This window comes from Pseudomonas serbica (genome assembly GCF_028823535.1).
In the GTDB taxonomy this organism is placed as follows: Bacteria; Pseudomonadota; Gammaproteobacteria; order Pseudomonadales; family Pseudomonadaceae; genus Aquipseudomonas; species Aquipseudomonas serbica.
In genome coordinates, this window is record NZ_JAQIYM010000090.1 from 666,245 (window position 1) to 718,596 (window position 52,352).

67 protein-coding genes and 3 tRNA genes (1 of these 70 cut by a window edge) are annotated in these 52,352 nt (G+C 54.7%); 49 read left to right on the forward strand and 21 right to left on the reverse strand.

What is annotated here, in order from left to right:
- The first annotated feature begins 160 nt into the window (after window positions 1-160).
- The 3 genes from NQL71_RS33890 to NQL71_RS33900 are packed head-to-tail and all read left to right on the forward strand — an operon-like array spanning window position 161 to window position 974.
- A complete protein-coding gene (locus NQL71_RS33890) occupies window positions 161-370 on the forward strand; it encodes a hypothetical protein (RefSeq protein WP_274643972.1) in 210 nt (69 codons plus the stop codon).
- Between the two features lie 11 nt (window positions 371-381).
- Entirely contained in the window at window positions 382-624 is a 243-nt protein-coding gene (locus tag NQL71_RS33895) for a hypothetical protein (RefSeq protein ID WP_274643973.1), read from the forward strand.
- A gap of 41 nt (window positions 625-665) precedes the next feature.
- Window positions 666-974 carry a hypothetical protein gene (locus tag NQL71_RS33900; RefSeq protein ID WP_274643974.1) on the forward strand — a complete coding sequence of 103 codons (309 nt, stop codon included), beginning with the start codon at window positions 666-668 and terminating at the stop codon, window positions 972-974.
- Between the two features lie 11 nt (window positions 975-985).
- Here NQL71_RS33900 and NQL71_RS33905 read toward each other — a convergent pair whose 3' ends face one another.
- The 3 genes from NQL71_RS33905 to NQL71_RS33915 all read right to left on the reverse strand — a co-directional run bounded on the left by NQL71_RS33905 (window position 986) and on the right by NQL71_RS33915 (window position 2,356).
- Complete coding sequence (locus NQL71_RS33905; RefSeq protein WP_274643975.1) at window positions 986-1,273, reverse strand: hypothetical protein; 288 nt, start codon at window positions 1,271-1,273, stop codon at window positions 986-988.
- On the reverse strand, window positions 1,270-1,455 hold the full coding sequence (locus tag NQL71_RS33910; protein ID WP_274643976.1) for a hypothetical protein: 186 nt from the start codon (window positions 1,453-1,455) through the stop codon (window positions 1,270-1,272). Before NQL71_RS33910 ends, NQL71_RS33905 begins: the two co-directional genes overlap by 4 nt.
- Before the next feature lie 412 nt (window positions 1,456-1,867).
- A complete protein-coding gene (locus NQL71_RS33915) occupies window positions 1,868-2,356 on the reverse strand; it encodes a hypothetical protein (RefSeq protein ID WP_274643977.1) in 489 nt (162 codons plus the stop codon).
- 215 nt (window positions 2,357-2,571) lie between these two features.
- On the opposite strand from NQL71_RS33915, the gene NQL71_RS33920 reads away from it, so the two are divergent.
- The 9 genes from NQL71_RS33920 (at window position 2,572) to NQL71_RS33960 (ending at window position 5,328) form a co-directional block, all read left to right on the forward strand.
- Complete coding sequence (locus tag NQL71_RS33920; protein WP_274643978.1) at window positions 2,572-2,772, forward strand: hypothetical protein; 201 nt, start codon at window positions 2,572-2,574, stop codon at window positions 2,770-2,772.
- A 106-nt stretch (window positions 2,773-2,878) separates the two neighbouring features.
- Window positions 2,879-2,955, forward strand: a tRNA-Arg gene (locus tag NQL71_RS33925).
- A gap of 208 nt (window positions 2,956-3,163) precedes the next feature.
- Window positions 3,164-3,237, forward strand: a tRNA-Gly gene (locus NQL71_RS33930).
- Window positions 3,238-3,250: 13 nt separating this feature from the next.
- Window positions 3,251-3,327: transfer RNA gene (locus tag NQL71_RS33935), tRNA-Arg, on the forward strand.
- Between the two features lie 116 nt (window positions 3,328-3,443).
- The gene (locus NQL71_RS33940; protein WP_274643979.1) at window positions 3,444-3,665 is read left to right on the forward strand and encodes a hypothetical protein; all 222 of its coding nucleotides are present in this window, start codon (window positions 3,444-3,446) and stop codon (window positions 3,663-3,665) included.
- Between the two features lie 51 nt (window positions 3,666-3,716).
- Entirely contained in the window at window positions 3,717-4,139 is a 423-nt protein-coding gene (locus NQL71_RS33945; RefSeq protein ID WP_274643980.1) for a hypothetical protein, read from the forward strand.
- Window positions 4,130-4,537 (forward strand): hypothetical protein, encoded by a 408-nt coding sequence (locus NQL71_RS33950; RefSeq protein WP_274643981.1) that lies wholly within the window; start codon window positions 4,130-4,132, stop codon window positions 4,535-4,537. The genes NQL71_RS33945 and NQL71_RS33950 overlap by 10 nt, the downstream gene beginning before the upstream one ends.
- The gene (locus NQL71_RS33955; protein WP_274643982.1) at window positions 4,528-4,923 is read left to right on the forward strand and encodes a hypothetical protein; all 396 of its coding nucleotides are present in this window, start codon (window positions 4,528-4,530) and stop codon (window positions 4,921-4,923) included. Before NQL71_RS33950 ends, NQL71_RS33955 begins: the two co-directional genes overlap by 10 nt.
- 3 nt (window positions 4,924-4,926) lie before the next feature.
- Entirely contained in the window at window positions 4,927-5,328 is a 402-nt protein-coding gene (locus NQL71_RS33960) for a hypothetical protein (RefSeq protein ID WP_274643983.1), read from the forward strand.
- A gap of 44 nt (window positions 5,329-5,372) precedes the next feature.
- Here the strand turns inward: NQL71_RS33960 and NQL71_RS33965 are convergent, their stop codons facing one another.
- The 3 genes from NQL71_RS33965 to NQL71_RS33975 all read right to left on the reverse strand — a co-directional run bounded on the left by NQL71_RS33965 (window position 5,373) and on the right by NQL71_RS33975 (window position 6,838).
- The gene (locus tag NQL71_RS33965; RefSeq protein WP_274643984.1) at window positions 5,373-5,753 is read right to left on the reverse strand and encodes a hypothetical protein; all 381 of its coding nucleotides are present in this window, start codon (window positions 5,751-5,753) and stop codon (window positions 5,373-5,375) included.
- A gap of 152 nt (window positions 5,754-5,905) precedes the next feature.
- Window positions 5,906-6,094 carry a hypothetical protein gene (locus NQL71_RS33970; protein ID WP_274643985.1) on the reverse strand — a complete coding sequence of 63 codons (189 nt, stop codon included), beginning with the start codon at window positions 6,092-6,094 and terminating at the stop codon, window positions 5,906-5,908.
- Between the two features lie 60 nt (window positions 6,095-6,154).
- Window positions 6,155-6,838, reverse strand: coding sequence for a Lar family restriction alleviation protein (locus NQL71_RS33975; protein ID WP_274643986.1), 684 nt, complete (start codon window positions 6,836-6,838; stop codon window positions 6,155-6,157).
- Window positions 6,839-7,201: 363 nt separating this feature from the next.
- On the opposite strand from NQL71_RS33975, the gene NQL71_RS33980 reads away from it, so the two are divergent.
- From NQL71_RS33980 to NQL71_RS34040, 13 genes are all read left to right on the forward strand, one after another.
- Window positions 7,202-7,747, forward strand: a complete 546-nt coding sequence (locus NQL71_RS33980) for a hypothetical protein (RefSeq protein WP_274643987.1) — start codon at window positions 7,202-7,204, stop codon at window positions 7,745-7,747.
- Window positions 7,748-7,896: 149 nt separating this feature from the next.
- Window positions 7,897-8,337 (forward strand): hypothetical protein, encoded by a 441-nt coding sequence (locus NQL71_RS33985; RefSeq protein WP_274643988.1) that lies wholly within the window; start codon window positions 7,897-7,899, stop codon window positions 8,335-8,337.
- Between the two features lie 20 nt (window positions 8,338-8,357).
- Window positions 8,358-8,681 (forward strand): hypothetical protein, encoded by a 324-nt coding sequence (locus NQL71_RS33990; protein WP_274643989.1) that lies wholly within the window; start codon window positions 8,358-8,360, stop codon window positions 8,679-8,681.
- 84 nt (window positions 8,682-8,765) lie between these two features.
- Complete coding sequence (locus NQL71_RS33995) at window positions 8,766-8,966, forward strand: hypothetical protein (RefSeq protein WP_274643990.1); 201 nt, start codon at window positions 8,766-8,768, stop codon at window positions 8,964-8,966.
- Window positions 8,967-8,987: 21 nt separating this feature from the next.
- A complete protein-coding gene (locus NQL71_RS34000; RefSeq protein ID WP_274643991.1) occupies window positions 8,988-9,245 on the forward strand; it encodes a hypothetical protein in 258 nt (85 codons plus the stop codon).
- Between the two features lie 201 nt (window positions 9,246-9,446).
- The gene (locus NQL71_RS34005; RefSeq protein WP_274643992.1) at window positions 9,447-9,848 is read left to right on the forward strand and encodes a hypothetical protein; all 402 of its coding nucleotides are present in this window, start codon (window positions 9,447-9,449) and stop codon (window positions 9,846-9,848) included.
- A gap of 34 nt (window positions 9,849-9,882) precedes the next feature.
- Window positions 9,883-10,029 carry a hypothetical protein gene (locus tag NQL71_RS34010; protein WP_274643993.1) on the forward strand — a complete coding sequence of 49 codons (147 nt, stop codon included), beginning with the start codon at window positions 9,883-9,885 and terminating at the stop codon, window positions 10,027-10,029.
- A gap of 73 nt (window positions 10,030-10,102) precedes the next feature.
- Complete coding sequence (locus NQL71_RS34015; protein ID WP_274643994.1) at window positions 10,103-10,258, forward strand: hypothetical protein; 156 nt, start codon at window positions 10,103-10,105, stop codon at window positions 10,256-10,258.
- Between the two features lie 67 nt (window positions 10,259-10,325).
- Window positions 10,326-11,093 carry a phosphoadenosine phosphosulfate reductase domain-containing protein gene (locus NQL71_RS34020; protein WP_274643995.1) on the forward strand — a complete coding sequence of 256 codons (768 nt, stop codon included), beginning with the start codon at window positions 10,326-10,328 and terminating at the stop codon, window positions 11,091-11,093.
- Window positions 11,094-11,249: 156 nt separating this feature from the next.
- Window positions 11,250-12,479, forward strand: coding sequence for a hypothetical protein (locus NQL71_RS34025; RefSeq protein ID WP_274643996.1), 1,230 nt, complete (start codon window positions 11,250-11,252; stop codon window positions 12,477-12,479).
- A 14-nt stretch (window positions 12,480-12,493) separates the two neighbouring features.
- Entirely contained in the window at window positions 12,494-12,769 is a 276-nt protein-coding gene (locus NQL71_RS34030; protein ID WP_274643997.1) for a hypothetical protein, read from the forward strand.
- Window positions 12,770-12,930: 161 nt separating this feature from the next.
- Window positions 12,931-13,521, forward strand: coding sequence for a hypothetical protein (locus NQL71_RS34035; RefSeq protein WP_274643998.1), 591 nt, complete (start codon window positions 12,931-12,933; stop codon window positions 13,519-13,521).
- A gap of 57 nt (window positions 13,522-13,578) precedes the next feature.
- The gene (locus tag NQL71_RS34040; protein WP_274643999.1) at window positions 13,579-13,830 is read left to right on the forward strand and encodes a hypothetical protein; all 252 of its coding nucleotides are present in this window, start codon (window positions 13,579-13,581) and stop codon (window positions 13,828-13,830) included.
- A 104-nt stretch (window positions 13,831-13,934) separates the two neighbouring features.
- On the opposite strand, the gene NQL71_RS34045 is transcribed toward NQL71_RS34040, so the two are convergent.
- The gene (locus tag NQL71_RS34045; RefSeq protein WP_274644000.1) at window positions 13,935-14,330 is read right to left on the reverse strand and encodes a hypothetical protein; all 396 of its coding nucleotides are present in this window, start codon (window positions 14,328-14,330) and stop codon (window positions 13,935-13,937) included.
- A 163-nt stretch (window positions 14,331-14,493) separates the two neighbouring features.
- Here NQL71_RS34045 and NQL71_RS34050 point away from each other — a divergent pair, with 163 nt between their 5' ends.
- The 6 genes from NQL71_RS34050 to NQL71_RS34075 all read left to right on the forward strand — a co-directional run bounded on the left by NQL71_RS34050 (window position 14,494) and on the right by NQL71_RS34075 (window position 21,390).
- Window positions 14,494-14,949, forward strand: coding sequence for a hypothetical protein (locus NQL71_RS34050; protein ID WP_274644001.1), 456 nt, complete (start codon window positions 14,494-14,496; stop codon window positions 14,947-14,949).
- Between the two features lie 275 nt (window positions 14,950-15,224).
- Window positions 15,225-16,478, forward strand: coding sequence for a P-loop NTPase family protein (locus tag NQL71_RS34055; RefSeq protein WP_274644002.1), 1,254 nt, complete (start codon window positions 15,225-15,227; stop codon window positions 16,476-16,478).
- 595 nt (window positions 16,479-17,073) lie between these two features.
- Window positions 17,074-19,644, forward strand: coding sequence for a DUF2201 family putative metallopeptidase (locus NQL71_RS34060; RefSeq protein ID WP_274644003.1), 2,571 nt, complete (start codon window positions 17,074-17,076; stop codon window positions 19,642-19,644).
- 105 nt (window positions 19,645-19,749) lie between these two features.
- Entirely contained in the window at window positions 19,750-19,932 is a 183-nt protein-coding gene (locus NQL71_RS34065; protein WP_274644004.1) for a hypothetical protein, read from the forward strand.
- Between the two features lie 21 nt (window positions 19,933-19,953).
- Window positions 19,954-20,787 (forward strand): hypothetical protein, encoded by an 834-nt coding sequence (locus NQL71_RS34070; RefSeq protein WP_274644005.1) that lies wholly within the window; start codon window positions 19,954-19,956, stop codon window positions 20,785-20,787.
- A 39-nt stretch (window positions 20,788-20,826) separates the two neighbouring features.
- On the forward strand, window positions 20,827-21,390 hold the full coding sequence (locus NQL71_RS34075) for a hypothetical protein (RefSeq protein ID WP_274644006.1): 564 nt from the start codon (window positions 20,827-20,829) through the stop codon (window positions 21,388-21,390).
- Between the two features lie 99 nt (window positions 21,391-21,489).
- On the opposite strand, the gene NQL71_RS34080 is transcribed toward NQL71_RS34075, so the two are convergent.
- Complete coding sequence (locus NQL71_RS34080; protein WP_274644007.1) at window positions 21,490-22,677, reverse strand: DUF6694 family lipoprotein; 1,188 nt, start codon at window positions 22,675-22,677, stop codon at window positions 21,490-21,492.
- 163 nt (window positions 22,678-22,840) lie between these two features.
- On the opposite strand from NQL71_RS34080, the gene NQL71_RS34085 reads away from it, so the two are divergent.
- Both NQL71_RS34085 and NQL71_RS34090 read left to right on the forward strand, forming a co-directional pair.
- Window positions 22,841-23,401 carry an NADAR family protein gene (locus NQL71_RS34085; protein WP_274644008.1) on the forward strand — a complete coding sequence of 187 codons (561 nt, stop codon included), beginning with the start codon at window positions 22,841-22,843 and terminating at the stop codon, window positions 23,399-23,401.
- Between the two features lie 80 nt (window positions 23,402-23,481).
- Window positions 23,482-23,736 carry a hypothetical protein gene (locus NQL71_RS34090; RefSeq protein ID WP_274644009.1) on the forward strand — a complete coding sequence of 85 codons (255 nt, stop codon included), beginning with the start codon at window positions 23,482-23,484 and terminating at the stop codon, window positions 23,734-23,736.
- A gap of 71 nt (window positions 23,737-23,807) precedes the next feature.
- Here NQL71_RS34090 and NQL71_RS34095 read toward each other — a convergent pair whose 3' ends face one another.
- The 4 genes from NQL71_RS34095 to NQL71_RS34110 form a co-directional block, all read right to left on the reverse strand.
- A complete protein-coding gene (locus tag NQL71_RS34095) occupies window positions 23,808-24,470 on the reverse strand; it encodes a hypothetical protein (protein WP_274644010.1) in 663 nt (220 codons plus the stop codon).
- 559 nt (window positions 24,471-25,029) lie between these two features.
- The gene (locus NQL71_RS34100; RefSeq protein WP_274644011.1) at window positions 25,030-26,013 is read right to left on the reverse strand and encodes a hypothetical protein; all 984 of its coding nucleotides are present in this window, start codon (window positions 26,011-26,013) and stop codon (window positions 25,030-25,032) included.
- An 18-nt stretch (window positions 26,014-26,031) separates the two neighbouring features.
- Complete coding sequence (locus tag NQL71_RS34105; RefSeq protein ID WP_274644012.1) at window positions 26,032-26,448, reverse strand: ProQ/FinO family protein; 417 nt, start codon at window positions 26,446-26,448, stop codon at window positions 26,032-26,034.
- A gap of 83 nt (window positions 26,449-26,531) precedes the next feature.
- Window positions 26,532-27,698: a hypothetical protein gene (locus NQL71_RS34110; RefSeq protein ID WP_274644013.1), complete on the reverse strand. Its 1,167-nt coding sequence runs from the start codon at window positions 27,696-27,698 to the stop codon at window positions 26,532-26,534.
- Window positions 27,699-27,841: 143 nt separating this feature from the next.
- On the opposite strand from NQL71_RS34110, the gene NQL71_RS34115 reads away from it, so the two are divergent.
- The 10 genes from NQL71_RS34115 to NQL71_RS34160 all read left to right on the forward strand — a co-directional run bounded on the left by NQL71_RS34115 (window position 27,842) and on the right by NQL71_RS34160 (window position 38,980).
- Entirely contained in the window at window positions 27,842-28,228 is a 387-nt protein-coding gene (locus NQL71_RS34115) for a hypothetical protein (protein ID WP_274644014.1), read from the forward strand.
- On the forward strand, window positions 28,221-29,054 hold the full coding sequence (locus NQL71_RS34120) for a hypothetical protein (RefSeq protein WP_274644015.1): 834 nt from the start codon (window positions 28,221-28,223) through the stop codon (window positions 29,052-29,054). The genes NQL71_RS34115 and NQL71_RS34120 overlap by 8 nt, the downstream gene beginning before the upstream one ends.
- A gap of 114 nt (window positions 29,055-29,168) precedes the next feature.
- Window positions 29,169-30,062 carry a radical SAM enzyme, Cfr family protein gene (locus NQL71_RS34125; protein ID WP_274644016.1) on the forward strand — a complete coding sequence of 298 codons (894 nt, stop codon included), beginning with the start codon at window positions 29,169-29,171 and terminating at the stop codon, window positions 30,060-30,062.
- A 40-nt stretch (window positions 30,063-30,102) separates the two neighbouring features.
- The gene (locus tag NQL71_RS34130) at window positions 30,103-30,690 is read left to right on the forward strand and encodes a hypothetical protein (protein ID WP_274644017.1); all 588 of its coding nucleotides are present in this window, start codon (window positions 30,103-30,105) and stop codon (window positions 30,688-30,690) included.
- 1,679 nt (window positions 30,691-32,369) lie between these two features.
- Window positions 32,370-33,263 (forward strand): replication initiation protein, encoded by an 894-nt coding sequence (locus tag NQL71_RS34135; RefSeq protein ID WP_274644018.1) that lies wholly within the window; start codon window positions 32,370-32,372, stop codon window positions 33,261-33,263.
- Window positions 33,264-33,364: 101 nt separating this feature from the next.
- Entirely contained in the window at window positions 33,365-33,538 is a 174-nt protein-coding gene (locus tag NQL71_RS34140; RefSeq protein ID WP_274644019.1) for a hypothetical protein, read from the forward strand.
- Window positions 33,539-33,881: 343 nt separating this feature from the next.
- Window positions 33,882-34,871 (forward strand): CNNM domain-containing protein, encoded by a 990-nt coding sequence (locus tag NQL71_RS34145; RefSeq protein ID WP_274644020.1) that lies wholly within the window; start codon window positions 33,882-33,884, stop codon window positions 34,869-34,871.
- Between the two features lie 238 nt (window positions 34,872-35,109).
- On the forward strand, window positions 35,110-36,312 hold the full coding sequence (locus NQL71_RS34150) for a hypothetical protein (RefSeq protein ID WP_274644021.1): 1,203 nt from the start codon (window positions 35,110-35,112) through the stop codon (window positions 36,310-36,312).
- The gene (locus NQL71_RS34155) at window positions 36,309-37,487 is read left to right on the forward strand and encodes a hypothetical protein (RefSeq protein WP_274644022.1); all 1,179 of its coding nucleotides are present in this window, start codon (window positions 36,309-36,311) and stop codon (window positions 37,485-37,487) included. Before NQL71_RS34150 ends, NQL71_RS34155 begins: the two co-directional genes overlap by 4 nt.
- A gap of 17 nt (window positions 37,488-37,504) precedes the next feature.
- The gene (locus NQL71_RS34160; protein WP_274644023.1) at window positions 37,505-38,980 is read left to right on the forward strand and encodes a hypothetical protein; all 1,476 of its coding nucleotides are present in this window, start codon (window positions 37,505-37,507) and stop codon (window positions 38,978-38,980) included.
- 41 nt (window positions 38,981-39,021) lie between these two features.
- On the opposite strand, the gene NQL71_RS34165 is transcribed toward NQL71_RS34160, so the two are convergent.
- The 6 genes from NQL71_RS34165 to NQL71_RS34190 all read right to left on the reverse strand — a co-directional run bounded on the left by NQL71_RS34165 (window position 39,022) and on the right by NQL71_RS34190 (window position 43,731).
- Window positions 39,022-39,888 (reverse strand): hypothetical protein, encoded by an 867-nt coding sequence (locus tag NQL71_RS34165; RefSeq protein ID WP_274644024.1) that lies wholly within the window; start codon window positions 39,886-39,888, stop codon window positions 39,022-39,024.
- Window positions 39,888-40,184: a hypothetical protein gene (locus NQL71_RS34170; protein ID WP_274644025.1), complete on the reverse strand. Its 297-nt coding sequence runs from the start codon at window positions 40,182-40,184 to the stop codon at window positions 39,888-39,890. The genes NQL71_RS34165 and NQL71_RS34170 overlap by 1 nt, the downstream gene beginning before the upstream one ends.
- Before the next feature lie 143 nt (window positions 40,185-40,327).
- Window positions 40,328-42,310: a VacB/RNase II family 3'-5' exoribonuclease gene (locus tag NQL71_RS34175; protein ID WP_274644026.1), complete on the reverse strand. Its 1,983-nt coding sequence runs from the start codon at window positions 42,308-42,310 to the stop codon at window positions 40,328-40,330.
- 132 nt (window positions 42,311-42,442) lie between these two features.
- Window positions 42,443-42,742, reverse strand: coding sequence for a hypothetical protein (locus NQL71_RS34180; RefSeq protein ID WP_274644027.1), 300 nt, complete (start codon window positions 42,740-42,742; stop codon window positions 42,443-42,445).
- Between the two features lie 153 nt (window positions 42,743-42,895).
- Window positions 42,896-43,213 (reverse strand): hypothetical protein, encoded by a 318-nt coding sequence (locus NQL71_RS34185; protein ID WP_274644028.1) that lies wholly within the window; start codon window positions 43,211-43,213, stop codon window positions 42,896-42,898.
- A gap of 155 nt (window positions 43,214-43,368) precedes the next feature.
- Window positions 43,369-43,731 (reverse strand): hypothetical protein, encoded by a 363-nt coding sequence (locus NQL71_RS34190; RefSeq protein WP_274644029.1) that lies wholly within the window; start codon window positions 43,729-43,731, stop codon window positions 43,369-43,371.
- Between the two features lie 140 nt (window positions 43,732-43,871).
- Between NQL71_RS34190 and NQL71_RS34195 the strand changes: the two genes are divergently transcribed.
- The 3 genes from NQL71_RS34195 to NQL71_RS34205 all read left to right on the forward strand — a co-directional run bounded on the left by NQL71_RS34195 (window position 43,872) and on the right by NQL71_RS34205 (window position 48,754).
- A complete protein-coding gene (locus tag NQL71_RS34195) occupies window positions 43,872-45,503 on the forward strand; it encodes a hypothetical protein (protein WP_274644030.1) in 1,632 nt (543 codons plus the stop codon).
- A gap of 69 nt (window positions 45,504-45,572) precedes the next feature.
- On the forward strand, window positions 45,573-47,195 hold the full coding sequence (locus NQL71_RS34200; protein ID WP_274644031.1) for a hypothetical protein: 1,623 nt from the start codon (window positions 45,573-45,575) through the stop codon (window positions 47,193-47,195).
- Between the two features lie 2 nt (window positions 47,196-47,197).
- Window positions 47,198-48,754 (forward strand): hypothetical protein, encoded by a 1,557-nt coding sequence (locus NQL71_RS34205; protein WP_274644032.1) that lies wholly within the window; start codon window positions 47,198-47,200, stop codon window positions 48,752-48,754.
- A gap of 96 nt (window positions 48,755-48,850) precedes the next feature.
- Here NQL71_RS34205 and NQL71_RS34210 read toward each other — a convergent pair whose 3' ends face one another.
- The 3 genes from NQL71_RS34210 to NQL71_RS34220 all read right to left on the reverse strand — a co-directional run bounded on the left by NQL71_RS34210 (window position 48,851) and on the right by NQL71_RS34220 (window position 50,844).
- Window positions 48,851-49,078 (reverse strand): hypothetical protein, encoded by a 228-nt coding sequence (locus NQL71_RS34210; RefSeq protein ID WP_274644033.1) that lies wholly within the window; start codon window positions 49,076-49,078, stop codon window positions 48,851-48,853.
- A 66-nt stretch (window positions 49,079-49,144) separates the two neighbouring features.
- On the reverse strand, window positions 49,145-49,549 hold the full coding sequence (locus NQL71_RS34215) for a hypothetical protein (protein ID WP_274644034.1): 405 nt from the start codon (window positions 49,547-49,549) through the stop codon (window positions 49,145-49,147).
- Window positions 49,550-49,653: 104 nt separating this feature from the next.
- Complete coding sequence (locus NQL71_RS34220) at window positions 49,654-50,844, reverse strand: ShlB/FhaC/HecB family protein (protein ID WP_274644035.1); 1,191 nt, start codon at window positions 50,842-50,844, stop codon at window positions 49,654-49,656.
- 233 nt (window positions 50,845-51,077) lie between these two features.
- Between NQL71_RS34220 and NQL71_RS34225 the strand changes: the two genes are divergently transcribed.
- The 3 genes from NQL71_RS34225 to NQL71_RS34235 form a co-directional block, all read left to right on the forward strand.
- Window positions 51,078-51,311: a hypothetical protein gene (locus NQL71_RS34225; protein WP_274644036.1), complete on the forward strand. Its 234-nt coding sequence runs from the start codon at window positions 51,078-51,080 to the stop codon at window positions 51,309-51,311.
- Window positions 51,312-51,331: 20 nt separating this feature from the next.
- Window positions 51,332-51,913, forward strand: a complete 582-nt coding sequence (locus tag NQL71_RS34230; RefSeq protein WP_274644037.1) for a hypothetical protein — start codon at window positions 51,332-51,334, stop codon at window positions 51,911-51,913.
- Between the two features lie 83 nt (window positions 51,914-51,996).
- A protein-coding gene (locus NQL71_RS34235) for a DUF808 domain-containing protein (protein WP_274644038.1) crosses the window boundary here: on the forward strand, window positions 51,997-52,352 show its beginning. It continues 589 nt past the right edge of the window; 356 of the gene's 945 nt are visible here — the first part of the coding sequence; its start codon is at window positions 51,997-51,999; the stop codon falls past the right edge of the window.

Below are 52,352 nucleotides of genomic sequence, written 5' to 3' on the forward strand. Positions count from 1 at the left end.
ACTTTCTGTAAAAAAGCCCGCCGAGTGCGGGCTTTTTTTTGTTGCCCGCTTCGGACGGTATGGCAATTTACTATTTTCTTTCGAATATGCTTGTGTACGGCACAAAGCCGTACCATCATATGCAAACGAATCGCATGTAATGACAAATTGGGGAATGCCGATGGAGAAGCACAAGCTGACGGTGAAGTTGCCGCAAGACACCATGACACTGATGATTGAAATGGCTGATGACAGCGGAGTCACCAAAACCGAAGTCTTGCGTCAAACCGTGGCCCTACAGCACCGCCTGCGCAAAGAGCTTCAAGGTGGTAAACAGATCCTGATTCACGACCCGATCACGGGCCAAAACAAAGAACTCATTATCCTGTAGAGGGTGTCGCCATGGGTTTGCTTTACACCGATGAGGTGCCAACCATTCCAGGCTTTTACTTCCAGCGTCAACGCGGTGGGGTGAGAGTCATCGAGCTGCCTTACTGTGGCCAATGGCCCAGGCACTGGCGCGACAAAAAGCAAGACGGCATCAATGCCGTAGAAGACGAGCACACGCGGGCTGCTGCACAAGCACTGCCTGATTCGTCGTGGATCACTGAGTGGGCCGGGCCCATCGATCACCCGGAGAACTGAAGCAAATGACCACGAATATAAGTGCAAAGGGAAGGGCGACAATGGGCGGCAGTGTCCACGTCGACACCACTTCGGAACAGGAGCGCCTGGAGGTATTGAATTTCCGTATCAGCCTGTACAAGGTGGCTGAAATGGTGATGAATCTGGGGGCTTTTATCCTGGCCATGGGCGGCCTGATCTCGTTCATGAGTGGTCTGGGCGGCGCCATTCTCCTCATTGGGCTCATCGGGCTGTTGCTGATCGTGACCGGCTACTTCACCCGATTGACCAGGCGCATGGCGGAGAGCGAGGTGGAGGCGATTAAAATAGCCATTGATAAGGTGACGGGCTTCTGCCTGTGCGGACTATAAAAAACGCCCCTTTACGGGGCGTTTTGTTTTACAAACTCCAGGCCTTCGCGCTCACCGCTGGCTGTGTAGTCACGATGGAACGTTCGACCAATAGCCCGCTCCGACACGTTTTTGCGGAACTCGCCCATTTTATCGGCACGATTTTCAGGCGGTGCGTCCACACGGGTCATCCAGAAACCTAGATTTTCCTCCCAGGAATCGCAGTAATACCGGTGACCATCCCAAAATTTGAAGATGCGGCCAATCGTTTCATGGTCGGGGTGTGTGTACGGGGTGGCGATCTCAGGTTCACGGCTCACGATTGGGCGCTCCCTTGATTCAGGCGATCCTTGAAGCTGGGCGCCTTGGCCATGACATTCAGGCAGGCCTGGCACGTCACCTTTGAGGGCTGGTCGGTGAATTGGGTGGCCTTTACCTTGCGGCCACAGCGGACAACGATTTTCCCGAGCATGCCCAGGCGGCTCCACATGTGAATTGTCACTGATCCTGCTCCTTTATCGACTGGCATCCGAGGGCACCACATTGGCATTGGCAGCGGTGTTGCGATTCCTCTCTCTTCTCCTTGAGAGAGCGGCAGCGAGAGCAGTCACTGTGGCCAAAGCTTACTTTTCCGCCACAGCTGCAATTGGCCTGGAGCGCTGACTGCGTCTGCCGGTACTTGCGCAGCTGGTAGTGATGCTTGCACAAGCCGTGGGGATGCCCGGCACTCTCAGTACGAATGCAATTGGGGTTCTTGCACAGGCGGGCGTAGCCCCATTTGTTCGCATGGAATTTAGTGTCGCAATGAGGACACTTAGACCAGTGTCCTTTCACGGCTCCACCGCAACCTCCGCAGAGGACATTGCGGTCTTCTGCCTCGGCGGGGTTGATGAACGCATTCACGGTTTTATCTCTCATAGCTCGGCGATATCTTCGTTGATGAAGTAGGAAATGCTGTCAGGAGGACTCTGTCTGATCACTTTCGCCTTCATTTCTGGGGTGAAAGGTGCCGTGACTTCAATGTAATTGCCAAACTCGGCACCTTTCTCAACAAACATAATATTCGTTTTGGCTTTTCGCTTGATCTTTTTCAGGTCAACGGTTTCGTTGAGTACGGCGTAGCAGATGCTCAGCAGCCACAACTCATTGGTTGGTTTTGGGAACAACTCAGGGTGACTGTTCTTAAAACCCTGCTCCACAAATCCTTTGGCCACATCGGCGATGATATCAGCGGGGATATAAAAATCTTCACCGGCACCGTAGGGCAGGTGGTAGACGGTTCCTACTTTCTTCCCAGCGAGCTTGATGGTGTCGGTGGAACCGCCTTCATGGTCATGCTTTCTGGTGACAGCAAAGCCAACCTTCTTGGCCATATGCAGGGTCGGAAAGAGGGTGCTCGACATGATGGTTGAACCTATCTTGGTGGGGTGTTATGAGTATACCTCAAACACATGATAATGGTAGTAAATTGACATTATTTTTGGGATCATTTTTGCCTGAATAAAGCAGCTTGCGGGGTGATCAGCAGGGAGTGAACACCGAAGGGGAGATTCGTTCCTCTGGGTGAATAACCCAGCTAAGCTTGTCAGAATCATTGCAGCCACCATTGGAGAAACATATGAGCCACTTGAATCAAATGACGGACAACGAATTGATCGCCCAAGCGCTGAGCATGTGGGCCAACTATATTGAGACTCGCGACGTGAATCTCTGCGCCCAGGATTTGCAGAACATGAAAAAGCCGGTCAAGGCGCTCGATGAGGCGCAGATGGAGTCCGTGCTGCGCCTTCGTAAGCTGTCGCGTGTGATGAAGCCGTGAGACCTCGCTGATTTTCATTTGGCAAGTATTGACACCTTGGCAACAGCGGCGTAGATTGGAAACCACAGCGAGACATAAACCACCTCGCTGGCGAGTTTTGAGATACGTGCCCGTAGCTCAGCTGGATAGAGCATCCGCCTTCTAAGCGGATGGTCGCTGGTTCGAGTCCAGCCGGGTGCGCCAAGAAACACGATTCACTGACCGTAAGCAGTGTGTATTCGTGAGTCTCAGTGGCGGGGCAGAATGGGGGTTCAAATCCACTTCTGAGATTCACGAATACAGCAACACCGGTTTCGTGGACGTCCGTAGGGTGTCTGCACAAAGCACGCTAGCTGTCTCTGTGGTGGGGGTGCTGTCGTACCCTGGGGCTGGTTCGCCGGTTTCAGGACTTGCGGGTATAGTTTAATGGTAGAACCTCAGCCTTCCAAGCTGATGATGCGGGTTCGATTCCCGCTACCCGCTCCAAATTCTGATACACGTTGGGATAGCTCAGCTGGATAGAGCGGTTGCCTCCTAAGCGACAGGCCGCGAGTTCGAATCTCGCTCCTAACACCAGTTTCCTGTACCGATTTTGCTGCACGCTCTGATGTATTTCCCTGATGTAACTTTTCTACAACCCCGCCAGTCATCTGGCGGGGTCTTTTTTTGCCTTTATTTTGTGAGCAAACCCCATGCTGCCGTTGGCTATCCCCGTTATGACCCTGGTTTCTGTCGATCTGAAGTTCAGCAGCGGCAATCTACCGCTCGCGGTTGCTCAGATCGCCCATGCGAAGCATCCGCTGTACTTCAACACCCATAACCTGCGCGAGATCCGTAAGGGCCTGAAGTCACGCCAGGTGCGTGTCGAAGGGAAAATTATTGTCAATTCTCGAAAGCGCCGCATTGCCGCTTGATGGTAATTTGCTATATATTGACGCCATCTGGTTTATGCGTGAAGGCTAAAGATGACTACCGGCTTGAATGCGACTGTCCTCGCTGTGCTGCCCCAGCATCATTGGCTTCAATCGGCCCGGCTGATTGAAAACACATGGGAGGCTGTAGAGGCTGTCTGTGAGAATGTCGAGGACATTCTTGAGCCGGAGGATTTTGAAGGCGAGCCGATGTGGTTTTCTGCCTGTGTCCCGATCCAATGGGAAAAGCCTTCTCCGGGGAAGCGTGAAACACCGGAAGAATGGAATGAGCGCCTGGGCAGCCTGCGTTCAATGCCTCCCCAGGATATAGCTCCCATCATCCTGTTCATGGATGCTGCCGGTGAGCTTAAGATTGTTGATGGTTATCACCGCATCGCTCTATCCATCGAGCGGGGGTGTGGTTCCATATCAGCGTTGATTCGTTATTGTCAGGTGGAGTCCAAGAAATGCCGATGAGCAAAAAGGAACGTGACTACGTCGACCAGCTAGAAGCCCGGTTGGCCCTGAGGCACACGGCGCCGGTCGATCACGATATTGACCCTGAAACCGTCGGCGACAAGGAAACGTTCGGCTTTTCCCGTGGGCATGTGCGCGTTGAATGGTTTCGTCCAAACAGGGCGGTCACCACGAGGTCAGGTCACGGATCGAGTGGCATTGGCAGTGAGAAGCCTCCAAGGGTGTCTTCTCAAAAGGGCATTCGGCTGCACTCGACTCGTCGGGACGCCTTGCGACACATGCGTTACGAGCTGGAGCAGCAGGCCGCTGCCGCCTTGCGAGCCATTGATCTGGAAATTCTCAAGGAAGATGAGAACCCAACCGATCCTTGTCATGTGGAGCTACCCCAATGGCGATGAGCAAAGCGGAAAAAGAATACGTGGAGCAGCTGGAAATCCAGCTGGCTTTGCAGCACACCGGGGCTATTGCACCTGATTTAAGACCGCTGAAGCTGGAAACCGGCAATAACCTTTATGGGTTCAAGCAAGGAAACGCATCGGTTAACTGGAATCGCCCCCTGAAGGCCGTGACCAACCGCTCATTCCATGGAACGTTCAGCGAAGGTAACACCAGGCCGCTAAGGCCTGATACGCAGGGTGCATGCGCTTTGTATTCGTCTCGGCTCGATGCCCTGCGCCAGACACGCTACAACCTTGAGCAGAGTGCTGCGGCAGCCCTGCGCCAAATCGATCTTGAAATCGCCGAAGAACTGGCCAAACCAACCCCTAGACCCACCGGAGCGTAACCCGTGCACCCATTTATTCTGTTGACTGCCCGCCATGCCTGGAACACCTTGCTGTTCCGTTTTGACCACAAATCCTTGGCCGAATATCCGCGCCAGGGCCTGTCGCTGCTGGTCGTCGTGGTGTTTCTGATGGATTGCCTGCTGGGCACCTTCAGCGCCTACCCGTTCCTCGGTGTGTTCAGCGGGGCGATCATGGGCGTCCTCGACGTTGTCGGCCTGCTGCTTTTTCTTAAGTTCAAGGGGCATGCTCACGCCGTCGCCTTTGCCAGCGTTATCCTGGCTGGCCAGCTCGCGGCTCTGGTCTTGAGCTTCATGCACCTGACCAGCCTGACGGTGATCGCCAGCATCTGGATACTGGCGGTAGTGATCAACCTGGGTCGCGCACCCGCCAGCCAGACAGCCTGACGGTGGGGCCGGCCCCATGGCCAGCTCCAACCATTGATCAAGCGTCAAAGAGAGGCCAGGAAACTGGCCTTTTGTTCGTCTGAACCTTCGTCCATTAGGTGGCCGGGGCTCAACCAGCCAGCGTCTCGGGCATGCGCAAACGGCATGGCCACCACTTGAATCAGGTTGTTCAAGGCTGGCTTATCAGCCTCATGGATCACCTGCAGCTCATCCTCTCCAGCCTGGAACACCTCCCCATCAGCAGCCTTGACGAAGAAATAGGGAAGGGCTTCATCGTCATAGTCCTCGTTGCGCTCGATCACGGCGCCCACCAGCGTCACAGGGCCGTTTAAGTGCCTGGTGCAGTCCATGACTGAGTTAAAGCGAATCTCAAGCGCCTGAGCGGCTTCAAGGGCGTTCAGCAGTGGGGCTTTCCAGTCGGTCATCGCGGTGTCTCCAATAGGTGAGACCTCACTTTATGAGAGTTATTCCCATCTCCGCAAGCATCTCATTTGGACGCGCCTCAAATAATCATTCCGGTGGTCAGAAACGAAAAACCCCGGCAGTTGCCGGGGCTGTTATACGTCGAAGAAACCTCTTACTGGCCGAACCGCCCGACCAATGCACCATCGCGTTCACGCACTTCAATGCAGAACAAGCCGCAGTTTCCAGGCGCGGGAACAGCGGAGTACGTCCAATCGCTGTCGCCCATCTGAAGCTCGCCGGCCATACGCTCAGCTTCTGCTTTGAGATAACGGCCACCTTGTGTGCTGATCAGTGCGCTCATGTCTTTTTGCTCCCGCTTAAGTCAGAGGTTTTTTGTTTGGATCAAGGCTTCTGACGGCCTTCAGCCTTCGTTTCTCGTTCCCATGAGCCATTCGGGCCAATCCTCGAAAGAAGGATTTTCGACGTCGCCTTCCAGCACCGCGACCATGAGCCACTTCCCTTGTCCTTTTCGAGCCATGCGCAGATCCTTGATCGCCGTCGCTTGGCTAAGGATGATATTTTCCGGTCGACCTGCCCACTGATCGCCAGCCGGGGTCTGCACTTGATAGCCGACGATCCCACCTGTTGAGAGTTGAGCCCGTCGGTTCCATTCAATGACTGCTTGAATGTCATCGGTGCCGGGAGGGCCTTCTGCACCACAGTCACACACCACGAAATTACTCTCGATGCCGTTGTTTGACAGGTTCGAGTCACAGTCGCCGCAGAATGGGCAGGCCTTCACGGCCTTGTACTCAGCGACCAGTGACTTGTAAATCGCTTCGAGCCCTGCCCGGTAGCTGGTCACGTCATCCGTATCCTGAGCCTCATAGGCGTTCAACGTATCAAGCCAGGTAAAGAACTCGTCGAAGTCGCCAAAACCGAGCAGTAGTACACGGCCTTCATGCTCGCCTTCTTCTTCAACCTTATCTTTGATGACCTGGCGGAATTGCTCAAAAGTCGGCGTCTGACACATTGGATCGGCAGGGGAGCACGCAGCGTCGTACTCGGCCTTGAAGGCGTTCTCTGCTGAATTGATCTCGGTCATTCCGTATTACCCTAGAGATTAATTTGTCTTGGCGGAGTATAGCATTCCACTTTTGTTTAGACTATAGTCAAAACACAAAATAATGAGTCGAGAGGGAAGTGCGATGGTCAGTCCAACTGGGGCCGAAAATGTAAAGGTTGGCAACCGAATTCAGGTATGGCCAGGTGATGATGACCACACGCCAGGAGTCGCTGTGATTACCGAGATTACAGAGTCTGAATCAGGCCTGAAATTTAAGGTTGATCGTGACAGCGTGCCATTTGAATTTAGTGTGCTTCGGGGCTCGGGCCTAAACGTAGTTTCGTAACGCTTCGGGCAAACGCCAAAACACCCGGCAATTATTTCAAAATGATGGAGTAGGACATGTCGACAGCAAAAATCAGTGCAAGCCCGCAAGATCTTTCAAATGTCTCGCTGCTTCTTCAGGGCCTAGCGGTCGCCGGGTGGGCTCCTTTTGAAGTGATGCGCAGCGGATATTGGGAGACAGCGACAACCGCTCAGGCTGTCACTGAAAAACTCCAAGCAAGTGATTCTGCAACCATACGGATGTTGAGAGACGGCTATAAAACGGCAGTCATGCTGTTTCAGTGGGGCCAGCCTTACGAGAAACTGGTCGCCGACACATCAAAGTCTTATGACTTCCATCTGGCGGTCAAAGAGGCATTGAACAACCCTGCCCAAGCGACAGCCAAGAAACCTGCTGACACGTTCCAGATGAAAAACGGCGCAGGCGATATCTATGAGGCCACCCGCCAGACCGGCACTGAGTGGCTGATCACGTTCCCTGAGGGTGATCGCCGCTTTGACGGCACCCTGGTTGAGGTCAAAGGCTTCATCAAGAAGTTGATGGTGGACATGGCGAAAGGGGAGGCCGAAGAATTGGCCAAGGAAGCCGAAAGGAACGCTTAAGCGAGCAAGACTCATGCAAGCCCCTCACCTGGGGCTAAGGCAGCCCAAATTCCAGTATCACCCTAGAGATTAATTTATTTCTCTGGGGCGCTGGCATTACCCATGTATTGCCACTATACTCTAAACACAAAATGAGTGGAGACGGACACATGGCTTACGTAATCAAACGCACCTACGGCTCGAAAGGCCAGAATCAAGATTACCTCCACGCCTGGTGCGACCAGTGGGGCACCGCCTGCATGGGTTCGGTCAAGATGGCCATGGTGTTTGCGTCCAAAGAAGAAGCTGACGACGCTGCCGTCAAAGCGCAGCGTGAGTGCAAAGGTGCTGATGGCCGTCCTGCTGAAGGTTTCACGTTCACTGCCGTTCCGGCCAATGCCCTGCGCAACAAAGAGTTTCTGACCGCCGTCGACGATGAAACCAGGGCGGCGATACTCAAGAACATCGCCGACCATTACGGCAAAACTTCTGAGGAAATGTTGGAAGAGGTCATTGATGCAGACGCTGAAAGCCTGCTGGACTACATGCGCGAGCCGCTGCGCACCTCCACGTCGGTTCTGATGCGCAGCCACGGCCTGCGCGGCTGGTAAGGCTGATTCAGCAACGGGTGATGACCACCAGCGTCATCACCTTCGAACCTCTCATCGAATACAGGAAGGAACGCCTCATGAGCCAAGAATCCAAAGCAGCCACCACCACTTCCCAAGCCGGCCAAGCACCGATCAACGTTGGTCATATTTGGTGGCGAGCCCAAGACCAAGCTGAAGCCGAGACCTTGCAGGCTGATTTGCTGGCAAAAGGCGTGATTGAGGTCAGGCTGAGCGAGCCCGACGTGACCGGCATGCTCAACGTGTTCTTCTCCCTGGATCGCGACCACGCCAATGAAATCCTTGGCTATGAGGTCGGGGAAGAGGAGTGGTTGGACGAAGAATAAGCCCTGATTGGCTCATCCCCGCCGACTAAGCCCCTTCACTGGGGCATTTTCAGTAAAGGCACACCAACGGCAGGAGTAGGGCAAATGTTCAATTTTGACGTTTACATCGACATGGCCGGCAATACTCGCGCAAACCTGCCGAGCCATGTTGCGCATTATGCGGTGATGTTTACCGAATCTGGCGTCGTCGCGGTTGTTTCCGAGCATCAGACCACTGAACCTCTGCGCTCCGACATTTCGTTTCGTAACCAGGGGACTGGCGAGCTGGTCAACCGTACTTTCTAACCCAACTTGGTGGAGAACAGCATGCTCACTGATCTAACAGCCAAGCAGAAGCGAGAAGTCGTCACCGAGCAAGCCAGGGCGCTGGGCTACACGATTGATAGGATCGATCTGCGGTCATGTCTAGCACTGATGCGTAATGATGTAAAAATTGTGCGTGTCAGCTTCTGTAGGGTGTCTACCGGTCAGGAGCTTCGGGACGCGGTAGTGACTGCCCATAAGCACGGCTTCTCCTGGGGTGTCGCAATGCTGCGCCAGGTGAACAATAGCGCTGAAGGTTGATTGCCCTATATCTGAGGTCTTTCGCCCGTCGACGTATAACTCTAAAGGTTAATTTATTTCGCCTGGCCACTAGCGCTGGGCGTTTGTTTTGACTATAGTCATAACGCATCGGCAATTTACCTCATTCGTTTGCGGGGTTGCCAACTGAGCAAGCTGCAAAGGCCTTGCCAGTACCAGATCAGACTAAAAGAGTGCATAAGCATGAAAACAGCCATCAGCATCGAAAGCCGACTGACCTCTCGCTACGTCCAAGGCTATGCCCATTTGGACAATTGGGAACGAGTGTGCGATGCCCGCAAGTCCAAGTCTTACATGGTGGCTGCGCCGAGTGACGAAGAAGCGTCTGATGGTGGTTCCACTGCGCTACTGGTCGTGCTGACTCCTGCTGAATTGGATGCGGCAAAAAACACCTACCGCCGTGTGGCCGGTAATGGTCGCTTGAGCTTCACCCGCTGGATGAATCGTGCCATTGAGGAGTCGCTGTCCGGTGGTGGCTGTGGTCATGAATACGACTGCTGTGGCTGTGCAAGCTACTACGCCGACGCTCACCGAACTAAACCTCGGGAGTTCTCTGTAATCGTGAGACTGTCCTATAACTACTGACGGAATCGGCAGACCATCAACGAGGAGCCTCACCATGTGCGAACGTCAAATCTACCTTCTGGATCAGTGCTACTCGTTCCAGGCTGGGTTTCAGGACTGCCGGGGTGGTGAACACTTCGATAGCCGCAAAAACTCCGAATGGCAACGCGGCTGGAAGTGGGCCAACGTCAATCGCGGGTAATCACCACGCCAACCTCAAGCCCCTTAAATGGGGCTTTGTCAGTAAAGGCACGCCCACATCGGAGCAAGACGATATGAAAACTATTGGAAAGAAACCTCGCGAATGGTTCCCGCTGAAGTCTGATGCAGATGCTTATGTGGAAGCTCTCAATATGCTCGGTTACACCGACGCACAAGTCGAACACACAGATTCAGGCTGGTGGGCGATTCGCGGCGAACTGAGCCGCTAACCAACCCACAGATCAAGCCCATTTACTGGGGCATTGTCAGTACTGAACACTGCCAGGATCAAAACCCATGAGCACCATGCAAACCGTTTCCGAACAGATCAAAAGCCTGGTTGAAGCCGGGGCCCTTTTTGTGAGCAACCACTCGGGCGGCAAGGACTCCCAGGCCATGCTGATTCGCCTGCGGGAGCTGGTGCCAGCGGCGCAGATGATCGTCGTGCATGCGTCCCTGGGCGAAATGGAATGGCCGGGCGCCATGGAGCTGGCCCGCGACCAGGCAGCTGAAGCCGGCCTGCCGTTCATCGTGGCAAGGGCCAACAAAACCCTGCTGGAAATGGTTCAGCGCCGGTATGAGGGTCGCCCGGAAGTGCCAAGCTGGCCCTCGGCGTCCACCCGTCAATGCACCAGCGACCTCAAGCGTGGCCCGATCCAGCGTGAAGTGCGTCGCTACGCCAAGGCCAACGGCTACAAGATCATCGTGAATTGCCTAGGCCTGCGTGCCCAGGAATCCCCTGGCCGGGCCAAGCGTGTGCCGCTGCGCCTCAATCAACGCGATTCCAACAGCGTCAACACGTGGTATGAGTGGCTGCCGGTGCACGACCTCTCCACGTCTGATGTTTTCCAGATCATCGAGCAGGACGGCCAGAAGCCGCACTGGGCCTATGCGGAAGGTAATGATCGCCTAAGCTGCGTGTTTTGCTTCATGGCCAACAAGCACGACCTGAAGAACGGCAAGAAGCACCGCCCGGAGCTTTTCGCCGAGTACGTCGCCATGGAAAAGCTCACCGGCTACACCATGCACATGAACCGCATTCCGCTCGTCGAGCTGGTTGCTTAACTCGCCTGACGCATCAATATGAGTATGACGCTAGGGATAAATTTATTTCGCCCAGCGTCTAGCGCTGCATGTGTGTTTGCACTATAGTCGTAACACGAAGGCAATTTACCACATTCGTTGGGACTGCCTCAGTCATCGCGCACACCGGAGAACGCCATGCTCACCTACCAGTCGGTCAAAGAAACCTATCGCCAAATCCTGTCACAAAACCCAGGCAAGGCTTTGCGCCTGTATGAGGCCAGTAAGGTGATAGTCGTTCTGGACGGTGACACGTTGCGCTGGGGTCAGGAAATCGAACTTGGCTCCATTGAACTGGCCGATATGCCAGAAATGGACGGTCATGGCTGGATCGGCTGCGGCTGGTTCGGTGAGCATGAGGCGACCAAGAAAGCTATCGAAACCCCGATCCTGATTGACCTGCCGCTGACCCTTGAGTCCGCTATGGCCAGCTATCGCCAGATTCTTGACCAAAACCCAGGCAAGGCCATGCGCTTGCTCGACGCCAGTTACACTAACGCGGTTATCGTATTGGTTGACGGCAAAATTCTCCTGACAAAGGCGTATACCAACGGCTCTGTGGCAATGGAAAAATGTGAGTTGACGGATTACGCATGGGCCAATGGTGGGTGGCTTGGTAACGTTCGGGCAACCAAAGAAGCGATCAAGAACCCGCGCCTGATCGATCTGCCGAGCGAGACTGAAGAACTCCACACACAGGAAGACAGCATGCCACTGACCCACCAAACCGCGATTAGCAGCTATCGCCGGATTCTTGAGCGGAACCCAGGCAAGGCCTTGCGCATTTACGACGCAAGCGTCGGCGCTGAGGCTGCCGTACTGATTGATGGCAAGGTCTTTTGGGCGAAAGTGAATATCGACGACTCTGTGACCGTGGAAAAGTACGAGATGTGCGATAACGCATGGCGTGGCGGTGGCTGGTTTGGTGCAGCCAAGGCCACGCAGGAAGCGATCAGCAATCCTGTTCTGATTGACCTGCCAGTCGAGAGTTTGACCTTGGCCCCAGCGCCAGCGGGATCTCCAGCCGGTCTTGTTCGTGTTCAGGCTCCGTGGTCAGGTGAAATGCTGCGCGGAATGCGCGTCGCTGCTTGGCGTTGGAAGGACGGTCGTGGCTTTTGGGATTACGCAACCCACTGGAGTTCAGGCCCCCAGGATCGGCAGGAACGCGTTTACAGCGAACCCGACGTGCTTGAACTGCTCGCCAGCCGAGACGCCGCCTTCTCCGTCTTGGCTGAACTTCAAGCCCTTAGCATCTTTGACATTGATGGCTGCGAATCGGAGCATTTTTTGGCAGCAAAACAACGCGCCGTGGCTTTGCTCGAAGTCGCGAGGGCTTCGGTACTGGGTGTCCCGGACGAGCAGGTCTGACTGGATCTGCCATTATGCGAATCAAGAACATCACTATCCAGCCCGACGCCAGTGCCTGGAGCGCCGTGGTCGCCTATGGCGGGCCAACGGACATTGAGCTGGTGATCTCGGCCCTGTACGCCGACGGTCGCCTCAAGGTGTCCGCAGCACGCTACGATCACGTGGTGCCGATGTACGCGCTGGGGGCTGAACAGGCAGTACTGGAATGGGCCCAGGCCGAAGTGGCCAGCCTACCGCCTGAGTGGCATGCCGCCCATGCCCAGCTGTATGGCCTCAATCAGGCCGCCTGAGTGACAAGAAGGGCCGTTGAGAGGCCCTTTTTTGCGCCTGCAGATCGGTGATTTACGGCAATTAAACGTATTACATATATTGCCATTATGGCCAATTACTACTATACTCTAAACACGAACTGGGGCTCACCCGGTCATTACTACCCAACGCGGATGTGGACATGAAAATCAAAGACGTGATTAGCAACCTCGGTGACCTGGGCCAAAGCCCGCTGTTAAACGTCAACGTCAAGGCTACCGCGAATTCGGCCTATTGGTTGATTGACGCCATTGTCACCGAGCTGGAAGTCAAAGGCGGTTTTGAGCCTCAGGCTGTGCTGGCCGCGCTCAAGGATCAGCTGAAGCCTGTAGCCGTCGATCCATCTTTGGCCGAGCGCTATCAGGCCCTGCTCCATTTCGTTGAGCAGGTGGCCCCGGTAGTGGATCTTGCCGCTGAATGCGAGGTGGCCGGTGCAGATCAGATGAAAGCGCTGTTCCGCACACTGAACTTGTCGACACCGTCCGCAGTGCATCCTGATGCAGGCATGACCGCGTTCCTGATCTCTGGTCGCGAGCATGGCGATGACGATGATGCCGCCGAAGTTGTGATTGCCACTGATAGTGGTGAGGCCCACCGGTTGTTTTTCGCAAGCCAGTTTCCTGATCTGGACTATGACCCAGACGAGGCTGATAAGGATGACCCGGCCTATTTCATCATCACCGATAAAGAACTAGGCACCGTCGACCACCAGGGTCGCATTGTTCTGAAATAAGATTCATCAGCTGCCTGGGGCCCTTCACGGGGCCCTCATTTTCAAAGGATCAGCGTCATGGATAAGACCATCGTGGTAACAGTCGTCAACCTGACGCTCAAGCAGCACGTCATCACGGCTTTCTGTGAGAGCCTGGACAAGGCCAGGGCCAGCGTGAGCGAGTTCGAGGCGGCCTACCCAGGGGAGGGTTACCGCTTGATGGTCAGCCCACCCATAGCTGAGCTGGAGGCTCGAGAGAAAAACGAGATTTTTCGTGAAGCGTTTCTTCAGAGCGCGATCATGAGGCCACACAACAACAGCACGCGATAGAGGCGGGCAGGGGCGGCATCGGAGAGCAGCACTCCCCGGTGGCAGGCACCCATGCCTGGAGGGGATCGTGTTCTCCCGTTAGGGCTACGACAATTGACCTGGTTTCAGTGCCGGGTGCGTTTTACCCATTTCTCGTCCTGCTCCGCCATGACCGTTGCCAGGCTCAGTAAGAGTTCGAGACGGTTTTCATCAAGCACCTGAGCAGTCAGCAGCGCCATCTCATTGACAAGCTCCTGGGTGGCCTGCTGATCAGCAGCAGATACCTCTGCGATTTTACCGTCAGCTTGCACCGTATACGGCGCAAGCTTGGCTTCACACGTCACTGCTTTAGCGCAACTGACGAAGGCTCGTCTCAACAGCGGTAAGACCCGGCTGATGCCATCTTTATCCAGGGCGCATTCCACATACAGGTGGTTGATCAGCCGCTGGGCAATTTTACCCTCAAACATATCGGCCAATTGCCCAGGATTGACATCAACAAGCGATAGCGTCAATTGCATAGTGATTCGCCTCACCATTTGTCAATTGATCAAAAATAGACGAAACACTCTGCTGATTCAACTCGGATGAAAACCGATAAGTCCCTCCAATAATTGAGGATAAGGTGTTTTACCATGGATTTGACGGTATGTCAGCTTATGGCCATAATCGGGAAATATGGATATGGCGGGTTTGGAACTCATGTCAAAAAAGACACTGCATCATGAAGCGCTTTACGCGTCCGATGAAAACGCCATCAGCTGGGCTGATCATCAAGTGTGGAGAATCAGTCGCTTTATGCAGCTGGAGTCCGCTCGATTGGGTGTGCCGGTGGTGCAGCTGCGGTTGGGCTTTCATGACAAGCTGAAGACCGAGCTTATTGGACGCCATAATGATCGCGTAACCTATCGTCCACAGGGGCTGATCACGCGCCTGGAAGTGCCTCAAACACCAGATGGTCACATGACCTTCAACATCTGCTGGATTGATCCTTGGGATTTCTATCACGAGAAAATTGCCAAATTTACCGAAATCCGCTTCGAGATCCTCGACGAATTTACCTTTACCCGTCGAAATAAGATCATCCAGGCTGCTCGTGCTGCGATGATGCAAAAATCCAAATCCCCTCCCGCGATCTGAAGCCGGGTTACCTCCAAATCCGGCGCGAGGCGCGGCTTGCTGTTGCCCTTGATCTTGATCTACTCCAGCGCAGGGCGCGGCTTGCTTGTGACTCTTTTCGGCGCAGAGCGCGGCTTGCTGTGCTTTTGCGTGCTTTCCCTGGTGAGCCAGCATAGAATCCTGCAAATTTTCGCAGAAACGCGTGCGCCAGGTGTTTCTCCATTGATATGTTAAATGCATGAGTGCTTTTTTGCTGTCAAAACGCAGCAGGCAGAACGCAGTGGATGAGGTAAGACATGTTTATTGAATATGACATGGTTGCGAGGCAGGAAGAGGTCGACCGCTACTTCGGCGTGATTTTGACCGGTGGCCCAGGTATCGGTAAAACCCACGCCATCATGGCGATGCGCCGTCCAGGTGACGCATTCGCTCGTCTGGCCGTAGCCGGCAAGTCCAAAGAGGACATGGGTACCTACCCGATCCCGGAACTCATTCCTGGCGAAAAAGAAGGTGAGCGTGGCGTTTGGGTCGTTAACCAAGCGATCACCGAAAGCGTTCTGTTGCCGCTGCTGGAGCAAAACATCGGCGACGGCCACGGCATTCTGCTGCTCGACGACGTGACGGCGGCTGACCAAAGCGTGCAGAACGCCATCCTCGAGCTGGTACAGTTCGGTCGGATCGGTGAGCACAAACTGGGTAAAAACGTTCTGATCGCCCTGACGGGTAACGGTACCGCCGACGGCGCATACGCCATCCCATGGAGTGCGGCACTGACCGGTCGTTGCCACGTGATCGAGTACAAGGCCAACTTCAAATATTGGCTGGATCTGCCTTGCAACCGTATGCTCGATCCGCTGTTCGCAGGCTTCCTGGAAGCAAACCCTGAATTTTTCGCCCCGAGCCGTGGCGATGAAAAGCTGAACATCAAGTGCTTCGACGAAAACAACTGCGGCCCTTCGCCACGCTTGTGGACGACGCTCGGTGTAAGCTCGATGCGCAAGTGGGATGGTATCGGCCACTTCAAGCCATCCATGCTGTTCCCAAGTTCGGCGACTTACGTTCAGTCCTTGGTCGGTGAAAAGACCTCAACGGCTTTCACCACCTACGCCATCACCATGATGGGTTATCCAACCTCAGCCCAGCTGATGGAGAACCCAAAGATGTGGGGAGCACTGCCTGAAGAAAAACGAAACGCCAAAGGCTGTGTTTACGCAGTTGCCCAGGCCTTGCGTCAGCACGCTCTGCTCCTGAACGACAAAATCAACGAGGACTGCGGTTACAAGTTCACTGCGAAAGTGAACGCGCAAAAGACCGAGTTGCTGATCAAGTTCTGCAAGGTGGTTGCTGAACTGATGGTTGAAGACCGCGAAATGGGCGTGTTCTGCACCCGATTCTTGGCGCAGAAGGCCAATCACAAGGACGAAACGCTGGTAGGCCTGTTGGCAGGAATCGGCTACGGCTTCGATGAATCCGATCCGGTGTTGAAAAACGCTGACTTCCCGGCAGTCATGAAAGCGATCAAAGACGTCAGCACGATGCTTGAGAAGTAAAACCCTCACGCTTCAAGAGGCCCCGAAAGGGGCCTTTTTGTTAGTCGCTAGAAAAGGCTTTGGCTTTTAGGCAGGGAGCTTTTGATCTTGTCAGAAGAGGCTTTGGCTTTTAATCGCCAGGCTTTTGACCCTGATTTCTGCCATCAAGCTCTTTGGCTTTGGTCGGTGAGGTCGGCCCGATAGAAGGCCAGGGCGCTGACTGGTCACGGCCCGCATGGCCATGACAAAGGCATTTGAGGCTTGGAGTGGAGCCATCCCATTTTAGGGGTGGTAGGCCATTGAGATTTTTAGAGTTAGACCATCAATATTTTAAAAGCTGGCTCAACATCAAGAACAACAGCTGTCTAGTGGGGTGCGGGGGCCACAGGGTGTCGGACGACGGCGTCGGTGGAAAGTGCTCCGATACCTCACCCAGCCGGTCAAATCATGAATGGATGTCGAACAACATGACGCATCAACTGGGTGAGTGGAGCGTCTTGCCTACGCGGTGGCGGCAGGGGACAAGCCCTGGCAATTTTGCACAATTGCCTGTGGTGCCGGCGAAGTCTCCCATGCCAAAATCAAAGTAATGAGGTTTTAGTTGTTGGAGTTTGCAATGGGCATGGGATTAGCGACACCTAAGGTGATCAAGCCTGTAATGGAGGAGATGGATCAGGAACTGCACCAGCGGATCAAGCTGTTGCTTCTTGAGCTGCGTACGCACAGTCCATTTTTCGGTGTCTTGGCCTCTGAATTATGGCTGGCCGGGCCCTCCAAATCAGTGCCAACTATCGGTGTCGATGGCAGGGGCTGCATTGTCTACAACCCTGACTTCATGGGTAAGCTCGATCCAGGCGAGATCATTGGTTGCTTGCTGCATGAAGCCTTGCACGTTGGCCTGGACTTCTGGGATCGCTTCAAGGGTCTGCGCCTGCGCATGGCCAACATCGCCCACGACTTCGTCATCAACGACATCATCAAGACGTCGCTGAGCACCCTGTCCTTTACCAAAAAAGACGGGAAGGTTGTTCACTTCAAAATCAAGTTGCCGGCCAACACCCTGTGGGATGCCAAGTACAAAAACCACTCGGCTGAAGAAATCTACGCCATTCACATGAAGGCTGTTTCGGAAAAAGCGGCAGCGCTGAAGCAGCAATACATGGAAGCGATGTCCGATCCCGTCAAGAAGGCCGCCTGGGATCGCGACAGGGCGATCAACAAAGAAGCTCGTGAATCTCTGACCAAAGCTTGGGAGAAGGTCAGCGAGGCCAACAAGGACGCCACCAATAAGAAAAAAACGGCCAGTGATGCCGTGATTCAAGAGGGCAAAGAGCTCGATGACGTTCTGTCCGACCTCGCCGGGATCAACTGGAAAGACAATCCTGTGGCACCTCAAGATCCTGAAGAGGAACCTGTAGCGCCGCCACCTCCACCAGAGCCTGAGCCTACCCCAGCCAATGCGCCTAAAAATCCGCATGAGGAAGCCAAAGAAAACCTGAAGAAGGGCCTGGAAAAGGCCATTCAGGACTTCATGAAGAAAGAAACACAGCGCATTTCCGATGAATACGACAAGATTCCGACCGAAGCTACCCGCGAGAAGCATCTGGAAGAGCTCGAGCAGGATTTGGCTGATATCGCTGAAGACTACGTCGACAAGGTCACCAAAGCGCCTGAGAACGGCGTAGAAGAGCCTGGGAACGATGAGCCTGGCGAGAGCTCGCCTGACGGCGACGACGCGCCTGGTGATCAGCAACCTTCGCCTGGTAATGAGGGTGACGGCCCGCAAGAAGACGGCAATGAGCCTGGTGACGGCGAGCCTGGTAAGCCTGGTGAAGGGAAAGAAGGCCCAGACGGTCAGGAAGTGCCGGGTGAAAACGGCGCACCGGGTCAAGACGGTGAGCCATCACTGAACAACGACGGTCAGCCGACTGACGGCCAACCCGGTGATCAGCCTGGCCAGAAAACGGATGATATGGGCGGTGGGGAGCCAATGCCCGGTCAAGAAGGCGGTCAGCCTGGCGAGCCTTCGATGGACGGTGAGCCGTCTTCGGATCAATCCCATGACGGCATGCCGGGGCAGGGTGGAACGCCTGGTGCTGGTCAACCCGGTCAAGGCCAACCTGGCGAGGGTGAGACGGGTCAAGGTGAGCCTGGTGCTGGTTCTCAGGGGCAGGGGGAAACCCCGTACGACCCAAATATGCCGTATGACGGTCAACCGATTTCCGAGAAACAAGCTCGTCGCGACGTTGAAGAGGCGCTGAGCGACCTCAATGAGGAGCTGACCAACTCGCTGACGGGTCAAGACGGCGGCATGAATGGCGTTGACCGGCGCATGGCCTCTGGCAAAGACATGATCGACGACCAAAGCATGGATCAGGCTTATGAGGACGCGATCAAAGAACTGGGTCAGAACGACCTGGAAGGCGACATCAACATCAACTGCGACCACTTGCCGGGCAACCCGTTTGCGCAAGAAACACCTGCGGAGACGGCGGAGCGTAAGCGACAGACGCTGAACCGGGCTATTCAAGAGGACTTGCAAGCCGGTGGGCAGGGGATGGGCTCGCTGCCGAACTGGCTCAAGACGCAGATCGATGGGATCTTGCACCCGCCGTTGTCCTTTACAGCGCGGATGCGTCGCTTCCTGGGTAAATACGGTCGTGAAATCAAGCGGTCGTACTCCAAGGCCAACAAGCGCAACACGTTCTTTGAAAACCACATGATCCGCCCTGGGTTGATCAAGAACACGGCGACCATGTACGTGATTCAGGACGTCAGCGGCTCGATGATGACCGGCAAGGATCTGAACAGCCTGCGTCGCTCCATGGGTCTGATTGAGCGGATGGCTGTCGACCAGAGCATGGAAATCGTGGTGATCCAGTGTGATACCGGGGTTACGTCCAGGCTGAACACCAAACAGGCTATGGAACAGATCAACAAGAGGCAGTTCGTCATCACTGGTCAGGGCGGTTCTGACTTGCGACCTGCCTTTGACATGGTCTGGAAAGAGATGATGATGGAGCGAGCGCCGAGAGGTAACCTGATCTGCGTGTTCACCGACGGTGCGATCACCGTTCCGGAGAAAGCTCCATTGGGAGTGCCACAGGAGGTGTTGTGGATTACCTGCCCACATCAAACCCCGCCGACCGACAAGTGGGGCAAGCACGTCGTTATGGATGACGTCTAAGAGTGATGGTGTCTCGAGGGGGATTGGATTATCCTCCTCGGACGCGCCAGACGCGGTCTTTTGCTCCAAGCCCCAGCTTATGCTGGGGTTTTTTACGAGGATTTTATGTCTAATTTGCTGGATGACCCAGAGTATCAGCAGACCAAAGCGGGTTTGCATGCAACCATTGCCGGCACTTCTGTCCTGTTACGCCGCAGCTTTCATCGAATGCTCATCGTCCAGTCGCTCTGCCTACTCGTTATCACTGTCGCACCGTTCGCCGGTGTCTGGCTTGCCAACCACTTATAAATCGCCCAGGTTCAGTCTTCTATGATGCAAAGCTTTGTTGGATCCTCGGAAGCCGAAGATTTATTCAACGCCTACCGCTTGCACCTCCGGCAGGGTAATGCTGAGCTGGCAATGGAATCGCTTGAAGCGTTGATGACGCGGCCAGGCATTGAGCGCTCGCCGGCCTTTGCTCATCGGTACTATGTGAGCCCGGTGCTGGAGGATGAGCTAATGCGCAAGCCTGTGTGTGCTGACATGGTGGATCATTTAGAGCCCTATGCCTTTCTGTGCCTTGCAAAGTCATTCCAGGGCAGTTCGGTGTGCACACAAGCCATGGGTCTTGAGTTCGGCAACCTGGGCCTTAAATTGATTGGTCAATTTATGTTCATTTATTCAAGCGAGGTCAGCTTTGAATTCGACAGCTTGATCAGGGCCGAGCAGGTCTTTGGCAAGCAGTTCACGGTGGGTCAGCTACTGACGATGTACCACAGCCAATCAACCCCTGGCCTCATTGCAGCCTTTTCTGCGCTTTATCTTAGCCGGGAAGGGGCACAGCTGCCGCTCAATAACCCCACCAGTGTTGCGGCGGACAGAGATCTGCGTTTTTTTGGGGCCAAACTCACCTCGGCGTCCAGCCTTACCGGCGTGTCCGACGTCATGACGCGGTATGCTCAGGCGCCACATAGCCGTAAGGTGGCTCTTGCCGTGGATCTGCTGTCTAGCCTGCATGAAAATCACCAGGATGAGCTGTTGCTAGCCTTGCGTGAGCAGATGGGTAATGAGCTGATGAAGGAGGCGCAGCTGACCGTCGAGCGCAAGGGCCTTGGAAAGAAGCCAGGAAGTTGGCAATATCCAGAACAGGGCTTAGGCCTTTAAACAAAAAAGGAATATTGACCAAGTTTTGCGGGAAGCCTTATGTCCAGCTCCGTTTCGTACACCAGTCGCCAGTCCCTTTCCAAAGCTTTTCGGATCAAGCTGATCGACCCGCGCCTGCCGTCCCAGGAACTCAGGTTGCTGTATCAGCTGGACAGCGATGGTCTGCTGTTGGTTGTCAGTCAGCCCGAGGGTATCCGTCAGGTGTTCTTTTCGGCAGACGAGCTGGGTGCAGATGTGCCGGGTTTTCTGTCCAGCAAGTCCTGGGCGCTAGTCGCCGCACGTTGCCAGTCCAGCCTTGGCACACAAGAGCTAGATCCTGAAATCTTCTTTGAGCGGGCCGAACTGGGCATGCGCGACCTTCACACTAAGGGCGTGATGAGCAGTGATGACCTCGCCGCTGGCCTGGATATGTGCAGCTTTTACAGCGCGACCCTGGATGTAGAAGCACTCAAAACCTACCTCATCCTGGAAAACCTGATGGATGTGGTCGAGCAGAGCCAGGTCTACAAGGTGACTGACGAGGAGTTGCTGTTCTGGCGGGTCGTGTGGAAAGCAGTGGTTGGCAAATCCAGGCTTCTCCACCAGGAACGCCTAACCGCCTGATCGCACAATTGCAGGACGAAAAAAGGCCGCATTCAGATGCGGCCTTTTTGTCTTCAGTAACAAGCGCCGGACTAGACGCTTGTCGACTGAGTGGATGGATCAGTTGGATGCGGGGGTGTTTTCAGCAGCAGGCGCTTCGGTTGGAGCCTGGATCTGGGTGAAGTCAGGAGCGTTTTCATCAGCCGGGGTGGCTTCTGGCGCTTCTACAACAGGTTCAGCGGTGACAGGAGCTGCTACTTCAGGAGCTTGGGCCTGGGCCACTTCAGCTTCTTTCGGCAGGCTGACTTCCGATTCAGGCATCAATTGAACGGGCATGGCGTTGCTGACGTCCGGCTGAGCGGCTTCTGGAGCAGTTGGGGCCACTGGGGCCGGTTCTGCATCAGACGAGGCTTCTGGCGCGGTCACAGGCAGCGGCAGCGCGATCTGTGCAGGGTTGATCAGAGCTTCGGCTTCGGTCTGTGCCGTCGGATCCAGCGCCAGCAGTTGCTGAGCCATAGCGGTCAGCTGATCACCGTCTTCTTTGGTAAAGGACAGGCCGCCGACCAGGCTTTCACCTTTCTCGTCACGCAGGTCTTTGACAGTCAGCGCCAGCGCTGCATTTTCAGGGGCTTTGACCGAACGCCAGTCACTGATGATGCTCGGCTTGATGGAGGTCGAGATCGACTCGCCCGGCAGAAGGATCTTTTCCAGTTGCAGATCCAGCAACCCGGTGTGCAGCGGCTCTGCCTGATCAGCAACGGTCAGAACGCCTTCAAGCGACGCGCCGAAGACATTGAGCTTGGTGTTGTTGGTGACCAGCAGGTTGATGACCGGGTCGTTGACGTCGGTGACGCTGTTTTTCGAATGCTCGAAGACGACGCTGTCGATCTTGAATTGCAGCTTGGTCAGCTCGGCATCACGCTTGGCTTTGAGCGTGTCGATGTCGGCACGCAGGGACGCCAGGTCACGCTGCTTGGACTGCTCGGCGACTTCCTGGAGTTGAGCCTGGATCTTCTGCTGCTCATCGAGCATCAGCTTGTCGCGCAGTTGTTGCGCGGTAGCCATGATTTCCTGGGCGTTCTTGCCGTTCAGGTCGATCTGCAGTTGATCCAGCTGGTAGGTATTCTTCAGCAGGGTGACGTCTTGGACGTACTGCATCTGCTGGTCGCCAGGCAGGCTGCCGGTGATCTTGCCCAGGGAATCGGTGAGCGTTACCTGGCTGGAGCCGTCAACGGTCGTGGTTTTTTTGTCGTAGCAGCCCGAGAGGGCGGCAACGATCAGCATGGGTAGCAGGGCTTTCTTGAACATGGAGGCCTCAATTACATAGCAATAGGACGGATAAAATCGGCCACATCATACAATTGATCCTTAAGGAATGACAATTAATGCATATTGTTCATGAAGCCTTTAATCCATTGATACGGCGTTGGTATGCTGGAAGAAATGCAGAATGTAATGAGAGGACGTGGCCATGACGCAGAAAAAGGAATTCAAGCCTGAGGAGGATGGGGTCACCCACCTCAACATCTACAGCAAGGGCAAGACCGACCTGGGCAAGGATCTGTCGCACTTCGCCCACAAGCCTTTCTGCCACGTAGAGCATGGCCGGTTCGCCTCTGTAGAGGGTTACTGGTATTGGCTGACTCGCCAGGCCGAGGAGCTGCGCCATGCGCATGGGTACGAAGCCAAGAGACTTGGCCGTGACCTTCCAACGGTCAGGAAGTGGCACCCTGAACGCTTCCAGGAGCTGATCTGCCAGGCGAACGACGCCAAGCTGGCCAGTCATCCTGAGCTGAAGGAGGCCCTTGAAGAGTCCAAGCTGCCGCTTGAGCACTACTACGTCCAGAATTTCGGCGGAAAACCTTGTGTCGTCCAGCCGAAAGACTCCGCGTGGATACTGGCGCACTTCGAGCAGATCCGTCAGAAGGTCAACCCGTTCGCCGACATGCAACACTCCGAGAGCATTCAGCGAGCGCTTGAGGTATCGCTTAAGGCAGAGCGTGAAGAGCCGCTACAGAACAACCTGTTCTGATCCAGCTGAGGGGGTGTCACCCCCTTGCACGTATGATTCTAGGAATGTATCTTGGTGAGACGTATCGCAGAGGTGCATTCATGGAAGTCACAGAAGCTCTCCCCGTAGGCACGAAGGTTCAGTTCACTGAGCGCTACCTTGTTCGTGGGGGAGAAAAACAGATCAGGAAATACAAAGGCCGGGTCGGGGAAATCACCGGGTATCGTGGCCAGCGTGAATTTCCAGGCCACGTTAAACAACCTACCGTGGTGTTCCCAAAAATGGGGCGGTACAAGGAAGAAAAGATTTTTGAGCCCCAGTGGAAAGATCTGGAGCTTGCGGAATCCAAGGCTTAAAGCTTTTGGGGGGAGGGCAAAGCAAGCGACGGCAGTGCACCTGCGGCGCACGGCCTCAAGAGCACAGAGCGCTATTTTTTGGTGCCAAACAACCGAGCTTTGTTTCTGCTCCAGAGCGCATCACCGCCGTGGGCGGCTAAGTCATTCTTGTCCGGATCTACGCCGAGTAGCAGCGCCAGCGGCCCAATCACCCCGTCCAATGGATACTTCGCCGTCTGGCCACTGATACTGTATAGGGTCTTGTTGGTGCTGGCCGCCAGCGCCTCGTTGCCCAAGTCATCGGCGTAGTCCGTGATAATCGAGGCCGCTTCATCCAGCCCAACGTAAGCATTGACCAGTTGGTGATGGATTTTCTTTGTCAGTGAATGAATGTCCAGGGTCTGGCCGTCTGGAAAGATCATCCTTCCGTTTTCAAACAACACCACGCCGTCACAGTGCTGGAGCTTGTACAGCGCCTCCTGGAGCCCGCAGATCTCGTTGGGCCGGTACAAATCTGCATTGATGCCCATACTGCAGATCTGGGCGTCAGCGCGTATGGATAGGCGGTTCCGGTGTTGTTTGAGGCGTTTTAAATGATAGTTGTCAGGCTCTGGATCTTTAGGCCAATAGGCTTTTAGCAGATAGGCCTTATCCAGCGCCTGGCTGTACACCGCTGCAAATAAAGGCCGCACCAGGTGAGGCACGCAGAGGGCGGTGACGACGAGCAGCAGCGCGGTCGAATAGAGCAAAAACATGGCGGTGTTCGCTTCTGATTATGGTGCTTGCAAGGGTACCGGGCGCCGGCGCCGGCAAGCAAGTCGCCTTTGCTTTTAACCATCATGCTGTTGATCTGGTTGTTGCTCTTGATCTTGCCTTTAAGCCGTATTCCGCGCTCTTGATCTTAAACCGCCTGGCTTTTGCTCTGGTTTTTGCGGTGGCTTTTAGGCTTTAAGAAGAGGGCTTTTGCTTTAAAGCATGAAGCTTTTGATTCCTGCTGTTGCGCTGTGCGGCAATTGATTGGCAAAGTTTCTGAGCGTTAAGCCATGCCCAGGGTCAAATACCCTGGATAGCCACTATCCACGGCAGCAAACACACATCAAACGGAACCGAGCAAAGAGCAGGGCAAGGGCTGGCAAAACAGCCAGAGCAGATCAACAGCTGTCTGGTGGGGTGTGGGGGAACGCGCCGGTGTAAGGCCAAGGCCCCTGCACAGCCGGTCAAAAAGTGAATGGATGTCGAACAACCAATCTATCAAGGTGTACTGCGCCAGACATGAACCCGGTCAAATCGCAAATGAATGTCGAACAACAGGTTTTAGGAATCGGCAGTAATGGAGCGAGCGTGTTTCTTCTGTTCTGCATGGCGACTCAGCACCTGATCGACCTCGTACTTGCGTAGGATGATCTCGAGCGTCAGGCCGCGCAGGCGCCAGCGTAGGGCGCGTTGCAGGGCGGGGGTACCCTTGATCAGTCGTTGCAGGTGCACAACCTCTGGATCACCTTCCAGCGCTTCTAACAGCGCCGGCAATTTCATGTTGGTGTAGCTGTCGCGGCCACTGCGCAGTTTGACCAGGTCATCAAAGGTCGACTCTGTGCCGCCTTTTTTGTTGATGCGCTGAGCAAGCTTGCCAACCACCTTCTGATGGGCTTTCAGCTCTGCTTCATTGACAGGCGGGAAGGGCGGAATGAGCGGAAGGCCGGCCCGATTCAGGCGATAACGTTTGGCGGTTAGGTCAAGGTCGTCGTGTAGCCAGTCGTCCAGTATGAGCAGAAAGACGGCCCGGTACTCATGAGAGAAGCCATGAATCGCAAAGGGTGCGACGCTGCGATCCAGATTGACCCATTCCAGTTTGTTCCAGACCGTCTCCAGAGCCTCAGGCATCGCCCCCACGAACTTGATGAAGGGTGGCCGGCCCATTGGGTGAGCATCCCCCTCGCAGCTTGTCATGGTGGGGAAGCCACGGTCGTTCAACGCTTGGACGTAAGCCCTGAGTTTGCAGTCAACGGAACCGACCAGGCCATTCTGGTAGCGCAATTCCGAGACCGTGTGTGGCTTGGTGAAGACCCTGAAGTGTTCACGCCAGGGTGGGTTGAAGCGAAAAGCGCTGATGAGTTTGTCGACAAACCGGCTTTTGAGCTGAGCCTTGGAGAGCTTGGCTTCGAACTGATCACCGCCCACACAGTCGAAATGCAGGCGGTTACTGGCGCTGCTATACGTGGTCTTGTCGACCCGGTAGAGCGTCACTGTGGCTTCCAGGCCATCCGGCCCTTTGATCTTCTGGGCGTGATCGAATGACATGGGTGGCCTTCAGGTGGGTCAGGAAAGGGACGGAGTGGCTGCTGCCGTGGCAGTAGACTTGGCTTTGGCCTTGGCCTTGGCTCGTTGCTGATCACTGGCGTCCAAACGGTTCATGGCGTGTTCACGAGACGCTTCACTGATCTCTTCCACAGGTTGGCCGGCCAGGTCGATGCGGTGCGTGGCGGCCTTGAAGCTCTTCAGGTAGAAGCGGCGGGTGCACCAGAAACCCAGCACATGCTGCACGTGGGCCGGGGTAATGTCCGGGTGCGAGTCCTTCAATGCCACGACCAGATCATCAGCGACTTTGTTTTTGAGCGGTTTGACGGGCTGACCTTCGGCTGGGAACGCCAGCGGATAGAGCGTCTTGATGACTTCAAGGTTGCTTTTCATCAGGTTGAACCAGTTCATTCTGGAGGCAGCGGTAGTGGAAGTCATGACGATCCTGTCGGTAAAGGTTGGTCTGAAATAAACGGCTGACAGACTACCATGTCAATTGATGGAAATCATGCACGAACCGCTTAAAGTCCGAGGTCTTGGCTAAAATATCTGGCCAGGTGGTGCATGTTGCCCAGGCGTTGATCGGTGTCGAAAATCATTTTCTCAAGCACCGCGTTCGGCACACAGAAGTCGTACTGCTTAATACGGTCTTCGTTGGCCTCAATTTGGTGATGAAAGCTATATTCGGTGTCGCGTGCTTTGATGGAGGCTTTCAATCGCTCCTGGAGTGTCTGGTTTTGTTGCTGGAGCCTTTGAACTTCGACGGCGCAAGGTCGCCGGTTCCAGGTGTTGTCGTAACGAATCATTTTCCTCAGAGCAGGGTCTGGGGTGTGCTCATCCGCATCGGTAAAACACTCTGTGATCTTGCTCTGCACGACCAATTCGAAAGGCCCCCTGAAGATCTCATATCTGACTGGAGTACTCAGGGTTTCCTGCGCCTCTCGCATGTCTGTAATCGAAGAAAAATAGGGATTTATGCTCTTTAGATGCAAGCTTGCCAGCGCAAGCGCCTCCTCAAGCGTACCGGCGTGAGCAATGGTGTATTTGCAATTTAGCCTTCGATCTGCAGCGTCATCGAACTCCTCGCAAGTAAACTGAAGCTCGTAGGTAGAAGAAAAGCGATCCTCACGTAACCAGGATCCGGATTGGGGGTCGAGAATGTAATCAATGCCGGAGAATGCTTGACGGGGCAGGATATGGCGCAGCTGCTCAGGCATTTCGAAAGGCAACTGTCCTTTGCTCAGTAGCTCGTCGAGATCGATGTCCATCACCGTGCCGAAAAACCCACGAATCTGCTGTTCATGTTCCTGGCTTGCGCCTTGGATCAGAGTTATCAGCCTGGGCCAATAAACGTGAGACTGCACGCCGGCGAAGCACAGGCTGTAGACGCGTAAGTGAGGTTTCGGCAAGCCTGCTTCGAAACCGCCTTCATTCTCCTTTGCCACGCCATCCAGAAGCTTATCCAGGTGTGCAAGGTTGCGGACGGTCTCACCGCCGACATGCAGCTGCAAAATCTGCAGCAGTTTGTTCATAACCGCAGGCTCTATCGCCTCGAGCACGGCCACCTTGTCGTTGTAGGTGTCAGGCTTTCCTCCGTGCCAGCCTTCCTCCCAGTGCTTGCGTCCACGGAACTCATTGGTGATGGCGCGAAGGCGGTAGGGGCTTAGTGTCGGGAGTGGCTTGTTCATCGGTCGATGTCCTGGTGATTACCACCATTATCCGGAGGGAGTGTAACCGGTCGCAACGATGCTCCTGTCCCATTGCTGCGCCAGCGGATGATGGTTATCCTCGAAGGCTTTGAAGCGGTTGATGGTTTGAGCCCAAAAGTCAGATGAGCATTGAAGAGTTCCAGCGGTTAGGTGTGTGGATTGCCAGGGAAAAACGCCCGGACAGCGCCATGACCATCATTGCCATTGCACTTGGGTCACGAAGCGGGGATTTTGTCGGGCCAAGCACCGGTAAAGGCTTTATTGCCTGCATGGAGTTGCTCAAGGCGTTCCCGCAGATGCAGAATTTGCTGCCACTGGTGGCTAAATTGGTGCCCGGCTTCGCGGTGCTGATGCCACACTGGGGAGAATTGACCGAGCTGTACCTACGTTCGCAGGTCGAAAACGTGGGCCAAGCCGGTGGATATGCCACGCAAATCAACCGTGTAATTCAAGAATTGCTTCGACCAATGCGCAACGGGGACTTGGATGTACCGAAGAAGCTTGTTTGACAATCTGGTGGTTACTGACCTGGAAGGCGCGCTGTTTCAATCGAAAAGCGCCAATCCTAAGGGCATTCATCCAATGTTCGAGGCCAGCAATGGCCGTGTCGAGGGATGGGCAACGGAAGAGCAAGCTCAGCGGTGGGACACCCTGCGCTATGAAGCCTTTTGCGTGGGCTACACCTCGTTCAGCGAGCCGCAGGTCAGCCGGGTAACGGGCTGGGATCCTCTGCATGAACACCAGCTGATGCTGGCTGACCACGGCATGACGCTGCTGTACCGTGACCTGAATGGAAAAAATCGGTGGGAAGTTATTGAGGATTGGTCGAGGCCTTACCTCGATAAGGCCCGTGCCAACGCTAAAGTCCTCCAGTACGACGGGGCACGACTGTACTTCGAGATCATGAAACATCTGCCAGAGTTGGTGCAGCACAAAGGCAAGATGCTGTATCCAAAGCTGCCGATGCCCAGCGGCTCGGTCGAAGGCATGTACTACGTGATCCAGGCCAATGGATTTCTCCAGGCCATGGCAAGGGAAGGGCGTTTAGAGCTCGTGATCCGCTTCAAGGAGTTGCTGGCAGAGCATCTGGAGTGGTGCGAAGGGCGCTACACGTACTTTGAATGGGAAGGTGCCTACGCCTTTGTGCCGGTCTGGGCCTCGCGCAGTGAGGTGCTGAACAGGTTCTTTGCCGTGGTGCAGGGGCGCGAAACGCAGCTCGACACCCGGCTGGCCAAGGCCTTGCGCGACATCGGCGTGCCCAAGGTGGTGCTGGCTGAACAACGTGCTGAGCAGACGCCGGTTCCCGTCGAAGCGACGGCTAAACATATCGCATGAATTGACAGAAAACGTCCTATAATGCCGCGCTCGACCCGTCTGGAGACGGGCGAGATCCCCGAAGTAGAGGATGTCTCGGGGTGTAAATCGCGAATTATTATAGGATTTCAATGCATGCCTGAGCTGATTGCACTTAAAAGTACCTTGGATAACTCTGTTAATTTCGTCGAAAAAGCCCCTAATGTCGGATACTTTGAAAGGCGCTACGTCCGCCGCGACAATGACAAAGTATTGGCCTACCTCTCCTCGCAATCAGGTTGTGACATGGCCTGCCGGATGTGCCATCTGACGGCCAACGGGGAAACCGCACTCGATAACGCCACCCTCCAGGATTTCCTTTTCCAGGCGAGGGACGTCCTGGCTCATTACGACCGCCAGGCCCCGGCGAATATGCTGCACTACAACTTCATGGCTCGCGGTGAGCCGCTTAACAACCCGCTTATTCTCGCTGACAGCAAACTGCTGCTATCTTCGCTGAAAATGCTGGCAGACGAGCGCGACCTTGCATGCAAGTTCTTGATTTCCTCTATCTTTCCAAACAGCCTGGCAGGGCGTGAACTGCAAGACATTTTCCCGGAAATCCTGCCGGAGATTTACTACTCACTCTACAGTGTTAACCCTGCTTTTCGCCGGCGCTGGCTGGGTAAAGCACTGCCTGCCGAAGTGGGCTTGGACAAGCTCAAAGCCTGGGCGGATTTCTCTGGAAAGATCCCGAAGGTGCACTTCGCGTTCATTGAAGGGCAGAACGACAGTGAGCAGGACATGGTGGCCATGGCCGGTGCGATCAACGCACGCGCCCTCAAGGTCAACATCAACATTGTTCGTTACAACCCGGCGTCTGAGCGTTATGGCCGTGAATCAAGCGAGAAAGTAATTGAGCGAAACGTACAAATTCTTCGAGAGTTAGTTCAACCAACGAAGTTGCGGATAGTTCCAAAAGTTGGTTTCGATGTGAAGGCTTCATGCGGCATGTTTATCAACGGAAAGGTTCAAGCAGTCGCTGTGTAAATTAACTAATTTTGCTCATCATTAGTTGGAGGAAAGTCCCATGCTGTCATTCTTTTCTGCGCCGTTAGTTACCGCTCACCCTATTGTCAAAGTGACCAACGAGAAAACCGTCGGAGTTCCCAGCGGCAAGGTGTGGCGTGAGCGTCAATTGGTTTGGCTGCAAATGGCCGAGGTGACGCTGAGTCTTTGGCATCATGATGTCCTGGTCACCGAAGTGGGGAAGGTGCTCGACGGCGCTGATTACCTCTCAGCTCTGTTCTCCATGCGACCGGCTGAAGTGGCTGCTGACTTCAAAATAACTGAGGCCACTCAGTTACGCCTGGAGGCCAACGCTCGTATCAAGCAGGTGGCTTATCTGATCGACGTGAGCCGAGAAGAATGGCTACCGTTCAATGGGGTGAAGCCGCAGCGCTTCAAACGAGGTGGCGCTTTGGCGGATCGCAAATCCATGGAGTGTGTGCTGGGTGAAGGAAAAGTGTGGGCCAGTGATGCGGGGGAAGCGGGCAATCTGGCGCTGCTGAATGAGTTTCTTCACGCCTGGCGGTTGCTGGTGCCGTTCCATACCGTGGTGGAGGATGTCCGCACCATCGAGGTAAGTGATGAACCACAGCTGGTGTGCACGCTTTAGTTTTCTTTCTTTTTCAATCTTTTCTCTTTAGCGGGGCTGGAGACCACGGTTCATAAGGGCTCCAGCTTCCAAATATGGACAACTGGCTTGAGAGATGTGGACGGGAAGCTTTAGAACTGTGGACGCCTGCCGTGAGTTTTGTGGACGTCTGCCGTGTACTGATGTGGACGCCTGCCTTGTGGATAACTGCTTATGTATGGACATCTGCCTTGTTGCACCTGCGAAATGTGGTCGGATGCCTTGTTTCATTGGGGTTCAGTATAGCCTCAGGGGTGACTGACCTGTCCAATCTCCACCGCCATGCTCGCCAGTCGGCTTGATGTGGACGGATGGCGTGAGAATCGACGGCGTCTAGGAGCTTTGGCCGGTGACGGCGGGTTGGGAAGGGGCTCTGAGCCCGCAAATGTGGACAGATTCCGTGCCTCCAACCCCAAATGTGGACGGATGCCGTGCTCCCAAGAGGATCAGCAGGTGCCCAGCGCCAGCCGGCGCCAGGAGAAATCGGTCGAAAGCCTTCAAATGTGGTCGGATGGCGTGTCCGTTCATCGATATGTGGACGGATGCCGTGTTCAATGGCGGCGCCAGGCCTCGAGAAAGGTGCTGTAAGCCCTTCAATGTGGACGGATTCCTTGTCCTGCCCCTCAAATGTGGACAGATCCCGTGACTTGCTGGTCGCCAAGCGGATCCGCCCCTCAAAGGCAATGAAAAAGAGCCCTCAAAGCCCTTAATGTGGACGGATGCCGTGTTCAATTGGCCATGATGAATCCCTTAATGTGGACGGATGACTTGTATGAAGTGCCCGTATTACGGGGCTCTTCCGCCAAATGTGGACGGATTCCTTGCTCAGGAGCCTGGCAACCTCATTAATGTGGACGGATGGCGTGTCATAAGGGCCGGCCTAAATCCAATTCCATTCGGTACAGTCAAAAAACCGTTCAAATGTGGACGGATAGCGTGTCATCCACGTGCATTGCCTCAGATTTATCTTCCAAATCTTTGTTTTCTTTAGTTTTTTGCTCACGCCACCCGATCAACGGTGCCTGAATAACCTTAATGTGGACGGATGCCGTGTCTTTCCTACCGTCTTGGGAGGGTAAATGTGGACGGATTCCGTGTCAGGAACAGGAGCGTTGGCCTTTATGTGGACAGATTCCTTGTCTGACGGCTGGTGAGCGCATCCCAGATCTTCCTTAATGTGGACAAATGACTTGTAGGTCAGAGAATGGCCATCCAGGATCAAGGTCAAATGTGGACGGATGCCGTGTGTTTTTCGCATCCCGCGCCAAAAACCTAAATGTGGACAGATGGCGTGACTAAAACGGTGGGTTTTGGAGCTTAATGTGGACAGATGGCATGCAATTTTCCATGGGGTTTTGATTGCTGGCTTCACTTAATGTGGACAGATGCCGTGTTGCTGCTTTTTAGATGGTTTGTTTAACCAATTGAAAAATATGGATATTTCAAAGATATCTGAAGCCACCTCCGGCGCCTCACGCGCTTAATGTGGACAAATGGCGTGTGTGGTGACGGTTGCGTGTATGCTCTAAAGCTTAATGTGGACAAATGGCTAGGCCATTCGTCAGATCGTTTATTCCGATGAATGAAAAAGGTGGCATTCCCCGTATGCGTCCCTAACCTACAGCGCAATGTCGTACTGCAATCTTTAAGGACAAGGCCAGATGACCGCGCAAAACCTTCAGGTCTACAAATCAAACGATTTGATGACTGCGAACTACAAACTGACGGTGGCTGAGACACGAATCATTCTCACCTGCATCGCCAAAATCGACCGTGACCGCAACACCCTGGTTTCGGATGATGAGATGTATGGTTTCACCGCCCGTGAGTTCGCAGAGACCTGTGGTATCAGCCTGATGGCCGCCTACTCTGACCTGAAGGAAGCTGTTGACCAGCTGTTCGACCGAAAGATCCTGCTCAGCATGAATGACCGGGAGCGTAAAACCCGCTGGATACAAACCGCCGACTACATCGCCGGGGAAGGGCGGGTGATGCTGCGTTTCTCAAAGGATATCCTGCCCTATCTGGTCGACCTCCAAGGCAACTTCACGAAGTACAGCCTCAACGCGGTGGCCCGACTCTCCAGCCCGCATGCCTTCCGCATGTATGAGCTGATCGTTAAGCACCGGTTCAAGTGCAGTCCAACGGCGTTGATATTCATTGAGGACATTCGCTTCAGTCTGGCCCTCGATGATGCCTACCCGCTCTACGCCGACTTGAGAAAGCGCGTGATTGAGCCGGCGCTGGAGATGATCCACAACCTCACCGACATCAAGATCCTGGGTTTCCAGCCAAAGCGCGAAGGGCGCAAAATCGTGGCCATTGAGGTCTCCTACGCCGAGCGTGCGGACTTCTCGATGAACCCGGTTCAGGAAAGCTTGATCTCCGAGAAGGATGAGACGCCAAAGCCGGCGAAGACCCCACGCAAGCGCAAGAGCGGGCCAATCACCGAGAAGGAAATCATGGCGGCGGCTCGCCCTGGTGAATCCACTCAGGAAGTGATTGCCCGGCTGACTGCTGAGCGCCGCCGAGCAGAGCCCGTAGCGACCTACTGATAGGGCAAATGTGGACAGATTCCGTGTGCCGAATCCACGTTGTTTGCGTGTGATCCACCATGGTAATTTGAATCATCCACGCCGTTTCATGAGAGACCCCCATGAGCCTCAAAGCCCTGATCGACCTGTCTCAGATCCGCGAACTGGACAGCGCCGGCCACGCTCGGCTTGAGCAAGCTCGCCAGCGCCAGCGTGAATATGACCGCGAAATCGAGAAACAGGTGGCGAATAAGGCGGTCAGCCAGGAGCTGCTTGCCAAGGTCTGCAACCTTTAACCTCGGCAGCCATCGGCTGCTTTGTCACGCTGAAGGCAGGGACTGAGTTTCTCTGCTTATGTGGACATCTGCCTTGTTGAACCCTCCCACACCCCTGCAGGCCACGTAAACCGGGGGCTCCAGCCTTCCGTTAATGTGGACATCTAGATTGTCCGCTCGTCGCGGGTAGCAAGATCCTGGTATCTCGAAGCGCCAGCCGCTCTTAATGTGGACAGATGCCTTGTTGTTTGATGTCAGTTTGATACTTGAGAAGTTATCAAAAAAGTTAATTCATATTTCATCAAACTGACATTTAACATAGAATCTCAGGTTGATCGATTTCTCTCTGAGTTACCCAAACGACATGACAACGGAACTCGCCATACTGGTTATGGCATCAATTGGCATTCTCGCCTTGTCCGCACTTTTTAGCAGTGTGGATACGGCGTTGCTTATCGCCGATGATATCAAAATGAGCATACTTATAGAGCAGCCAACACTGAAAGCTCGCACTAAGAAATGGCTCAAAAGAATCGCCGCGAAACGCGACAAGCATATGGCCGCGTCGATGGTGTTTATGACGTTCCAGGGCGTGGCCGCCAACTCGGTGCTCGGGGTCATGGCTTACAAAGCGTTGTCTGGCAGCCAGGTGGCCATTTTCATGTTGGTGCTGACCTACGCCAACCTGGTGTTTGCTCGAACCTTGCCAAAAACCCTGGCCAGCAACCACTACGAAAAGATCCTGACCCATTTCGCCTGGCTGGCCAGGATCATTTATTTCGTTGCGATGCCCATGGTGTTCATGACCCTGTTCTGGGTAAAGCTGTTCCGCCTGAACAAAAAGCGGAAAATGAACCTGAATGAGCTCAAAAGCACGATCAACTACTACCACTCCGAAGGCCTGCTTGGGAAATCCGAGCGCGGCATGCTCCAGAACGTGTTCAGGATCAAGCAGTACCGCATCAGTGATGTGCTGGAGCCTGCTGATCTGCCGTCGGTGCACTTGGAGAGCACGCTGGAGGACTGCCGCGAGCTGGCTCAGCACTACTACGGCAAGCGAATCCTGGTAACGCACCACAAAGAGCTCGTCGGGCTCATGTTCTACAACGACCTGGCAGGCCGGCTGATATCGGGAAAGGGCGGTAACGTCGCTGACATTTGTCGGCAAATCATTTTGGCCGACGCCGGTGAGAAGCTGATCGACGTGATGGTAAGGATGAAAGAGACCAAGATTCCGCTGGTTGTGGTGGTTGATGAGGAGGGTAGTCCACTGGGAGTCGCCTCGGCCCGTAAGATCTACACCTACATATTGACCAATAACGATGGCAGCGGCCAGAGCGGTCTCCTCGACTGACCTGATTTTTCTCAATTGTTTCTTTGGCTGTCAATAAAGCTCCTTTGTTATGCCTGAACAGCAGAGCGAGGAGCTTTTTTTTGTGCCCAAACCAACCGTCGGCTTCACAGCCTTCGACCAGCATCCTGACTGGCGGTGGCAAGCCATTCGCTGCCGGCCAACCTGTACTTGACCTATTTGTCAGAGCTCATTTCCTCTAAACTGCGGCCAGTCAGGTAGCACTTTAGAGGTCATCAGTGTGGAAAATGCCGATTTCTGCGCATTGGTTGAAGAAACCACGGGGCTTCATATCCAAGATCTGATCTTCGAGATCTACTATCGCCGCGAGCGTAAGAAGGCATTTCCACTGCTGACGATGTTGGCCAATTTAAACTCAAGTTTTGACGACGTAACGTTCTTTTTTCAACGCGCCTATGCCCTGGGGCTACCTTTGGGGTTGATTGAAAGCTTCAAAGAGAAAGCCAAACCATTAAGCCCCATGATCTTCACCGACATAAATAAAGAGCCAGATTGGGGTTGGGGCGTATCGGTCATACTCAATCAAATGCTGATCAACCCGTATTTCGTCGACGTCGTGTTCGACCTGCTAATGCGCGGCAAAAACTCATCCGTCAATTTCAAGGGAATGTTGTACGGGTTTGGTCACAAGGACAGCCTGAGAAATCAGCGTAAACTCAATCTCTGCAGGTACAGCGTCGGTGTGCTGAGAGAGCCAGAGGCATTTTTGCTATTCCCTCGCAACCAGACCATTGCGAGGATGTTCTGCGATTCTGCTATGGCTGCTGATGACCTGCAGGCTGTGCAGCATCTGCTTTCCATACCCCAAATGGCCAAGCACCTACCGCAAGCCTTCCTCGCCGATCACGTCAAGGTGGTGAACAACCGACTGATCAGTGATGGGCATCGCACCGAAGACCTAACGCTGATCAACGCCATTACCAGAATGAGCCTTGAGGACTATGCCAAGTTGGTGGTCGACAGTCCTTTGTTACAGGGTAAAAATCGACAGCCCCAGCAAACTCTGGACTCGATTTTCAACGTGCAGATGCTGCGCAAAGCCCCGGATGAGTTCGTGCACCTGCTGATGACGACCTCCAATTTCGAGAAAGACCCGGTCAACGCTTTTATCTATGGGATGCACAGGGCAGGGCTGCCTACGGCAAGGGGTTTTTTGATGGCAAACCATGGGCGCTTCTACATGCTTGAGCATCCCGACTTCTGCCTGACGGAACCTGAGATCGTGAACATCTGCTATTCCAACAAGCACAGGCGTGGCTACCTCGGCATTCTGGCCACGCTGGCGCCCGAGATCATCGCCGGCCACAAGGAAAAGGATCTGCTCCTGGATCTGGTTTACAAGCTGTCTGAGGATACGGAGTGTGTTCGACACATGAGCCTCATTGGGCGGGCCAAGGCATTTTCAGGAGATATTGGGCTATGACCGACTTCAACAGGGCTAAAGCGATTCTCAGCGGGGCCTTAGGCAGCGCTTACGACGATAACCGTTACACCTGGGTTGCCAAGGCTGAACTCTGTTTCAAGGCCATGCTGGTGCTCGACGCTGCGGGTTATGGCGCGAAGGATGTTCTGTGGTTGCTGGACGTGCTGAAAGAGGAGCACCTGAAGAATGGCGCCAAGTCCTGGCATGGGCATCTGGGCTGCCTTCAGGGGGCTGTGATTTTTGGCCTGGCTGACCCGCACGGGACAGATCTGGCGTTCGATTACCTGATCAAGCATAAAGCTGCATTGAAAATCACGTCGATGCTCACTCCTAAGCACGTGTACATGAAAGCTCAGCTGTGTCGCGGCGGTGACGGCGGTTTTCGATCACCTCAAGTTGTTGGTGAGCTGGTCAAGAAGCCACTGTACGCCCGCGAGTTCTGCAAATCTGCCCTGCACCATGATGACCTTGAAGCAACCCAGTGGTTGTGCTCGTTAAAGGGGACGGAAACCCACCTGACGCCAGAATGGCTCAGCACCTGGATTTCACGATTGAGTGAAGAGGGGGTGAGGGTTGAGCGGGTAGCTGAGCACTACAAGGCTGAGAACCATGCACTACCGCCGACAGCCACCACGTCACTCGATGGTTATTGGCAGACTCTGATGGCGAATTTCCTGAATTATGATTCATATCTTGATTACTCGGGTTTGTCTGTTCGACGTATCAACTACACGATGGCTCAGAAACTGGGGGTATTGGAGCAGTTTTTCGACGCTGGGTTGATTGCGCGAGCTCCGGTCGAGTTCATCGAGCAGGTGATGAAGCTGGGTAACGCCGAATTCGCAAACGCGAATCTGCTGATCATGCGGATGATCAAGGCTGGCATTGATTGCTACGAGGGATTCCTGGCGGGGCACTATGGCCGGCTTGGCTACCTTGATCGGCGTGACGGCCCACGCGATTACCCGGCCATGGTTGCGGTTTGCGCCAGCAAGCTTTCCAGACCAGGCTATTTGCCGTTATTGTCGACGGCACCGCTCGAGGCAGTGCTCGCGCACCCGCAAAAAGAGAAGCTGTTGCGATCCCTGCATGAGGCGACCGGGGAACCGCGCTATGTGCACGCGATGAGCGTAAAAGAGCGAGGCAAGGCGTTTTCCAAAGATCTGGGCATTTGAATTGACTGAGGTAGTGCATGACCAACGCCAGCAGGATTCCACATGGCCACGAGGGGATGGACGGCTACCCGGTCAGCAAAGACAATTACATCATTTCCGTGGACGATTCGCTCAACGGACTTGCGTTCCATCCTGAGCAGCACATGCCACTGCCCGTGGATGATTTGGCTTATGGCCCACTGGCACTCACGCAAATAGATCTGTCCCGGAAGGTGGTGTTACACGCGCTGAGTTTCCCGAGCCTTGATGCGTATATCGATCACAGCATTAGCCTCGCCGTGGCGCTTAGTGAGCCTTACCCGGTGCCACGATCAGTTCTGTACTGGGGCTGCACGCCATTACAGCTCCACACAAAGGCTTTTGGTCGCCACGTTGGTTTCGCCATCAGTCAAGAGCACGAGCGCCTGGATGAGCTCCTGGAAGGCCTGAAGCAGGCTTTTCTGAGGGGCGATGTGATGATGCAGGCGATCAATTCAGAGCAAGCGTTTGGGACTGCCTTCTACAGACTCCACAGTACAAAATCAGAATCTGAGCAGGTGGTTTCACTGACCAGCCCCAGCGGGAAAGTCAGGTCGCTTGGTTTTTTCACTAAGCTCATGGGGAAACATCTGCAAGAATTGATCCTCGGTGCCTTTAAGAACTATCAGACTCCTGTGATCCAGGCCGTGGTACTTGGCCAGGAAGATGATGCGGTGTTTGCGGAGTATTTGCGCGCCAGCCCACCAGTTCTCGCTGCGAATCAGCATGTAGAGGCAATGGGACTCCAGGACGCCAGGGCCTATCGCAGCGCCATAGGCTTAAGTCCTTTTCCGGAGCGCCAGGAGATTCACAAGCGCTTTGAAAGTCTGCTGAAGTCTGAACACCCGTTCGAAAAGGGACAGGTGCTGGATCTGTATGAATATGCGCACGGCAATGCTCAAGCCTGGCAATCAGCGGTGCAGGACTGCTTTCAACAATCAGCTGAGTGGGTTAAGAACGCTGCGCTACAGAGGGATGTGGTGAACAGCCCGGCTTACCAAAGTGCGCTCCGTGCGCTGGCGTCGTGTTCCAAACAATTCATCACTAGTGGGCAAGCGTCGGCCAAGAAACTAACACGTGAATCTGGACTAGAGCTTGTCGATGTGACCCGCAATATCCTGGTCGTGTTCATGGCGTTGGAAGACACTGCCTGCCCAGTGAAGCAGATGGCTACTGCGTGCCTGTGTGAGCCAGGTACCGAGAGCTACGCGGCGATCATGGAGACCCCCGAGGATGGTCTGCTCGAATGGATTGCCAAGCTTTACACCCCTGAGCAGTGCTCAACATCCCCAAACCTGCTGGCAGTGTTGTTCTGCCAGCCGAAACACAAGATCAGGGCCTGGGCCGAAGAGCACGACCCAGAGGACAAGGTGCTGTCATTCTTGTACAAGGTGACGAATGACACCCAGTACCTGCAGATGGTCAAAAGCTTGGTGGTGAGAGGGGAGCTGTTCGGCCAAGACCTCGGCCTTTGAAGGTAAGCCGCCACCGTGGGGCGGGGCGGCTTTTCGTCGAGTCAGAACCTGAGGCCGAACTCATCATCCGGTACGGGTTTTCCACCCACGGTACTCAGCGGATCAATTTCAAAGCGGGTGATCAGGTCGCGGCTCATGATGCGGCAGTTGAACATGGCCTTAACGGCCTCGGATTTGCCTTCTTTTTCAACCAGCATGGTCAATACCGCTGTCGTGGCCAGATGTTCAGGCACAAAGAAGTCCTCTCGCAATCTTTTGGCGAGGCCTATGATCGTGTCCTTCTGCTCACCAGACAGCTGACTCACCATTTTCGACTCAGACCGTCCGTTTTTCAGACCCTCGCTGATGGCGCTGACTTCTTTAGCTGAGAAGTCCGGTTCGCACGTTGCGGGATCAAAATCGGCATACGATTTCATCTTCAGGGTCTTGCTGCCGGTGATCATTCCGGGTGCCAACACGAGTAGCGATACGCCTGTAAGCGCCGTGACATAATAAGGAATGCCGGCATTATTGAGCAGGAGAGCGATGTCTGAGAACAAATTCGGGGCAAGCGTGTTCAAGGCGCTCGCGCCGGCAATGGTGCCCAGCGAGAAGAGCTTATAGTGCTTCATGGCGTTCTTGAATTGCTGCACCACGGCGATGCTGCCGACAGTTTCGGAAAACCAATCGGCAGCCGCTGCCGGGTCTTTGATGAACGGGATGTCGCCGACGAATTTGTACTTACCGAAGATGTCGGAGAGCTTGTCGAAGATCCGTTTAGCTCCGGTGTAGTCCTGGGCTCTGGTCAATTCGTTGTAGTCCGACACAAACTGACTGGCCTTGTCGTAGGAATCAAATGTTCTTGCGGCCACCCCGTCAAAGACGTCAGTGGCGGCCTGGAGCGATTTCTTAAACAGGGTTGTACTCATTATTCAGACGCCTCATCCATCATCGCTTGAATTTCAGTTAGAAAAACCTCGGCAGCACCCATGAACTCGATTTCATCGGGCAGGCTGATTTCGGTGAAGTCAGCTTTAACTTCCTCCACATTCAGGCAGGCGATGAGCAGAATTGAGCGGCTCTCGATCACGCTCAAGCGCGCAACAATGGTCTTGAAGTCATCGATATCGATGGCGCCCCTGGCCAAAGCGCGCAAAGCAACCTTGGCGCACTGGGCAGATGAGTCCATCAGAGCAACCAAGCGGGGTGTGAGTTCGGCTTTCATAAACCACTCTTCCTAACTGAGATACTTCCATCATATTGAGGGAGCCAGAGTTGGAACAATGGGCATTTATTGACAGGGACTGGGCGAGGGTCAGAACGGAGGGAAGAGCCCCCTGAACAGCGTCAGGGGGCTTTGGCGATGGCTTAAGCTTCGGCAGCCGGCAGGGTGGCGTTGATGGAGCGGCCAGGAATGTCGATCAGGTTGATGATGATCTTGAGCTCCTGACCGATCTTGGCAATGGGCTGGCCCTTCTTGAGCAGGCTCATGCCATCCTGACTGACCTCAAAGACGTCATACTTGCGTCCCAGCGTGCGGGTCGAGAGAAATACCGGGGCGCCGGTTTCAATGATCTCAGCTTTCACGCCAGCCGGCATCACCCCGGTCACCACCGCGTCGAATTGCTCGCCGATCTTGCCCTGGTACAGCTGGATGTAGAGGTCATTCTGCACATCACGTGCAGCCCGGTCGGTGGCCGAGAACTTTTCATCCAGTAATTCCATCATCTCAGGCGTGAACGTCTGGACGGTGGTGGCTTGATTGCGCAACAGGGCTTTCAGCGACCGGTGGTTCATCAGGTCACTGTACTTGCGGATCGGCGAGGTGAAGGTCGCATACCCATCAAGACCGAGGGAGTAGTGCGGCCCGAACTCGGTGGAGTGCCGGCTTTTGGCGTAGAAGCCGATCAGCAGCTGCTCCAGCGCCGGGTTTTCCAGCGCCAGCACCGTCCTCATGACTTCGCGGTAACCCTCGAAGACCACCAGGTTCTCGGCGGTCGTGGTAACCCCATGCTCAGCCAGCAATAGCACCAGCTCTTCCAGCCGTTCTGGCTTGAAGCCGTCGTGGCGGCGGTAAACGCACGGCATGCCGTGGAGCTTCATGTACTGAGCGAAACTGAAGTTGGCCGCGATCATGCACTCTTCAACCAAGCGGTTGGATTGGAGCTGGACGGACGGGCGCACGGACTTCAGCGCAAAGTCTTCTACCACGAAGGTGTAGTCCTTGTAACGGCTGGAGGCCAGGGCGTGGCTGTTACGCCAGTTCCTGCGGCGTAGGCCGACCTCATTGAGGCATTCCAGCACATCAGCCACATGATTAGGGCAAGCGCTTCGGTCGCCGTCCAGGAACGCCTGTACGGCTTCATAGGACAGCTTGGCCTTGGAGTTGATGGTGGCCAGGAAGAAGTACGAGTCGGTGATCTCGCCCGCTTCATTGATGATCATGTTGCAGCAGACGCTTGAACGGTCTTCGCCGGCGACGAGCGAGGCGCCCTGTTCGGAAATCACCTTCGACAGCATCGGCAGGCTCATGCCTGGGTAGTAGGTGGTAAAGCAGCGCAAGCGTGCTTCCCGATCCATGATGCCGTCTTCAATCAGAAAGCGGGCAGGGTCGGCAATGGCCACCGTCAGCAGAATGTCGGTACCGGAGCGCTTGGCCATGACGGCGTCGTCGAGGTCGCGACTGTTCTCGCCGTCGATGGTCACCAGGCATTCATGGCGCCAGTCAAAGCTCTCGTCACCCGTAACGTCGTCCGTCAGATTAAGGGCCTGGATCTCGTCGTGATCGAAGGGCGGTGCTTCGTGCTTGAGGCCGTTGCGGGCACTGGCCACTTTCCAAGGCGCCTGGCGATCACGATCACTGCAAATGACGGCTTCCACTTCAGCGTGGCAGCCACCATCCTCAAACGGGTGCTTGATCACGCGGGCCCACACGAAGTCGCCTTCACGCTCTCTACCACGCTTGATGCGCGGGATCAGGAAGTCCCGTTTGAGGTTCGGATTCTCCGGCTGGATGTAGGGGTTGTGGCCCTTGTTGCGCACGACGCCGACGAAGCCAGAGATCGAGGACTCAACGATGCGCAGAATGCAGGCCTCGGTCTTGCCGTCACCGCTGTGATTATCAATGATCTCGGCTTCCACGACATCGCCATGAAAGCAACGGCTCATCTGTGGCGGTGGCAGGAAGTGGTCGGTGCCGTCGGCACATTTGAGGAAACCATAGTCCTTGCGGGTGCCGCGCACGATGCCTGTGACCAGTGTTGGGGCACTTTGACTAACGCTGGAGGTGGAGCTGACGGTCGCGGTAAAACCGGCTTTCAGCTGCATCAGCACTTGGTTGTTCTTGAGCATGTGAGGCCTTTGGGCCAACCCATAAGGTCAGCAAAAATTCATATGCCCCATGATTGCGTCAATTGTTAAAAAAATCAATTGGAAGGCTTGACAATTGATGGCAAAAATCCCTTTTGGATCAGGCGATTGGCTTTATTTCCAAGCGGTCACTCGGTTTCGGTAATACGACACGTTGATCTGCAAACTGAGGAGGGAGCGAGTAAGGTCAGCAGCCTCGCCAGACAATCCCCGGCAGGCCGCCAGCGCCAGGCTCTCCAACAAGCAGGTCTGGTGCCTGGCCAGCTCCGTCACGCTGTGCAGTAAATGCCAACGGTGCAGCAAGCGGTTGATCGCTACCACACGATGGCTGTCCCCTTGGTCGGTGGTAAGCAGGGCGTTGGACACCTCGTCGAGTAATGACAGCAGGTGGGTGTTGCCGGCGATGACTTGCACGGGCGGTTAGCTCGAAGGTAGTCAATGTAGGGCCAGCTCGGGCTGGTCTCGTTCTTTTTGGCAATACATATCTAAAGTCAAACGCGGAACAGCGAGGTTTGGGGTCAAAAAAGAGCAAAAGCTTTAAAAGCCTTTCCCCCGAAGCTCTTGATCCTAAGCCTTTCGCTGTTGCCTGTGCTTTTTCAAAGCAGCCTTGAAGACGATGGCGTGGGTCTGCAAAGCACGCAGCGCGGCCTTGGCGTCTTTGTCGCTGCCGGTCAGACCGTTGCTGGATACTGTCATCAGTTGTTGAAACATGCGGGCGCCGTAAACATCCAGCGATTGCAGTTCAGCCGTGTGCGACCATTCAACGATGGACGAGGCGGCGAGGTAGAGGGTCTGGGTGGGAGTGCGCAAGGCATTCTGACTGACCATGGGTTCCAGGGACTCGACCAAGGTCAAAAGGCGTACGGCGGAGGCTTGAACAGACATTTCTGATCCTCTCTTGATTTGCCCTCCAATTTACGCACTATGTTGGTGGGCCTCAAGGGGCTTCTGCGACCGTTTGTGTCAAACCCGGAGGTTGGGCAGGAGGCGGCCCGGAGACAGCACCTCCTGTCGGGGAACCGACGGCTGGTTTCCCGCCTTCATTGGCGGAAGGGCAAGTCCTCAAGTGTGAATGGCTCTAGCTGGTAGTAGTCGCTGTCTTCCTCATTGTCTGCCACGTCGTCCTCCCGGATCTCATTCATATAGGCCAGGAGTTTTTTGAGGTGTTCTGCCTCAAGCTTCTGCCAATCCCAGCCTTTTTTGCGATAGGAGTCTGTGATCGTTTCGTAGCAAACGCTGACACCGGCGCCGGTGGCCGAGATTTCACTCAGTATGTCCTCGAGCATCTCGTCAGCTGGCACAACGTGTTTCGACTTCTCGCCGACGGTGTAAAAATAGTCGTCGCCGACCTTTTTGGTGAACATCAGGTCGTAGACCACGTCATCAATCGTGACTTTTCTCATGCCGCTCTCGCCAATAGGTACCAGGCCAAGAGGGTAACTCGCCCAACGATTAGCATCAATGTCGTCGGGAAGGGCAGGCCGGCGCCGTTGTGAGCGAGAAGCTGCGCCACGTACACTGGTTGAAAATAGCCGGGGTACACATGTCAATTTTCGACGACGAAGCACTCAGAGATTCAGAGCATTTCAGTAGCTTCAACATGCTCTGCATCCAATTCCGTGCAGATACAGATCCGACCCGATTAGAAATGGCCTATGAAGCCTTCCCGGCAGAACTCCGTGGCCCGGCGCTTTTGTATGCCTACGAGCTGTCAGCCAACTTCCTCAATGAACCGCTGCTGACCTTCACCCTCGCTAAGGGGATTGATCAGCTGTACCCGGCGTTGCACCATGACTTGGAATTGGCAGATCGCATCCGTAATAGCTTGTTTCGCGAGTCCACCGACAAGTCCACGGGCCATCGCGAGTTGTTTCGCAACACCATTGCTCACCATGGTGTTGACTATGTTCTCAATTGCATTGATACGCTGTTCAGTCCAGAGAACTTGCAGTCCGGTGGCATGAAAACCGGAACCAAGGTAACCCTGGCCTATTTCCTCAAGAATCTTCAGCTTCTGATGGATCTTATCCCGACCGATATCAAGGCTGATGTGGAGGTGGGAGACCGTGTTGCCTACCGCCTCGCCGAGTTCATCCGAAAGGAGGGAATACTCGTGGCGAAGAGCGGGCCGACGATGCCCACACTTGAGGCGCTTACGGAGGTTGTCTGCGGGTTCACCATCAGTGACACCTCGGCACTTACCGCCATTTTGAAAGCAGACTTCCATAAAAGCGCGCCGCATTTTCAAGCTCAGTTTGCGCGGTGCCTACCAGATGCGCTGGAGCACTATTCACTTCAGCGAATCGAGTTTCTCGGGTGGGCTTTGCAACTTATCCCTCAAACGATGGTGCAACGGCTGGCCAATCTGGATGACCAGCGCTTTCAAAAGACCATGCGCGGCCCACTGCTTGACCAATTCCTGGGTGGAGGCTGGCTGAAGCCCGAGAATACGGCCCTGTGTGACTACAACGATCAGGCTTTCATTGATCAGCTTGAGCGGATCTGCGAACGCCTGGTTGCTGACCCTTTGATCGCCAGTCGCCTGGAACGGCACCCAGCATTTCAAGAGCCTGAGTGCAACGGACTGGAAACGCTGATAATGCTTCCCAGGATGGTCAGCATGGGGATTTATTTACCCATCGACAAACCTGAACACCACCCGCGAGCAGAAAACTTTGCCGCTTTGGTGGCCCACGCCGGGAAATTTCCTGGCTTGGCATCGTACCGGCAAGCAGGACTGGATTACCTCAAAGAGTGTTTCGAGAAGGAGTTCACCCGGCTCTACCTGCATTCCTTTTCGACGGCGAAAGTCAAAGGCTTGCGCCAGGGGTCTGAGGTCTCAGACGACTACAAGTACAAGTACATGGCGGTACGGCTGGCCTGTGAAATGGGGGTCAGCGTGAGCAACGAAGCTGACAAGAAACGCGATACCCCCGTGTTGCACGGCATGGATAATCGGGACAACTCGGCTTTCAAGAAGCGAACGGCCTTTTCCAAAGGCGTCGTCATAGAGGTTGCCAGGTCGTTAAGCGAAGACGAGATCCTCGATGCCATTGGCAAGAACCAGAGCTACTTCAGGCGGCTGATCCAGCTCGAGATTCTCGACCGCACGCACCTGGCCCGGCTGCCCCTGAAAGAGCAGGGGGAGTTTTTCAGCAAGGATTTGGGTCTTTGATTAAAGGCACTTATCCAACGTTGTGATGCGCCATCTGCACCCCGTAAACTGTTGAAAAGAGGGGTCAGCATGTCCATTTTCGAACTACCAGAACTCAAAGCCTACGAGCATTTCGAGGCCTTCCATAAAGCGCTGTACCGCATGAAGGTCAAAGGTGCCGACCCTATCGAAGTGGATATGCTCCTTGCCACCTTCCCTGAGGCACTGAAGGGTCAGGCGTTGCTCCACGCTTATGCTCGTGCGATCCATTTCTTCAGCGCCAACATCCTTGACTACGTGCAGGGTAAGGGGATCGATGAGCTCTATCCGGATCTTTACCAAGACCTGGAAGTCGCTGATCGCATCCGCCGCCGCGTGTTTGATAACCAGAAAGGGGCATTATCATCTCCTGGGCACATCAAGATTCTGAGAAAAGCGGCAGCTCACCATGGCAAGGCCTACACCATGGACAGCGTCGACACGATCTTCAACAGCTATGACGCCGGTGACAAAAGCATAGGGTTCAAGATTGATAAGGGAAGCGATGCCATGCTGACCGGTGCCGTTACCAGCCTTGAGTACCTACGCTTGTTCTGCGCTCAGGATACTGTGGATGATCCTGAGGTCGGGAACCAGGTGGCTTACCGATTCGCCGAGACAATCAGCAGTTTGGGGATTGATAAAGCTTCTGAGTTTGAGTTGTTGAAGACTGTCTCTACCTTCAATATCAATGATGTTGGCTCCATGACCCTCATGTTGGGGCGCGGTTTTCATCCAGGTCTTGAGCCTCTAAACCCTCACTTGGACGCTGCGATAAAAACAGTCGTGAACCTGCCGTTCAAGCAAGAATCCCTCAGATTCATTACAGCGGTGCTCAAGGTTCGCCCAGCCACCGTGTTGAGCGAGCTGATGGCCTTACCAGATGAAAGCTTCTTCAAACAGGTTAGGGGCCGCTTTATGGATCAGTATCTGACTTCGAACTGGATGGTTCCGTTAGCCAAAAACGGCCATGACTATGATGACCCGGTTTACCTGGCCCTGGTCGACAGCTTTAACGAGAGAATCCTGAGCGATAGGTTTGTCGTCAAATACATCACCAATCACCAAGGTATCGCCGCACCTGGCTGCCAAGGCATGGTGACCCTGATGTTGAGCTCCCGGCTGAAAGAACAGGGCGTTACCCTCAGCGTCCATAACAATGCCCAGCAGACAGATCGCTTCGCTGCCCTGGTTAAATTCGCCGCCGATTACCCCCTGTTGGCCAGCTATCGGGAGCATGGGGTGGAGCTTCTGAAAGAAGGTGTGAAGCCTGCTTTGGTGAAGCTGTACGACGAGTTTTATGAGCAGGCCGATAAGAAATACATGAAAGCGCCTGACAAGGTGACAGATGACTTCAAGGTGAATCACATGGCGGCCAGGCTGGCCTGTGAAAGCGCCATCCATGAAGACGACTGGCATCAGTCAAAGATGAAGGCGATAACCCCGGTTCTTTTCTTCTGCCACAACCATCTGCCAGGCCGCAGTTTGGGTGTCCCTGGGACGCTGAAGGTGATCACCCGCTCGCTGAGTGAAGATGATCTGCTGGAAGCGGTGGGCAAACGACCTGACCTCCTCAGGTATCTGATCAACGAGGCTGTCTTGAAGAAAGAGCATATGGCCAAGCTGCCGCTGCCGATGCTGGGTCAAGAATTCGGTAAGGATTTGGGGCTGTGACCATGAACAGAATCGATTTCGCAGCGCTGAGCCCCGCCGAGGTGCTTGCCGTGGTGGCCCATGAGGCCCGTCACTGCCTTGTGAAAGACGGTGAAGGCCTGGAGGCACTCTTTGATCAGATTCCGGTTGGCAGCCGCCATGCGGCGCTCAGAACGCTGTTTGACCTCTCAGTAGAGGAACTCTCCGGCGTACTACTGGCATTCACCCTGGATCGCGGTCTATTGGCCTTGCCTGGCTTTACCGAAGGCATGGACGTAGCCCTGCAGCTGCGTGACCGCTTCTTCAGTCATCCATGCCCGTTTTTGGACACCGGACACTTTGATCTGCTCAAGAGCCTGGCCGGGCCGCTGGGGTTGGATTTCTCCATCAACTCAATGGAGGATGCCTACAGCGAACGTCACCTGAGAGGGTACGACGCCGTTGATGCTGTGGTGCGTATCGACGCGTTCACCAAAAATCTAACGCTGGCGAAGTCGTTCTGCGACCCTGAGACACTCCGTGACAAGGCCGTGGGTAATGCCGCGCTACGCAGGTTTGCCGTTCACGCTGAAAACGCTGTTGCCAATGACCCCGCATACTCAGCGATGAGGCATCTGCGTATCCTGGCGGAACTGGATTTTGACGACATGGGGGCGATGCTCGATGTTATTTCAGCTTCCGAGATCGAACGCCTACCGACGATTCTTCAGCAATATATGGGGACGCTTTTCAGCAAATTCGACTCAGGTTTGGAGAAATTCTATGTCCATGCATTGAGGCCGGCCTTTTCCTATGTGCCGGCAACTGTTTTTGATCACTTGGAAACGCTAAGTGATCAAGCGTTGCGCAGACTGGTGAACAGCGAATTTCTGGATGCCTACCTAAATCGCAAGTGGCTGAGCCTGGATGAGTGCAATGGCTTTCTCATGGAAGACACGGTGTTCATGGGTCGTCTTGAGAAATTCAACTCCCGGCTGTTGGCTGACCCCTACATCAAGAATCTGTTGAAGGATCACTGCCGAGGTGAAATGCACGTGTCCAAGTTGATGGCCACGCCGCAGATGGAAGAGGCTGGTCTGACCCTCAGCATCAATTGCCCAAAGGAATACAACCTGTTGGCAAGGCAGCTCATTATCATGAAAGGGTTTCGGCACCTTAATGAGTATTATGAGAAGGGTAGGCAGCTCATCGAGTCAGGTTTTGCCGATCAAGCGAAGACAATGTACTCACGGTTCTACTTTTCAGGGGCTGAAGTTCCTGATCCTGAAACCATGAGTAGCTCTGAAATTGTGCAGGCATCCCTGGTCTTGATGGCGTGCGACTATGGCTTGTTCGTCAAGGGCAATAACTCATTGGATGCCCCTCGATTTATTGATGGCGTTTATCGAAATCAGTCCATGGAATCTACTGCAACGCTGTACCTCGATACCATGCCTGATGAGCAGGTCGTGCAATTGGTCAAGAACGTTCCGCAGTACCTGCGTTGCCTGCTGAACAGCAACCTAATCGACCGCAAGTATTTGCAGCAGCTATCGCCCGAGGATTTGACTCAACAGTTCGGTCAAGATCTGGGGCTGTAGGGCAGAAGCAGGGCGGGGGGAAAGCTTTTAAAGCGGTTGGTTTGGTGGCAAAAACAAGGCTTTTAAATCTGAGCGCCACGAAGGCGCTCTGCTGTTTTAAGCACCAGAGGCGATGTGGTTCCTGGCTTCCCTGACCAGGTCTTCGGCCAGGCGAAGTGCCTCATCCGGTGTCAGGTGCAGACTCAGCGTTTTGGCTTCTCGCCCCGGCAGCTCGAAGACACGAACCCGTACACCCAGCGCCAGGCCGCCACCGCTGTCAACAACCGGCTGCTGGCATTCAAGAAGTGCAGCTGTTTTTCTGTTGAATTTTTCTTCGGCTTTCATGGGGCATTCCTTACCTGTGATGAAGCAAGCATACATCTCTAGCGTTATACAGTCAAGGCGCTTGCTTCAATTCCGCACACGGTAAGCGCTGTAGACGCAGCGCTCCAGCCCTGGCGGGTCAGCGTCATAAATGACCCCATCCTTGACCGCCATGACATGCTTGGCCGTGTTGAGGATGTAGTGACCTTCCGCGAATTGCCGGCAGAAACGTTCCACATTCATGCGCGGCTGTCCTTTGATGGCGGGGAAGCTGAGTTTTTCGAAGCGCTCAGGCTGCTTGTTGGCCCAGTCCGTAAAGCGGAAGGCTCTGGCGCACTTTCTCCCGGCGTCTTTCAGCTCGTCATAAGCCAGGTCGTATTCAATGCCTTCTGCAATGGCCACGGCCCGCACCGTGCAGTCGTTGCGTTGCTTGGGGCGACGGCTGGTCGAGCGCCCACCATCATCAAGGCGAAACAGGTCGTTCAGGGGCATGGCGGCTTCCATTTCGTTGATTGACTGCTAACTACAGCCTAGAACTTTCCAACGAAAAAGCCCGAGGTTCTGAGTCTCGGGCTTCTGCTGACCAGCTGTGAAGCTTAGTAGGTGTAGCTCAGATCCAGGTTCAGGCGCGAATCGTGGTCGAGGTTTTCATCCTTGACCGATTTGGCGTAACTCAGGGTGCTGCTGACGTCACTCCAGCGACCGATCACACCGAACTCTGCCGCGACCAAGCCGTATTCCCCCCCGGTAGGGTGGCTGGTTTCAGCGCCGTTGACGGAGAGGTACGGTTTCAGGGAGAAGCACGACAGGCCTGGAACGCTCATGCCGTACAGACGCGCCTCGGCAAACCAACCCTTGTAACCCGAAACCACGCCGGCCTCGTGGGATGATCCGCGCCCGCTGCCGCCGAGGGTCATGCGTTCTGCCGATGGCATGTCCTCTGAGCCCTTGAAGTAAGAACCTGACACGCCGTAGCCGAGTTGGTCGTACAGCGCCAGCCCCTGCAGCCCGTAACCCAACTGAACAGCGTAAAAGTTCGGGTTGAATTCACCCATCAGCGGCACGTAGTTGAACGAACGCTCGCCAGAAAGCCCTTTGGTGACCGAGACGTTGAACTGGTTGTAACCGAACTGGCCGTTATAGGTGGTGTTCCAGGTCTGATATTCCTGGGTTTCAACAAGATGGTACTTGCGCGTGTCGTAAGTTTGCTCGCGACGTGTCCATCCAAAAGAGTTCTGCACCGAACTGATGCCGTCGTAACTATAACGGTGACCCACAACGGCCCTGTGCGTTTCGCCGGCCAGCTCTTCCTGGAAGCGGGAGACTTTCTTGCTGACCCCCACATCGGCGCCGGTGATGTCGCCACCGATGAAGAATTTGCCGTAGCGGGTGTCTTGAGCCAGTCGCAGCCGGCCAGCGTCGTACCGTCCTTCCTTGGAAAGCGTGCGAAGGCCCTCAAGGCCGTGGAGGTAGTGACCCTCAGCACTGAAACCAGAGTCGGTGTTCAATTCTGCGTTGATACCTACAACGTCGCGGCCCGTTGCATCCTGACCTTGCGAGCTATAGGTGACGCCGAGGTTTAACAGATCTTTCTCGCTCGGCAGAAGGCCTGATGGGTACTCCCCTTGCAAGCTGCCAAGCAGGTTGTCGATGACGTGGAACCGAGGGGTTACATCGGCCATCCTCATGGAACTCTGGATGTCCTGGGTGCCCTCGAATTGAGACGACGCAATGCCAAAAGCCGGATACGCCAGCACTACGCCGGCAAACATCATATGAATTTTCACAGGATATTGTCTCAACAAACAGCGTTATTCCTGAGTGCCATAATATGGACTTAAGATAAAACTAACAATGTCAATTTATGTTATTTATCTAACACTTTAAATGGTTAGTAACATTAACAATTTATTGCATTGCAATAACATTGATGAATAGTTAGATGAGATTGCTTCGTCGTGCCAGTCAGGCGAAAATGCCGCCCCTGATTTTCCCCGCAGCAGCCTAATGGAGAGTGCGCTTGAGCCTCGAAGAAACGCCCCTGAAACCCTGCAAGCATTGCGGCTTCATCGTCTCGCTCGACGAGCCGGATTTTCTGTACCCGACGAACTTTTCCCGAACCGAATGGGACGCCAACTGCTACGAGACGGCAGGTGGATGCGGCCACTTCGAAAGCGCCAGCAGTCCAGAAGGGGCGCTAGAGCGATGGAACGCAGAGCTGGCACCTGGTGAAAAGCCACATTATCCTGTCTGACCTTTTCGACAGGATTCCCCATGGCACTCATTCGTTGTCTCGGCCCCATCCGGTTGCCCTTGGCTTACCGCCGCTTCATGCGATCCGAACTGAAGATGTACCGCGAAAAGCGCATCCAATCCGATCACCCGCTCAACGAGTGGGAGCAGGACATCCTGGAGCCCGGATGCAATATCAAAGAAGGCACGGCGCTGTATCGGCAGAACTTCATCAAGCGGCATTGGCTGCAAGAAGACGGCCCGGTCATCGAGTTGCCCAAACCCGCCAAGTGTCCCGTGCTGGAAGCCCAACTGGGGCAGTTCATGAAGGGCCAGCAGACGCACATAGCGATGACCCTTGTCAGCACTGTTGAGCATCGCGACCTCTACGACGAACAGTTCGACACCACGATACTGATCCCGTATGAGGTGAGCCCGCTGCACCTGCTCTGGGTGGAGGACGAGGAGTGCGCTCTGAAGCCCAATCACATCTATGCCTTCAGTCAGAAGCGCGAGCACGCCTTGCTCTACGGCACTGAAACCATCAGTGAAAACCTGGGCAGCCGCCCGGCCTCATTGTTGTCGGTGTCGTTTGCCAAGAAAGGTGGCGGGGCCCGCAAATAATCACAATGTATTGACAAGGGGTCAAAAGGCCATCAAACTGTGCTTCCCGTGGCAAGAGCCACACAATGGAAGGACACTATTCAATGGCCGGCACTAGCCTGCTCGCTCTCATCGACGACATCATTGCCTTGCTGGATGACGTCGCCCTCATGAGTAAATCCGCCGCCACCAAGACAGTTGGCGTCCTGGGCGATGACCTCGCGTTGAGTGCTGAGCAAGTTTCTGGCATCAGAGCTGACCGTGAACTGCCTGTTGTCTGGGCGGTAGCCAAAGGCTCCATGATCAACAAAGCTATCCTGGTACCTGGCGCGTTGCTGGTCAGTGCGTTCGCCCCATGGGTGATCACCCCCATGTTGATGGCGGGCGGTGCCTACCTGTGCTTTGAAGGCTTTGAAAAGATTGCCCACACGTTGCTGCACGGCAAGAAAGAAGCCGCCGA

Bases quoted from the DNA above. Each gene is read 5' to 3' on its own strand.
- NQL71_RS33890 (WP_274643972.1), top strand. From the start codon at position 161: ATGGAGAAGCACAAGCTGACGGTGAAGTTGCCGCAAGACACCATGACA.
- NQL71_RS34210 (WP_274644033.1), bottom strand. From the start codon at position 49,078: ATGAAAGCCGAAGAAAAATTCAACAGAAAAACAGCTGCACTTCTTGAA.
- NQL71_RS34010 (WP_274643993.1), top strand. From the start codon at position 9,883: ATGTGCGAACGTCAAATCTACCTTCTGGATCAGTGCTACTCGTTCCAG.
- NQL71_RS34095 (WP_274644010.1), bottom strand. From the start codon at position 24,470: ATGTTTTTGCTCTATTCGACCGCGCTGCTGCTCGTCGTCACCGCCCTC.
- NQL71_RS34205 (WP_274644032.1), top strand. From the start codon at position 47,198: ATGAACAGAATCGATTTCGCAGCGCTGAGCCCCGCCGAGGTGCTTGCC.
- NQL71_RS33980 (WP_274643987.1), top strand. From the start codon at position 7,202: ATGTCGACAGCAAAAATCAGTGCAAGCCCGCAAGATCTTTCAAATGTC.
- NQL71_RS34005 (WP_274643992.1), top strand. From the start codon at position 9,447: ATGAAAACAGCCATCAGCATCGAAAGCCGACTGACCTCTCGCTACGTC.
- NQL71_RS34035 (WP_274643998.1), top strand. From the start codon at position 12,931: ATGAAAATCAAAGACGTGATTAGCAACCTCGGTGACCTGGGCCAAAGC.
- NQL71_RS34175 (WP_274644026.1), bottom strand. From the start codon at position 42,310: ATGCTCAAGAACAACCAAGTGCTGATGCAGCTGAAAGCCGGTTTTACC.
- NQL71_RS34130 (WP_274644017.1), top strand. From the start codon at position 30,103: ATGCTGTCATTCTTTTCTGCGCCGTTAGTTACCGCTCACCCTATTGTC.
- NQL71_RS34115 (WP_274644014.1), top strand. From the start codon at position 27,842: ATGAGCATTGAAGAGTTCCAGCGGTTAGGTGTGTGGATTGCCAGGGAA.
- NQL71_RS34055 (WP_274644002.1), top strand. From the start codon at position 15,225: ATGTTTATTGAATATGACATGGTTGCGAGGCAGGAAGAGGTCGACCGC.
- NQL71_RS34015 (WP_274643994.1), top strand. From the start codon at position 10,103: ATGAAAACTATTGGAAAGAAACCTCGCGAATGGTTCCCGCTGAAGTCT.
- NQL71_RS33985 (WP_274643988.1), top strand. From the start codon at position 7,897: ATGGCTTACGTAATCAAACGCACCTACGGCTCGAAAGGCCAGAATCAA.
- NQL71_RS34105 (WP_274644012.1), bottom strand. From the start codon at position 26,448: ATGACTTCCACTACCGCTGCCTCCAGAATGAACTGGTTCAACCTGATG.
- NQL71_RS34215 (WP_274644034.1), bottom strand. From the start codon at position 49,549: ATGCCCCTGAACGACCTGTTTCGCCTTGATGATGGTGGGCGCTCGACC.
- NQL71_RS34020 (WP_274643995.1), top strand. From the start codon at position 10,326: ATGAGCACCATGCAAACCGTTTCCGAACAGATCAAAAGCCTGGTTGAA.
- NQL71_RS33915 (WP_274643977.1), bottom strand. From the start codon at position 2,356: ATGTCGAGCACCCTCTTTCCGACCCTGCATATGGCCAAGAAGGTTGGC.
- NQL71_RS34050 (WP_274644001.1), top strand. From the start codon at position 14,494: ATGGCGGGTTTGGAACTCATGTCAAAAAAGACACTGCATCATGAAGCG.
- NQL71_RS34230 (WP_274644037.1), top strand. From the start codon at position 51,332: ATGGCACTCATTCGTTGTCTCGGCCCCATCCGGTTGCCCTTGGCTTAC.
- NQL71_RS33945 (WP_274643980.1), top strand. From the start codon at position 3,717: ATGACTACCGGCTTGAATGCGACTGTCCTCGCTGTGCTGCCCCAGCAT.
- NQL71_RS33950 (WP_274643981.1), top strand. From the start codon at position 4,130: ATGCCGATGAGCAAAAAGGAACGTGACTACGTCGACCAGCTAGAAGCC.
- NQL71_RS33920 (WP_274643978.1), top strand. From the start codon at position 2,572: ATGAGCCACTTGAATCAAATGACGGACAACGAATTGATCGCCCAAGCG.
- NQL71_RS34170 (WP_274644025.1), bottom strand. From the start codon at position 40,184: ATGAAAGCCGAACTCACACCCCGCTTGGTTGCTCTGATGGACTCATCT.
- NQL71_RS34140 (WP_274644019.1), top strand. From the start codon at position 33,365: ATGAGCCTCAAAGCCCTGATCGACCTGTCTCAGATCCGCGAACTGGAC.
- NQL71_RS33975 (WP_274643986.1), bottom strand. From the start codon at position 6,838: ATGACCGAGATCAATTCAGCAGAGAACGCCTTCAAGGCCGAGTACGAC.
- NQL71_RS34000 (WP_274643991.1), top strand. From the start codon at position 8,988: ATGCTCACTGATCTAACAGCCAAGCAGAAGCGAGAAGTCGTCACCGAG.
- NQL71_RS34025 (WP_274643996.1), top strand. From the start codon at position 11,250: ATGCTCACCTACCAGTCGGTCAAAGAAACCTATCGCCAAATCCTGTCA.
- NQL71_RS33970 (WP_274643985.1), bottom strand. From the start codon at position 6,094: ATGAGCGCACTGATCAGCACACAAGGTGGCCGTTATCTCAAAGCAGAA.
- NQL71_RS34125 (WP_274644016.1), top strand. From the start codon at position 29,169: ATGCCTGAGCTGATTGCACTTAAAAGTACCTTGGATAACTCTGTTAAT.
- NQL71_RS34090 (WP_274644009.1), top strand. From the start codon at position 23,482: ATGGAAGTCACAGAAGCTCTCCCCGTAGGCACGAAGGTTCAGTTCACT.
- NQL71_RS34155 (WP_274644022.1), top strand. From the start codon at position 36,309: ATGACCGACTTCAACAGGGCTAAAGCGATTCTCAGCGGGGCCTTAGGC.
- NQL71_RS34190 (WP_274644029.1), bottom strand. From the start codon at position 43,731: ATGAGAAAAGTCACGATTGATGACGTGGTCTACGACCTGATGTTCACC.
- NQL71_RS34085 (WP_274644008.1), top strand. From the start codon at position 22,841: ATGACGCAGAAAAAGGAATTCAAGCCTGAGGAGGATGGGGTCACCCAC.
- NQL71_RS34100 (WP_274644011.1), bottom strand. From the start codon at position 26,013: ATGTCATTCGATCACGCCCAGAAGATCAAAGGGCCGGATGGCCTGGAA.
- NQL71_RS34135 (WP_274644018.1), top strand. From the start codon at position 32,370: ATGACCGCGCAAAACCTTCAGGTCTACAAATCAAACGATTTGATGACT.
- NQL71_RS34160 (WP_274644023.1), top strand. From the start codon at position 37,505: ATGACCAACGCCAGCAGGATTCCACATGGCCACGAGGGGATGGACGGC.
- NQL71_RS33940 (WP_274643979.1), top strand. From the start codon at position 3,444: ATGCTGCCGTTGGCTATCCCCGTTATGACCCTGGTTTCTGTCGATCTG.
- NQL71_RS33900 (WP_274643974.1), top strand. From the start codon at position 666: ATGGGCGGCAGTGTCCACGTCGACACCACTTCGGAACAGGAGCGCCTG.
- NQL71_RS33990 (WP_274643989.1), top strand. From the start codon at position 8,358: ATGACCACCAGCGTCATCACCTTCGAACCTCTCATCGAATACAGGAAG.
- NQL71_RS34185 (WP_274644028.1), bottom strand. From the start codon at position 43,213: ATGTCTGTTCAAGCCTCCGCCGTACGCCTTTTGACCTTGGTCGAGTCC.
- NQL71_RS33955 (WP_274643982.1), top strand. From the start codon at position 4,528: ATGGCGATGAGCAAAGCGGAAAAAGAATACGTGGAGCAGCTGGAAATC.
- NQL71_RS34040 (WP_274643999.1), top strand. From the start codon at position 13,579: ATGGATAAGACCATCGTGGTAACAGTCGTCAACCTGACGCTCAAGCAG.
- NQL71_RS34165 (WP_274644024.1), bottom strand. From the start codon at position 39,888: ATGAGTACAACCCTGTTTAAGAAATCGCTCCAGGCCGCCACTGACGTC.
- NQL71_RS34030 (WP_274643997.1), top strand. From the start codon at position 12,494: ATGCGAATCAAGAACATCACTATCCAGCCCGACGCCAGTGCCTGGAGC.
- NQL71_RS34145 (WP_274644020.1), top strand. From the start codon at position 33,882: ATGACAACGGAACTCGCCATACTGGTTATGGCATCAATTGGCATTCTC.
- NQL71_RS34070 (WP_274644005.1), top strand. From the start codon at position 19,954: ATGATGCAAAGCTTTGTTGGATCCTCGGAAGCCGAAGATTTATTCAAC.
- NQL71_RS34080 (WP_274644007.1), bottom strand. From the start codon at position 22,677: ATGTTCAAGAAAGCCCTGCTACCCATGCTGATCGTTGCCGCCCTCTCG.
- NQL71_RS33965 (WP_274643984.1), bottom strand. From the start codon at position 5,753: ATGACCGACTGGAAAGCCCCACTGCTGAACGCCCTTGAAGCCGCTCAG.
- NQL71_RS33995 (WP_274643990.1), top strand. From the start codon at position 8,766: ATGTTCAATTTTGACGTTTACATCGACATGGCCGGCAATACTCGCGCA.
- NQL71_RS34065 (WP_274644004.1), top strand. From the start codon at position 19,750: ATGTCTAATTTGCTGGATGACCCAGAGTATCAGCAGACCAAAGCGGGT.
- NQL71_RS34060 (WP_274644003.1), top strand. From the start codon at position 17,074: ATGGGCATGGGATTAGCGACACCTAAGGTGATCAAGCCTGTAATGGAG.
- NQL71_RS34075 (WP_274644006.1), top strand. From the start codon at position 20,827: ATGTCCAGCTCCGTTTCGTACACCAGTCGCCAGTCCCTTTCCAAAGCT.
- NQL71_RS34045 (WP_274644000.1), bottom strand. From the start codon at position 14,330: ATGCAATTGACGCTATCGCTTGTTGATGTCAATCCTGGGCAATTGGCC.
- NQL71_RS34195 (WP_274644030.1), top strand. From the start codon at position 43,872: ATGTCAATTTTCGACGACGAAGCACTCAGAGATTCAGAGCATTTCAGT.
- NQL71_RS33895 (WP_274643973.1), top strand. From the start codon at position 382: ATGGGTTTGCTTTACACCGATGAGGTGCCAACCATTCCAGGCTTTTAC.
- NQL71_RS34110 (WP_274644013.1), bottom strand. From the start codon at position 27,698: ATGAACAAGCCACTCCCGACACTAAGCCCCTACCGCCTTCGCGCCATC.
- NQL71_RS34200 (WP_274644031.1), top strand. From the start codon at position 45,573: ATGTCCATTTTCGAACTACCAGAACTCAAAGCCTACGAGCATTTCGAG.